Raw genomic sequence first — 55,306 nt, 5'->3', positions numbered from 1 at the left:
CGTACATCAACGTCGACCCGGGCACGATGAGCCCGTTCCAGCACGGTGAAGTGTTCGTCACCCACGACGGCGCCGAAACCGACCTGGACCTGGGCCACTACGAGCGGTTCATCCGCACGACCATGACCCAGAACAACAACTTCACCACTGGCCGTGTCTACGAGCACGTGCTGCGCAAAGAGCGCCGTGGTGACTACCTGGGTGCAACCATCCAGGTGATTCCGCACATCACCGACGAAATCAAGCGCCGCATCATCAAGGGTGCCGGTGACGCTGACGTGGCGATGGTTGAAATCGGTGGCACCGTCGGTGACATCGAGTCGCAACCGTTCCTCGAAGCCATTCGTCAACTGCGTTTCGAAGTCGGCGCCAAGCGCGCGATGCTGATGCACCTGACTCTGGTGCCGTACATCGCCACCGCTGGCGAAACCAAGACCAAACCAACCCAGCACTCGGTAAAAGAGCTGCGTTCGATCGGTCTGCAGCCAGACGTGCTGGTGTGCCGTTCCGATCACCCGATCGACATCTCGTCGCGTCGCAAGATCGCCCAGTTCACCAACGTTGAAGAGCGTGCGGTAATTGCGCTGGAAGACGCCGACACCATCTACAAGATCCCGGGCATCCTGCACTCGCAAGGTCTGGACGATTTCGTCGTTGAGCGTTTCGGTCTGCAATGCGGCAGCGCTGATCTGTCCGAGTGGGAAGCGGTGGTTGACGCCAAGCTGAACCCGGAGCACGAAGTGACCATCGCCATGGTCGGCAAGTACATGGAGCTGCTGGACGCCTACAAGTCGCTGATCGAAGCGATGAGTCACGCCGGCATCAGCAACCGCACCAAGGTCAATCTGCGTTACATCGATTCCGAAGACATCGAAAACCAGGGCACTGCGCTGCTCGAAGGTGTTGATGCGATCCTCGTGCCGGGCGGCTTCGGTCTGCGCGGAGTGGAAGGCAAGATCACTGCGGTTCAGTACGCTCGCGAACACAAGGTTCCGTACCTGGGTATCTGCCTCGGCATGCAAGTGGCGGTCATTGAGTTCGCCCGTAACGTGATGGGCTGGAAAGACGCCAACTCCACCGAGTTCGATCGCGCCAGTGGCCATCCGGTTGTCGGTCTGATCACCGAGTGGGAAGACGCGACCGGTGCCGTTGAAGTGCGTACCGAATCGTCCGACCTGGGCGGCACCATGCGTCTCGGCGCTCAGGACTGCCTGCTCGAAGCCGGCTCCAAGGTGCACGACTGCTACGGCAAGGACGTGATTGTCGAGCGTCACCGTCACCGTTACGAAGTGAACAACAACCTGCTGCCACAACTGATCGAAGCCGGCCTGAAAATCTCCGGTCGCTCCGCTGATGCTGCGCTGGTTGAAGTGGTGGAAGCGGCCGATCACCCATGGTTCGTCGCTTGCCAGTTCCACCCTGAGTTCACCTCGACACCACGCGATGGCCATCCGCTGTTCAGTGGTTTTGTCAAAGCTGCGTTGGCTCAACACCAGAAGAAGGCGTAACCCCGATGGCACAGAAGATCATCCGCGTCGGCGACATCGAGATTGCCAACGACAAACCCATGGTGCTGTTCGGCGGCATGAACGTGCTGGAAAGCCGCGACATGGCCATGCAGGTTTGCGAAGAGTACGTGAAGGTTACCGAAAAACTCGGCATCCCTTACGTGTTCAAGGCCAGCTTCGACAAGGCCAACCGTTCTTCTGTGGCCTCTTATCGTGGTCCTGGCCTGGAAGAGGGCATGCGCATCTTCCAGGACATCAAACAAGCCTTCGGCGTGCCGATCATCACCGACGTCCATGAGCCTGATCAGGCCGCGGTCGTCGCTGAGGTCTGCGACATCATTCAACTGCCGGCCTTCCTGTCGCGCCAGACCGATCTGGTCGTCGCGATGGCCAAGACCAATGCAGTGATCAACATCAAGAAAGCCCAGTTCCTCGCGCCTCAGGAAATGAAACACATCCTGAACAAGTGCGTCGAAGCGGGTAACGATCAACTGATCCTCTGCGAACGTGGTTCGAGCTTCGGCTACAACAACCTCGTGGTCGACATGCTCGGCTTCGGCATCATGAAGCAGTTCGAGTACCCGGTATTCTTCGACGTGACCCACGCGCTGCAAATGCCGGGTGGTCGTGCCGACTCCGCCGGCGGTCGCCGCGCACAGGTTCTGGATCTGGCCAAGGCGGGCATGAGCCAGTCGTTGGCAGGTCTGTTCCTCGAAGCGCACCCGGATCCGGACAACGCCAAATGCGATGGCCCTTGCGCCTTGCGTCTGGACAAACTGGAGCCATTCCTGGTCCAGCTCAAAGCGTTGGACGAACTGGTTAAGAGTTTTCCGACGGTAGAAACCGCGTAACACTCAATTCTCCGGTAAAGTACCGCACGATTTGTCGCTCATGCCCTCGGGCATGAGCGTTATCGTCTGCAAGTCTGCCCGCTGCACACCCCTTGCCGACGGTAAAAAGATTTCCTCTAGCTGCGTCGTTTTCGTCAACTTTGGAGTGTTTACAACAATGGCAAAAATCGTCGACATCAAAGGTCGTGAAGTTCTCGACTCCCGTGGCAATCCCACCGTGGAAGCGGACGTGCTTCTCGACAACGGCATCATCGGCAGCGCTTGCGCGCCGTCCGGTGCATCCACTGGCTCGCGTGAAGCGCTCGAGCTGCGTGATGGCGACAAGAGCCGTTACCTGGGCAAGGGCGTGCTCAAAGCGGTAGCCAACATCAACGGTCCGATCCGCGATCTGCTGCTGGGCACCGACCCAAGCGACCAGAAAGCCTTGGATCACGCGATGATCAAGCTCGACGGTACCGAAAACAAGGCAACTCTGGGCGCCAACGCCATCCTCGCCGTGTCCCTGGCTGCGGCCAAGGCGGCTGCGCAGGATCAGGACCTGCCGCTGTACGCACACATCGCCAACCTCAACGGCACCCCGGGTGTGTACTCGATGCCGGTGCCGATGATGAACATCATCAACGGTGGCGAGCACGCCGATAACAACGTCGACATCCAGGAATTCATGGTGCAGCCGGTTGGCGCCAAGTCGTTCTCGGAAGGTCTGCGCATGGGCACCGAGATTTTCCATCACTTGAAAGCTGTACTGAAGGCTCGTGGCCTGAGCACTGCCGTTGGCGACGAAGGCGGTTTCGCACCGAACCTGGCGTCCAACGAAGACGCGTTGAAAGTGATCTCCGAAGCCGTTGCCAACGCCGGTTACAAGCTGGGCACCGACGTGACCCTGGCGCTGGACTGCGCGGCCAGCGAATTCTACGAAGACGGCAAGTACAACCTGTCCGGCGAAGGCCAGGTGTTCACCGCTGAAGGTTTCGCTGACTACCTCAAAGGCCTGACCGAACGTTATCCGATCATCTCGATCGAAGACGGTCTGGACGAGTCCGACTGGGCTGGCTGGAAGATCCTCACCGACAAGATCGGCGAGAAGGTTCAACTGGTCGGCGACGACCTGTTCGTGACCAACACCAAGATCCTGAAAGAGGGCATCGATAAAAACATCGCCAACTCGATCCTGATCAAGTTCAACCAGATCGGCACCCTGACCGAAACCCTGGAAGCCATCCAGATGGCCAAGGCTGCCGGTTACACTGCAGTGATCTCGCACCGTTCGGGCGAAACCGAAGATTCGACCATTGCCGACCTGGCCGTTGGCACCTCGGCTGGACAGATCAAGACCGGTTCGCTGTGCCGTTCCGACCGCGTTTCCAAGTACAACCAACTGCTGCGTATCGAAGAGCAGTTGAATGGCAAGGCCAAGTACAACGGTCGCAGCGAATTCCGCGGCTAAGTACAAATCGATGGAAGGACACCGGATTGTGTCGAAAAAGTCGTGACAGCGATGGATTTGCCACTAATCTGATGCCTTAACAGCACAAGCCTGGGTCTTCCAGGCTTCGTGCTATCAGATGCTTCAAAGTTTTGGCGTGGCTGTCTTTTTTCACTGGATACCTGATATTCGATGCGCAGTCCTTACTGGTTGTTTCTCGTTTTGCTCTTGCTACTGGCCGGTCTGCAGTACCGCCTGTGGGTGGGCAATGGCAGTCTGGCGCAAGTCGCCGAGCTGAATCAGCAGATTGCTGATCAACACGCCGAGAACGAAGGTTTGCTGGAGCGCAACCGAGTGATGGACGCTGAAGTCAGCGAGTTGAAAAAGGGCATGGAGACCGTTGAAGAGCGGGCTCGTCACGAACTGGGCATGGTCAAGGACGGCGAAACCCTTTACCAGTTGGCCCAATGATCAATTCCCTGCCGGCCTTCTGGGCCGTGATTCCTGCCGCGGGCATCGGTGCCCGAATGGCCGCGGACCGTCCCAAGCAATACCTGCAACTGGGCGGGCGCACAATTCTCGAACACAGCCTCGGCTGTTTCCTCGATCACCCAAGCCTTAAAGGGCTGGTGGTCAGTCTTGCGGTTGATGATCCTTACTGGCCGAACCTGGCCTGCGTCAGCGATCCGCGAATTCAACGCGTTGAAGGCGGGGCCGAGCGCTCCGGCTCGGTACTCAATGCCTTGCTGCATTTGCATGCGCAGGGTGCCGATGATGAGGATTGGGTGCTGGTGCACGATGCGGCACGGCCGAATCTGAGTCGTGAAGATCTCGACAAGTTACTGGATGAGCTGGCGGATGATCCGGTGGGCGGTTTGCTCGCGGTGCCGGCGCGCGACACGTTGAAGCGGGTCGACAAGCACGGTCGGGTTGTTGAGACAGTGGATCGCAGCGTGATCTGGCAGGCGTATACGCCGCAGATGTTCCGCCTGGGTGCGTTGCATCGGGCGCTGGCGGACAGTCTGGTTGCTGATGCTGTGATTACCGATGAGGCTTCGGCTATGGAGTGGGCAGGTCTCAAGCCGCGTCTGATTGAAGGGCGGGCGGATAACCTCAAGGTGACCCGGCCTGAAGATCTGGAGTGGTTGCGCCAGCGTTGGGCGAATCGCCGCTGAGTGCAGTGGCGCTTTTCTGATTGCATTCGTGAGCAGGCTCGCTCCCACATTTGATTTGCGCCTGACCCCAAATTTGCATTCACCGCCGATCCCCTGTGGGAGCGAGCCTGCTCGCGAAAGCGATAGTTCAGGCAACCCATCACTCAGCTTCGATATTCGGGCCTCTCAGCCAACCCTTCCTTAAGAAAATCCACCAACTTGCGCACCTTCGGCGACAAATGCCGCTGCTGCGGGTAAAGCGCCCACACCGCCGTATTCGGCGGCTGATGCGCCTCCAGCAGCGAAATCAACGCGCCACTGTGCAAATGTTCCAGCACGTAATAGTCAGGCAACTGACATAACCCCACGCCTTGAAGCGCCGCATCCAGCACCGCTTGCCCACTGTTGCAGCGCCAGTTGCCCTGCACCCGCTGGGAAAATTCCCGCCCGTTTTGCTCAAGCTGCCAGATGTCCGAGCTGCCGATCAGGCAATTGTGCCGACTCAATTCCGACAAACTATGTGGGCGCCCATACCGCTCAACGTAGGACGGTGAAGCACAGAGAAACATGCGGCGAGGCGCCAAGCGCGTCGCGACCAAGCGCGAATCCTGAAGCCGCCCCAAGCGAATCGCCAGATCCAACCCCTCATGTACCAGATCGAGCTGGCGGTTGCTCAGTTCGATATCGATGCGCAGCTGCGGATACAGGCCCATGAATCGCGTCACCAGCGGCACGATAAAGCGTTCGCCATACGCGACGGCGCAGGTCATGCGCAGCATGCCTTTCGGTTCGCTGGTCAGATCGCCGACGGCGCGCAATGCTTCCTCGCGACCGTCCTGCAAGCGTTGGCAATGTTGCAGAAAGGTCTGCCCGGCCTCGGTCAGCGTCACCCGACGGGTACTGCGATAGAGCAGGCGCGTCTGTAAGCGTTCTTCCAGCCGTACGATTTGTCGACTGATGTGCGAGGACGAAACCCCGAGACGTTCGGCGGCGGCAGTGAACTGGCTGCATTCAGCAACGGCGACGAACTCGTCGATGCCTTCCCAGCGATTTTCGGACATCGGGATTATCCCTGTGTGGCAATAATGTTTTGCTTTTGTCCGGATTATTCATCGTAAAGCTATGTATTACACTCCTTGTCTGGTTTTTTATTCATTGGATTCACTGGAGAGTCAGCATGATCAAGTCGCGCGCCGCCGTTGCCTTCGAGGCCAAGAAGCCGCTGGAAATCGTAGAAGTCGATGTCGCCATGCCCAAGGCCGGTGAAGTTTTGCTGCGCGTAGTCGCTTCCGGTGTTTGCCACACTGACGCTTACACCCTGTCCGGTGCAGATCCGGAAGGCATCTTCCCGTCGATCCTCGGCCATGAAGGTGGCGCCATCGTTGAAGCTATCGGCGAGGGCGTGACTTCGGTTGCCGTAGGCGATCACGTTATTCCGCTGTACACCCCGGAATGCGGACAGTGCAAATTCTGCAAGTCGGGCAAGACCAACCTGTGTCAGGCGATTCGCGCGACTCAAGGCAAAGGCTTGATGCCGGACGGTACTTCGCGTTTTTCCTACAAGGGCGAAACGATTTTCCACTACATGGGCACGTCGACCTTTTCGGAGTACACCGTGTTGCCGGAAATCTCCGTGGCCAAGATTTCCAAGGATGCACCGCTGGAAAAGGTCTGCCTGCTCGGCTGCGGCGTCACCACCGGTATCGGTGCCGTGCTCAACACCGCCAAGGTCAAACCGGGTGACACCGTGGCCATCTTCGGTCTGGGCGGCATCGGTCTGTCAGCGGTGATCGGCGCTGTTAAAGCCAAGGCTGCGCGCATCATCGCCATCGACATCAACCCGGCCAAGTTCGAGATCGCCAAGCAACTCGGCGCCACCGACTGCGTGAACCCGAAGGACTTCGATCGTCCGATCCAGGAAGTGATCGTCGACATGACCGATGGCGGCGTCGACTTCTCCTTTGAGTGCATCGGCAACGTGCAACTGATGCGCGCCGCCCTTGAGTGCTGCCACAAAGGTTGGGGTGAGTCGGTCATCATCGGTGTCGCCGGTGCCGGTCAGGAAATCTCTACCCGTCCGTTCCAGTTGGTCACCGGTCGCGTCTGGCGCGGTTCGGCGTTCGGCGGCGTGCGCGGCCGTACCGAGTTGCCGAGCTACGTCGACATGGCTCAGAGCGGCGAGATTCCGCTGGATACTTTCATCACCCACACCATGGGTCTGGAAGACATCAACAAGGCCTTCGACCTGATGCACGAAGGCAAGAGCATCCGTACCGTCATTCATTTCTAAAAGCAGCCCCAAGTTACAAGCTTCAAGCTGCAAGCAAAGGCGCTTTTGCCTTTTCTTGAAGCTCGAAGCTTGCCACTTGCAGCTGGGAGAATCCCCATGAGTCTGGAAAACATCTCCTGTCAGAAAAGTTTCGGCGGTTGGCACAAGCGTTATCGCCATCGCTCCGACGTGCTCGGTTGCGACATGGTGTTCGCCGTCTACCTGCCACCGCAAGCGGAGCAGGGCAGCAAGCTGCCGGTGTTGTACTGGTTGTCGGGCCTGACCTGCACCGATGAGAACTTCATGCAGAAGGCCGGCGCGATGCGCATGGCTGCCGAACTGGGTTTGATCATCGTTGCGCCGGACACCAGTCCGCGCGGTCCTGATGTGCCGGGCGATCCGGATGGCGCGTGGGATTTCGGCCTCGGCGCCGGGTTCTATCTGAATGCCACGCAGGAACCTTGGTCGCGCCACTATCGGATGCATGACTATGTCGTGCAGGAATTGCCTTCGCTGGTTGAAGCGCATTTCCCAGCTTCTGATAAACGCAGCATCAGCGGCCACTCGATGGGCGGCCACGGAGCGTTGGTCTGCGCATTGCGAAATCCAGGGCGCTATCAATCGGTGTCGGCGTTCTCGCCGATCAACAACCCGATGGATTGCCCATGGGGTCAAAAAGCGTTCTCGCGTTACCTGGGCGAAGATCGTTCGAAGTGGAAAGAGTGGGATGCCTGTGCGCTGATCGCCGAAGTGGACGAAAAACTGCCGCTGCTGGTCGATCAAGGCGATCGCGACGACTTCCTCGCCACTCAGCTCAAACCTGAAGCCTTGCAACAAGCGGCAAAACAAGCGGGCCATCCGCTGACATTGCGCCTGCAACCGGGCTACGACCACAGCTATTTCTTCATCTCAAGCTTCATAGACGACCACTTGCAGCATCACGCACGCGCCCTGCGCGGTTAATGCAGGTAGAATCACGCCCTGACAAAAATCGGGGCGTTTTTTTTATGCGTATTGGCCACGGCTATGATGTGCACCGTTTCGCTGAAGGCGATTTCATCACTCTGGGCGGCGTGCGCATTGCACACAGCTTCGGGCTGCTCGCTCATTCCGACGGTGACGTCCTGCTGCACGCCTTGAGCGATGCCTTGCTCGGCGCTGCGGCGCTGGGTGATATCGGCAAACACTTCCCGGACACCGACCCGCAATTCAAGGGCGCCGACAGCCGTGCGCTGCTGCGGCATGTGGTCGCACTGATCCACGCCAAAGGCTGGAAAGTCGGCAACGTCGACAACACCATCGTTGCCCAGGCGCCGAAAATGGCCCCGCATATCGAATCGATGCGCGCGCTGATCGCGGCGGATCTTCAAGTTGAGTTGGATCAAGTGAACGTGAAAGCTACCACCACCGAAAAGCTTGGCTTTGTCGGTCGCGAAGAAGGCATTGCCGTGCACTCCGTTGCCTTGTTGCTGCGCGCATGAATGAACTGCAATTGCTCGGCCCACGGGCCTATGGCGAACCCCTCGGCAGTGCGGTACTGAAAGCCATCGCTGAAGATTTTCAGGTCGATGAAGTCCTCGATATCCCGTTTAGCGGCGACGGTGAACACCTGTGGATCTGGGTCGAGAAACGCGGCCTCAACACTGAAGAAGCCGCACGGCGTATCGCCAAGGCCGCCGGCGTGCCATTGCGCACCGTCAGCTATGCCGGCCTCAAGGATCGTCAGGCGCTGACCCGCCAATGGTTCAGCGTGCAATTGCCGGGCAAGGCCGATCCGGACCTGTCGGCGGCGGAAAACGACACGCTGAAAATCCTCAAGACCACTCGCCACAAGCGCAAGCTGCAACGCGGCGCGCATTCGGCCAATGGTTTCACCTTGCGCCTGACTCAGTTCACTGGCGACAGAGACGCGATTGAACAGCGTCTGCAACTGATCGCCAAGCAAGGCATCCCCAATTATTTCGGCGCCCAGCGTTTCGGCCATGACGGCGGCAACGTCGTTGATGCGCGTGCGTGGGCGGCGCGCAAAGCCTTGCCGGAGCAGCGCAATGTGCGTTCGCGCCTGCTCTCTACCGCGCGCAGCTTCCTGTTCAACAAAGTACTGGCGGCGCGTGTTGCCGATGGTACTTGGCAAAAAGCTCAGGTCGGCGATTTGCTGGCGTTCACCGACAGCCGTAGTTTTTTTCCGGCCGGTGAAGCTGAATGCAGCGACCCGCGTCTGGCGATTCTCGATCTGCACCCGACCGGTCCGCAGTGGGGCGAAGGTGACTCGCCGACCGCGGGCGTTGTCCATGATCTGGAGCAGGGGATTGCCGCCGATGAAGCAGAGCTGCGCGATTGGTTGATTAACGCCGGTATGAGTCACGAACGTCGCATCCTGCGGCTGCCCATTGGCGGGTTGACGTGGCATTATCCCCAGCCTGACATTCTGCAACTGGAATTCGTCCTCCCGGCCGGATGCTTCGCTACCGTATTGGTGCGCGAACTCGTTGATCTGGTGCCGGTGGGGCAGACGGACAGCCCATGCGTATTCTGATTTCTAACGACGATGGGGTAACCGCACCCGGTCTTGCCGCGCTTTATGCTGCGCTGGCGGATTACACCGAGTGCGTGGTTATCGCCCCGGAGCAGGACAAAAGCGGCGCCAGCAGTTCGCTGACGCTCGACCGTCCGTTGCACCCGCAATACCTGGCCAACGGCTTTATCAGCCTTAATGGCACACCGACCGACTGCGTGCACCTGGGCCTCAACGGCTTGCTGGAGCGCGAGGCGGACATGGTGGTTTCCGGGATCAACCTCGGCGCCAATCTTGGCGATGACGTGCTGTATTCCGGGACAGTGGCGGCCGCCCTTGAGGGACGTTTTCTCGAGCGTCCGTCGTTCGCGTTTTCGCTGGTCTCGCGGCAGGTGGATAATCTGCCGACGGCAGCCTACTTTGCGCGCAAACTGGTCGAGGCCCATGCCGGGCTTGATCTGCCACCGCGCACGGTGCTCAACGTGAACATTCCCAATCTGCCCATCGATCACATTCGTGGTATCCAGCTGACTCGACTCGGTCATCGCGCCCGCGCGGCGGCGCCGATGAAAGTGGTCGATCCGCGTGGCAAGGCCGGTTACTGGATTGCCGCTGCCGGCGATGCCGAAGATGGCGGTCCGGGTACGGACTTTCATGCGGTGATGCAGGGCTACGTTTCCATCACGCCGTTGCAGCTCGATCGCACCTTCAATGACGCCTTCAGAAGTCTCGACGGCTGGCTGGAGGGACTGCGCTGATGACCCGTGAACACGAAGACAGGCTGCGCAGCGGCATCGGCATGACCTCGCAGCGTACCCGTGAGCGTCTGATCCAGCGCCTGTACGAAGAAGGCGTGTCCAACGCCAAGGTACTGGAAGTGATTCGGCGTACGCCGCGTCATCTGTTCGTCGATGAAGCGCTGGCACATCGCGCTTACGAGGACACGGCGCTGCCGATCGGCAATAACCAGACCATTTCCCAGCCTTATATGGTGGCGCGCATGAGCGAGCTGCTGCTGGAGGCGGGGCCGCTGGATAAAGTGCTGGAGATCGGCACTGGTTCCGGTTACCAGACCGCCGTGTTGTCGCAACTGGTTGAGCGAGTGTTCTCGGTCGAGCGCATCAAGGTGCTGCAAGATCGTGCCAAGGAACGTTTGGTCGAACTGAACCTGCGCAACGTGGTGTTCCGTTGGGGCGATGGCTGGGAAGGCTGGCCGGCGCTGGCGCCGTATAACGGCATCATCGTCACCGCCGTGGCCACGGATGTACCGCAAGCCTTGCTCGATCAATTGGCTCCGGGCGGGCGTATGGTGATTCCGGTGGGCTCGGGAGAAGTGCAGCAATTGTTGCTGATCGTGCGTGAGGAAAACGGCTTTTCGCGGCATGTTCTGGGGGCTGTTCGTTTCGTTCCGTTGCTCAATGGGCCGCTGGCCTGAGCATTTGTTTACGCGCGCTGAATTCCTTTCGTTCGCCTGTGTCTTACTCCGGCAGCGATGGTTTAAACGCAGCAGACTGTCCACTTGCAAACGTGTGCGCGACGCGATTTCGCTTCATTAAAGGTAAAGCCGATTCGGCCCGTTATACTTGCGACACCTGATGCCGGCATCCGGCATTTCACATTTTTCAGCCACCACAAAGGGAGCGGCGGGTGAGTCTCACAGTCATTGCGCAGCGTATGGGTAACACGAGCTTTCAGCGCCTGGTGACTGGCCTTGTCTTGAGCACCTTGCTGGTCGGTTGCTCCAGCACCAAATCGAGCAATGTCCGGGTGGTCGATCGCAACAGCGCGGTGGCCCAGCGTCCTACGGTGACGACCGGGCAGTATGTAGTCCGTCCCGGAGATACGATGTTTTCGATCGCATTTCGCTACGGCTGGGACTACAAAGCCCTCGCTGCCCGGAACAATATTCCTACGCCGTATACGATCCATCCGGGTCAGACAATTCGCTTCGATGGCCGTACCGGTTCAACGCCGACGGCGGTGGTGAGCAACAGCAGTTCTTCGCCTTCTTCGTCGAGCAAAACCACGGTAATCCGGCGTCAGGCAAATGGCACGACGACCACCACAACCACGGGTTCTGCTGGCAGTTCTGCGGGCGTTGCACCGTCCGTCGCCAACAAGCAGGCACCTGCTCCACTGCCTCCTGCAGGCCCGGCCCCGACCGGCTGGGGATGGCCATCTAATGGCATTCTGATTGGAAAATTCTCTTCAAACGGTAGTTTGAATAAAGGAATTGATATCGCCGGAGATTTGGGACAGCCTGTTTTAGCTGCGTCTGATGGGACGGTGGTATACGCCGGGAGTGGCTTAAGGGGCTACGGCGAATTAGTCATCATCAAACACAGCGAAACCTACGTCAGTGCCTACGGCCATAACCGCAGGCTGTTGGTTCGGGAGGGACAGCAGGTCAAGGTCGGACAGACAATTGCCGAAATGGGGTCAACGGGTACAGACCGGGTGAAACTGCATTTTGAGATTCGCCGCCAAGGTAAACCTGTGGATCCGTTGCAGTTCCTGCCAAGACGTTGATTTGTAAGCCAGCCTGTTCCGTCGCGTAGAGGGGACAGGCTCCAGCGCTGCCAAGGATAAAGGCGTCGCTTGAGCTTGGGGTCGAACTCACCAAAGGACTATAACAATGGCTCTCAGTAAAGAAGTGCCGGAGTTTGACATCGACGATGAGGTTCTCCTTATGGAGGCCGGCATCGATTCGGAATCTTCGATGTCGAATGATGAAGGGGCTGCTCCACCTTCCGTTCGTTCCAAATCCAAACACTCCGCTTCACTTAAACAACATAAGTACATCGATTACACGCGTGCACTTGATGCCACGCAGTTGTATCTCAACGAAATCGGTTTTTCCCCATTGCTCTCCCCGGAGGAAGAAGTTCATTTTGCGCGCTTGTCGCAAAGTGGCGATCCGGCCGGGCGCAAGCGCATGATTGAAAGTAACCTGCGGCTGGTGGTAAAAATCGCCCGGCGTTACGTCAATCGGGGGCTGTCGCTGCTGGATCTGATCGAAGAGGGCAACCTCGGGCTGATCCGGGCGGTGGAAAAGTTCGATCCCGAGCGCGGCTTCCGCTTCTCGACCTACGCGACCTGGTGGATTCGTCAGACCATCGAGCGCGCGATCATGAATCAGACCCGGACCATCCGGTTGCCGATCCATGTGGTCAAGGAGCTCAACGTGTACCTGCGGGCTGCACGGGAGCTGACGCAAAAACTCGACCACGAACCTTCACCCGAAGAAATCGCCAACCTGCTGGAAAAACCGGTGGGGGAGGTCAAGCGCATGCTGGGCCTGAACGAGCGGGTTTCTTCGGTCGACGTCTCGCTGGGTCCGGATTCGGATAAAACCCTGCTGGACACCCTCACCGATGATCGCCCGACTGATCCTTGTGAACTGCTGCAGGATGACGACCTGTCGCAGAGCATCGATCAATGGCTGTCGGAGCTGACCGACAAGCAGCGCGAAGTGGTTGTACGCCGCTTCGGCCTGCGCGGTCATGAGAGCAGTACGCTGGAAGATGTAGGCCTGGAGATCGGCCTGACCCGGGAACGGGTACGGCAGATCCAGGTGGAGGGCCTCAAGCGCCTTCGTGAAATCCTCGAGAAGAATGGCCTGTCGAGCGAGTCGCTGTTTCAGTAAGCGCCTCACACGTCCGCCCGCAAAAAGCCCCGACTGGTTCGGGGCTTTTTGTTGGCCTGGATTTGTTGGCTATCTCTTGCATCCCTGTTAACTGCCGGACGTACGGTCGGCAATTCCATCGTTTGTAGTCTCGCGCTGTAAGCCTTGGCTTACTCTTTCGTAAGTGTTCACTATTTTTACAAGACGGCAGACGTCGATTAGCTTCGGTGTTCTTATTTAACTTATTGATTTATATATTTATTTTTTAATGTGAAGTGCTTATTACAGCGCTTCTGCGGTCTCCGTGCCGATTGCTCTGGCCGGGGAATTCTCTAGTATCTGGGTTGTGTCGACGGACAGACACGCCCTTCAAGGAAGAGGGGAATGGACATCGCAGGACGCGATTCATCAGGACGATGAAAAGGAATACAGGGAATAGGGAAAAAATGTGGGCGGGTCATACCGCCCCTTTTTTTTGCCCGCAGAAAAGCAAAATGCGGAAAGCAAAAAGGCCCGCAAGGGGCCTTTTCATTCGAGCGCGTGGCAGATCAGCGTTCGAGGTCTTTGATCTTGCCTTTGACGCCATCCCACTCTTCGGCATCCGGCAGCGATTCTTTCTTCTCGGTGATGTTCGGCCAGATTTCAGCCAGATCAACGTTCAGTTGAATGAACTCCTGCATCTCTTCCGGAACTTCGTCCTCGGAGAAGATAGCTACAGCCGGGCATTCCGGTTCGCACAGGGCGCAGTCGATGCACTCATCCGGGTGAATCACCAGGAAGTTCGGGCCTTCGTAAAAGCAGTCCACCGGACAGACTTCTACGCAGTCGGTGTACTTGCACTTGATGCAGTTGTCGGTGACGACGAAGGTCATTTCTAATTTTCTCCTCAGGCGGCGGCAGCGTTGCCCCTTCACGGTTGGGGTCGCCAGGTTCGGGAGCGATATCTGCTGGCCAGGCTATTAGCCAGCAGCATCCCAAACCGCGCGAGATTCTAACAGCTTGAAGCCGTTTGCGTTATATCCGCTTCTTCAGTGCTTATATCCGGTTCTTCAGTGCATAGAGCATTTCGAGCGCACGACGCGGGGTCAGGTCATCCAGATCCAGTTTAGCCAGCTCATCAAGCACGGGGTGCGGCAGGCTGGCGAACATGTCGCTTTGTTGTGGCGTCGCCGGTTTGCCCTTGGCGGCGGGTTTCGGCGCTTCATGCGGCAAAGCGGTTTCTTCCAGTCGGCTCAGGTGCTCGCGGGCACGCACGATCACTTCGCTCGGCACACCGGCCAGTTGCGCTACTGCCAGACCGTAACTCTGACTGGCAGGGCCGGGCAGCACGTGGTGCAGGAACACGATGCGTTCGTTGTGCTCGGTGGCGTTGAGGTGGACGTTGGCCACCAGTGGCTCAGCTTCCGGCAACACGGTCAGTTCGAAGTAGTGCGTAGCGAACAGCGTATAGGCGCGCAAATGAGCCAGGCGCTCGGCTGCAGCCCAGGCCAGCGACAGGCCGTCAAAAGTGCTGGTGCCGCGACCGACTTCGTCCATCAGCACCAGGCTGCGCTCGGTGGCGTTGTGCAGGATGTTGGCGGTTTCGCTCATTTCGACCATGAAGGTCGAACGGCCACCCGCGAGGTCATCGCTGGAGCCGATACGGGTGAAGATGCGGTCGACCAGCGACAGTTCGCAACTGGCTGCCGGTACGAAGCTGCCGATATGCGCCAGCAGCACGATCAGTGCGGTTTGGCGCATGTAGGTGGATTTACCGCCCATGTTCGGGCCGGTGATCACCAGCATGCGCGTGTTGTCATCGAGGCTCAGGTCGTTGGCCACGAACGGCGTGGTCAGCACTTGCTCGACCACCGGGTGACGACCCTGGGAGATGCGCATGCACGGCTCGCTGACGAAGCGCGGGCAGTTCAGGTCGAGGTTCAGCGCACGCTCGGCAAGGTTGCTCAACACGTCGAGTTCGGCCAGCGCACCGGCGGTGTCCTGCAGCGGTGGCAACTGGCTGATCAGGTCCTCCAGCAGCGCTTCGTACAGCATCTTCTCGCGGGCGAGGGCGCGGCTCTTGGCCGACAGCGCCTTGTCTTCGAATTCTTTCAGCTCAGGCGTTATGAAGCGTTCGGCACCTTTCAGCGTCTGGCGACGGATGTAATCCGCCGGGGCGGATTCGGCCTGCTTGCTCGGCAGTTCGATGAAGTAGCCGTGAATGCGGTTGTAGCCGACTTTCAGATGGCTCAGGCCGGTGCGGGCTTTCTCGCGGGCTTCGAGATCGATGAGGAACTGACCGGCGTTTTCGCTCAGCGATTGCAGTTCATCGAGTTCGCTGTCGTAACCGGTTTTCAACACGCCGCCGTCACGGATTACCGCCGGCGGGTTATCGATGATGGCTTTCTCCAGCAGCGCCGCCAGTTCCGGGTAAGTGCTGGTGGTGGTCGCCAGACCTTGCAGGTGCGGCGCTTCCAGATCGGTCATCGCCACTTGCAGTTCAGGCAGTGCGCCAAGGGCGTCGCGCAGCCGGGCAAGGTCACGAGGACGCGCGTTGCGCAGGCCGATTCGCGCGAGAATTCGCTCGATGTCGCCGATTTCCTTGAGCTGTGGTTGCAGCTTTTCGAAACGGTAGCGATCAAGCAGGCAAGTGATCGAGGTCTGGCGCGCCAGCAATACCGTCAGATCGCGCAACGGGCGATTCAACCAACGGGTCAGCAAGCGGCTGCCCATGGCGGTCTGGCAGCGATCGACCACCGATTGCAGGGTATTGTCGCGGCCACCGGCGAGGTTGGTGTCGAGTTCAAGATTGCGGCGGCTCGCACCGTCCAGCACCACGGTGTCATCCAGGCGTTCGTGGCGCAGGCTGCGCAGATGGGGCAGGGCGGTGCGCTGGGTTTCCTTGGCGTAGGCCAACAGGCAACCGGCAGCGCCGATGGCCAGGGTCAGGTTTTCGCAGCCAAAGCCCTTCAGGTCTTGGGTGGAGAACTGCTGGCAAAGGCTTTTCAGTGCTGAGTCACGCTCGAAATCCCACGGCGCACGACGACTGACGCCACGGCGTTTTTCCGCTGGCAGGTCCCTCGGCCAGTCATCCGGGATCAGCAACTCAACCGGATTGATCCGCTCCAGTTCCGCGAGCAGGTTCTCCCAGCCTTTGATTTCCGACACGCTGAAACTGCCGCTGGTGATGTCCAGCACGGCCAGACCGAACAGACGCTCGTCACCCAGCAGCGCAGCGATCAGGTTGTCGCGGCGCTCATCGAGCAGCGCCTCATCACTGACCGTCCCAGGGGTGAGGATGCGCACTACCTGACGTTCCACCGGGCCTTTGCTGGTCGCCGGGTCGCCGACCTGCTCGCAGATCACCACCGACTCGCCAAGCTTCACCAGCTTCGCCAGATAGCCTTCAGCCGCGTGGTAAGGAATGCCACACATCGGAATCGCCTGCCCCGCCGACTGCCCGCGCGCGGTCAGCGTGATGTCGAGCAACTTGGCCGCCTTCTTCGCGTCTTCGTAGAAGATCTCGTAGAAGTCGCCCATGCGGTAGAACATCAGCTGATCCGGGTGCTGATTCTTCAGGCGCCAGTACTGCTGCATCATCGGAGTGTGGGAGGACAGGTCGGAGACGGCTTTATTCATCGGATTGTCAGGCAACTCGTTAAAAGATGTAGGGCAAAAGCGGGGGCATCAGCCAGGCTTTCGCGCGATGGGCGCAAGGTTACCATGGGCGGTCTGCCGGACGCAGGCATCGCAGCCGGGTGACGGTTTTCTTCACCGAAAGGTGTATTTATGCACGATTTATGCAAATCAGCATTTGTCTTCATTAAAAACTTCAAGCACTATGCGCGTTATGCAAAAACGCAACGTAGCCTCCGTCTTAAGAGCACTGCTCGACCAGCACGGGATCTCCCCCACGGAGCTCCACCGTCGCACCGGCGTGCCTCAATCCACTCTCTCGCGGATCCTCAGCGGGAAGATCGTCGATCCCTCGGATAAACACATCTCGAAGATCGCCGAGTACTTCGCCGTGAGCACCGATCAATTGCGCGGGCGCGCAGATGTCGCGCCGTCGGCCGGAGCCGCGCGTGATGACGTACACGCGGAACTCAAGGACATAATGCTGTGGGACGACGATACGCCGGTCGATGATGACGAAGTATCGGTGCCGTTCCTTCGCGAGGTTGAATTGGCAGCAGGATCAGGAAGATTCGTCATCGAAGAGAGCGAGCGCTCTAGCCTGCGCTTCGGCAAGCGTAGCCTGCGCCATAACGGCGTGCAGTTCGATCAGGCCAAATGCGTGACAGTGCGCGGCAACAGTATGCTACCGGTGTTGCGTGATGGCGCCACCGTTGGTGTGAATGCGGGCAAGTGCGGGATCGGCGACATCATTGATGGCGACCTGTACGCGATCAATCACAACGGCCAGTTGCGCGTGAAGCAACTCTATCGCCTGCCGACCGGCATTCGTCTGCGCAGCTTCAATCGCGATGAGCATCCGGACGAAGACTACAGCTTCCAGGAAATCCAGGAAGAGCAGATCGTCATCCTCGGTCACGTCTTCTGGTGGGGCATGTACGCCCGCTAACCACACCGACTTCAGATAAGCCCGCCAATCGGCGGGTTTTTTTTCGCCTTGATGAAACCGCCAAACCCTTGAGTTGCGGGGCTTCCATGCATCTGCGCATTTCAAATGCATAAATAAATGCATTTACGCATTGACTGGATATGCATACATGCATATCCTTGCCACCAAGCCGCTCGACAAAGCGGCTGGCAAGAAAGCTCTTTAGTTCCACAAGAACAGGCAGCGATGAACCGGCCTCAACGGTTCAGAGGGTTGGCAACTGACCCGGGTGTGCAGCGTAAAGCACCAGAAGCAGTTATCCGGCGGGCAGGGACCGCGGTCGGAAAAACAATTTGAATGGACTCGTACCGCGCCAGTAGCGCCGAACAGTCAACTTCCTTCTTGGACACAGGATTTGAAGGAAGGCGAAGGAGCGCATTACTGAAAAGCCCGGTGCATCGCCGCCGGGCTTTTTGGAATGCCTACCGGAAGTTTTCACGCCACTCACCTGAAATGACCACACATTGAGGAATACCCGATGAATCTCTACGCATTGGTTGAATACAACAAAGTTGTCCAATTGAAGGAAAGCGAAGTCCGTCCTGATGCACCTGCTTCGCCAACGTCCGTATGGGTCGATGTAACCGGTAGTACAGACATGCGCGTGGGTTGGGGGGCGACGTTCAATGGCATCTGGTTATTCTCGCCGCCCACGGATGAAGACTTGCGTAACGAAGCCGAACAACAGAAATGGCAACTGCTGAATACGGGCGCCAACTGGCTGCTGCTCAACTCGCTTCAGTTCAAAGTTGATCTCGGTATCGCCACAACGCAAGACCAGGCTCGATTGCTGACTCACAAGCAGTATTGCATTGACGTCAGCGACATCGATAAGCAGCCGGGTTATCCGGCAAACATCGTCTGGCCGGTAGCGCCGTACTGACAAACACACCAAGCCATTTCGCTCAAGAATTAGCCAAAAAGGAAATTTGAATGAATCGTTATGCACTCACAATTACGGCCATGGGTTACACCGTGGTTCTACAAGTAGTGGACATTGATGGCGAGGCGCCAGCCGTACCGGTAAGTGAACCAAGTGCTTCATGGCGCGATGTCACCGGTAACGAAACCGTTCAACCGGGAATGAAACTGGTGTGGGGGCCTTCTGGAAATGAATTTGTTGAAACGACGGTTCCGGAGCAGCAGTTGTTTACGAGCGGTCGCATAGAACTCCGGTTGGACGACGCAACACGCTGGCTGAAATTCAACCCTTTGCAATACAAGTTGGACCTCGGTATCGCCACTGCGGCTGATGAGGCCACATTGGTAGCCTACAAGCAGTACTTCATCGCTGTCGGCGAAGTGAAAAACCAGAACACATTTCCAATCATCAACTGGCCGGTCGCGCCCTTCTGATCGCCATTTTCAAAACCTGTCTGCGGGAGCGCATTACTGAAAAGCCCGGGCCACAGCGCCGGGCTTTTTGGAATGCCTGCCTGAGAGAAACCGATTGAACCCAACACATACCCTTCATCCATCACACCAGGAGGCGTGACATGACAAACGAGCAACAAGCGTTGGCGGACATGCCGATCTGGCTGGTCATCCTTCTTGCCGTCGTCGGCGGGGTGTCCGGCGAAATGTGGCGCGCCGACAAGGAGGGCGCACGTGGCTGGCCGCTGCTGCGCCGTCTGGCCCTGCGCTCCGGCGCCTGCATGATCTGCGGCGTGTCGGCGATCATGTTGCTGTATGCCGCCGGCATGTCGATCTGGGCGGCTGGCGCGTTCGGTTGCCTGACAGCGATGGCTGGCGCCGACGTCGCCATCGGGTTGTACGAACGCTGGGCCGCCAAGCGCATCGGCGTCTGCGACGTCCCGCCGCGCGACCAACCTTAACCCTGACTGTTTGTCCATGCCGCCCTTTGGGCGGCAGGACTGCGCGTGGACGATCGAAAAGGAGGTCATGTATGCCCACACCGATCCAGCAGCCGTCGCAACTGTTCACAGCCATCGCGACGACGCTGCGCAACACAGCCGGACTCAACCTCAACGTCGGCAATCACGATGATTTCACTGCGCCGGGCGATCAGGCCTGGGTGTTGATCGACTTCGACCGGAATGGGACTGGAGTGCGCGCCGCTGACGGACGAATTGCGCATGCCATGACGTTGTCCCTGCAAGTCATTCCGGCCCTTTCTGCCAGCGCATTTGCAGCATGCGATCTGATCGCTGTGCTGAAAAACCTGATCACCGACAACGGCTGGAACTTGCCCGGTGATCAATGCGATCTGCCAGTGAATATCGATGGCTTGCCATCATTACTCATTCGCGCCGATCAGCAATACAAAGCCTGGACACTGACGTTCGACCAGACCCTCTACCTCGGCCCGACCTTGCTCGACGATCCGCTGGGCATCCCGAAATTCGCCCGCACCTGGGAAGTCAGCAACATCGATGACCCCGACCAATACACCACGCTGGAGGCCTGACCGATGTTCGACGCATTACTGCGTATGCAGCTGGGTCCGATCATCGAACGCCTGGCCGAAATGGAAGCGGAAATCGACGACCTGCACCGCCGTGCTGAAAGCTTCTGCCGCATCGGCATTTGCCAGAGCGTCGACGCTGCGAGCAACACCTGTCAGGTCAGTCACGGTGGTTTGCTGACGCCGGCCATCAAGTTTTTCAACCCCAGCGCCGGCGCACAAAGCGAGTCGCGGATTCCAACAGTGGGTGAACAGTGTCTGTTGTTCAACTACGGCAGCGGCGAAAGCGGCGCGCAATCTGTGGCGCTGTTCGGTCTGAACAGTGATCGTTTTCCACCCACCGCCACCGTACCGACGCTGACCCGCCGAGTGCATGTCGATGGCAGCGAAAGCGGTTACGACGACGCCTCGCACACTCTGCACTGGCAAAACGGCCCGGCAGCCTTCAGCGGTTCGCGCGAATCGCTGGAGCTGAGCATCGGCCCGGCCCGGTTAGCGATGACACCACAACTGATCACCCTGCAACTCGGTGCAGTCGGCCTGACCATTGACGCTTCGGGCGTGCACTTCAGCGGCCCATTGGTCGATCACCAGGGCCGCGTCATCAGCCCCTGATTCAAGAGCCTCCCATGATCGGAATCGATAGAGACAGCGGGGCCACGGTCGACGACTGGCTGCAGTTTGTGCAGCGCGCGACCCGGGCCCTGACTACGCCGCTGGGCACCCGGCAAAAAAGGCCCCTGTATGGCTCGTTGATCCCCACGCTGCTGGGGCAGAACCTCGGTGACGACGTTCTGCTTCTAGCCCAGAGCTACGCGGCGCAAGCCTTCTACAACAAGCAAAACGGCATTGACGATTTTCAGCCGCAAGTGATCGTCGCCAGTCGTCAGGGTGCCGGCCTGTTGTTGCGGTTCGCCGGTACCTGGAAAAACCGTCAACAAACCTTCGAGGTCGTGACATGAGCATGTTGATCCCCGGCCAGAACCAATTGGCCGAACCCGCGCTGATCACCGTTGAAGCCTTCGAAGACCTGCTCGCCGAATTCAAGGCTTTTGTCATTGAATACGTCGGCGCGCGCTCGCCGGACAGTGCCGCGAAACTCACGACCAGCCTGGACAACGAAAGCGAACTGCTGACCTTGGCGCTTGAAGCTTTCTGTGTGCGGCTGCAAACCCACGAGCGCAAATACAACGCTCGCATCAAACAGATGCTGGCGTGGTGGGCGACTGGCAGCAACCTTGATGCGCGGCTGGCGGACATGGGCCTTGAGCGGCAGTTGCTTGATCCCGGCGACCCCGCAGCATTTCCGCCGGTGCCAGCGATCTACGAAAGTGACGACGACGCCCGCCTGCGTTATTACCTGGCGCCACACGCCCCGGCGGCGGGCTCGCGGATGCAGTATCGCCGCGAAGTTTTCACCCTTGGCGAGCGTCCCACGGTGCAGGTCGAATCCACCGAGGCAGGTGTGGTGAACGTCACTTACACCTTCGACCCGGACGGTCTCGCTGCGCAGGTCAAGGATGGCAATGCTCGGCGTACCGCGCCGGGCGAGGTGCAGGTCACAGTGCTGTCCCGCGACGACGATGGCACGCCTTCCCAGGCATTGCTTGACGGCGTTCGTCAGCACTTCGCACGGCCTGATGTACGACCGGAAACCGACCTTGTCATGGTCAAGGCAGCCGATATTCAGCGCTACAAGATTCGCGTGGTCGCCAAGATCAATTCCGGCCCCGATTCGGGCCTGACCAAAGTCGCCGCGCAACAACAATTGCAGGCTTACGCTGACAGTTGCCATCGTCTCGAAGGTCGGGTTGATCCGAGCTGGATCGACTACACGCTGCACAGTGCCGGCGCCGTGCAATTGCAGATTCTCGAACCGCTGGCGCCGATCGTGACTACGGCGTTTCAAGCGCCGTATTGCACGGCGGTCGAGGTTGAGGTGCTGACGCTATGAGTGAGAAAACTCAGCGTCCGACGCTGCTGCCGGCCAACAGCTCGGCACTCGAACGAGGCCTGGATCTGGGCTTTGGCGCACTGCTTGATCGCATCGCGCCGCCGTTCCCCGAACTGATGAACCCGAGCGAAACACCGGTCGCATTCTTGCCTTATCTGGCAGCGGATCGCGGTGTCGCCGAATGGAGCACCGCCGCACCGGAAGCGGAAAAACGCCTGACCGTTGAACTGGCCTGGCCTACCGCGCGTCAGGCCGGCACTCGCAAGGCGCTGGAAAACGCCGCCAAGGGTTTGCAATTGCGCCCGGAAATCCGCGCCTGGTACGAACAGACGCCGCCCGGTGCGCCTTACAGCTTTTCCGTACGAGCCTTCAGCGACCAACCCTACAGCGAAGAAATCGACGCCCGTCTCGACCGACGTCTGGCCGATGCCAAGAGCGAACGGGATGTGCTGACGGTCTCGGTTGGCTTGAGCGCTTTCGGCAATCACGTCATCGGCGCCGCGACGTTCTGTGGCGAGCTGACCACGGTTTATCCAGTGTTCATCGAAGGGCTCGAAACCTCGGGAGAGGCGTTCATGGCTGCCGGCATGTACACCGTCGAAACATCCACAATTTATCCTCAGGGGGCCTGAATGGCTGACTATTACACCCTGCTCACCAACGCAGGGATTGCCTACGAAACGGCGTGCAAGGCTGCGGGCACGCCGATCAAGCTGACACAGATTTCCGTCGGCGACGGCGGCGGCTCGGTCTACAACCCGGCCGCGACCGCCACTGCGCTGAAACGCGAAGTCTGGCGCGGGCCGCTCAATGCGCTGTTCCAGGACGAGAAGAACCCGAGCTGGCTGCTCGCCGAAGTGACCATTCCGCCGGATGTTGGCGGCTGGTATGTGCGGGAAGCGGGGCTGTGGACTGATACCGGGATTCTCTACGCCATCGTCAAATATCCGGAGTCGTTCAAACCGGTGCTGGCGACGTCGGGTTCGGGTAAAGAGTTTTATATCCGCTCGATTTTCGAGACCAGCAATGCGTCCTTGGTGACGTTGTTGATTGATGACACCGTTGTTAAGGCCACGCGTGCCTGGGTCATGAGTTATCTCGCCGAAGAACTCGGCAAGCTGGATGGTAAGCAGTCGGTGCGTGTTGCGGCATCCACCAACATCGTGTTGAACGGTGCGCAGCAAATTGACGGCGTCGCAGTGATTGCTGGCGACCGCGTGCTTGTTGCGAACCAGACGCTGGCCAAGGACAACGGCCTGTGGATCGTCGGCAATGGCGACTGGGTGAGGGCAACGGATGCCAATAGCAGCGCCAAGGTCACACCGGGGCTGACAGTGATGGTGGAGGAGGGCACGGCGAGCGGTGATTCGCTGTGGCACCTCACCACCAATGCGCCGATTACCCTCGGCACGACTGCGCTGACGTTCAAGATGCTGGCCGGTCGCACCGGGATTGCTGCCGGGACTTACAAGAGTTTGACGGTTGATGAATATGGTCGGGCGACTGCCGGCGCCAACCCCAATACGTTGGCCGGGTTCGGGATCACTGATGCCCTTGGAATCAACGCAACGGCAGTCGCGTCTCGAAAGCTTGAAACACCTCGGAGTATTTCCGTCTCCGGCGCGGCGAGCGGTAGCGCGTCATTTGATGGATCGGCAAATGCCAACATATCCATAGCGTTTGCCGACTCAGGCGCTGCTGCCGGTACTTACACAAAGGTTACCGTTAACACTAAAGGTTTGGTGACAGGGGGATCAGCACTTTCCGCGACAGACATCCCGTTCCTTGACTGGTCGAAAATCGGCTCCGGCAAGCCGGCTACTCTCGCGGGTTACGGGATAACCGATGCCTACACCACAGCGGGTACCCAGGGCGTCGTCAATCAGGCCATTGCCGACTTCTCGACAACTAAAAACCTGGCCGCTCCGGCCTTTCTGAACGGGTTCTACGACGCGAACACTTCGCGCTATTGGACGGCTAACGGCAACTTGTATGTCTCAATCGACTTTGCCCGTGGAACCGCGATTGGTGGTCAATCAACTCTTTTGTGTGTTTTACCGCCCGGAGCGAGGCCTCGATTCAGATGTTGTGGTACCGGGGATTGGGTTACGTCGTCACCTTTGGCGTTTGGTTACCTCTCCTGGTCACTTGAAACCAACGGGAACCTCAGCATCGACCTGTCAGTGGGGGCGTCGGCTGGAGCTAGCGCCTACCAAGCTCAAATTCACCTCTGCACTCAACTAGCGTGAAGGCAAGCCATGTATTACATCTTGGATTCAAAAGGCGGATTTCTCTACTCCGACGCCAGTAATAAAAATTACTCTGACTGGACGCTCATTCCACTTCCCCAGCCTTGCTGGAACCCACGATTTACCGGAGCACGAGACAAGGAAACTGGGGAATGGACTGGCATGTGGGTGCAGGACGGAGAGCCAGTGCCGACCGCCGACGAGATTTGTTTGCGGATAGACACCTATGCTGACGAAATTCGGCGGCTCGTTGCCGGCGACCCATTGCGTGCTGTTGAGTATGAACGTGCTACTGCTGAGGCTCAGCAGTTCAAGGATGATGGCTATCCGGGTGATGCAGTGCCGCGTACGGTTGCTGCTTGGGCGATCACGGGTCGAACGCCACGTGAAGCCGCCGACAGTATGCTGGCTGAGGCCAGCCAATATGTGCAGGTGTTAAACCTTATCCGCGAGAATCGCCTGCAGGCGAAGGAGCAGATCAAACAGAAGATCGCAACGGGGTCCACTATGGAGGCTAAGCAAATTGCTGATGAAGCAATCATTGCGATTCAAGCAGCGGCGGCCGACGTTAGACCCGCAATAGGTTAACCATGAACTCCTGGTGGTCTATTCACGGGCCTCCCTAGATACCGCAGCGCTCCAATAAATGCCCTGAATCCGGGGTGTTTTTTTCCAAACCCAAACGCACTCAACACCCGCCAAGCCCCTCCCCACGAGGGGCTTTCCCGTTTATGGAGAAACGAAAAATGGCAACCCGCCAAACCTACACCGTGCTCGTCCCATTCCCCACCGGCGGTGGGCACTGGTCGAGCATCGGTCAAGACCTTGATCTGCTCGACGTCGAGGCCAGTGCCTTGCACTTCGCCGGTCGACTGGAACTGAAAACCCCAACCACCCAGGCCAAAAAGGCCGCTGCCAAGAAGGCTGACTGACTATGGCTGAGGTTCTGAACTTCGAGCACAACGGCATTACCGTCAATGCCACCGAATCCCCCGAGGCCATGGGTGGCCTGGGTGACAACGTCATCGGCCTGGTCGGCACCGCGCCGAAAGCCGATCCGCTGATTCCGCGTAACGCACCGTTCCGCATCAACAGTTTCACCACCCACGCGCTGCTCGATCCGACCGGTTCGGAAGAGGGCACCCTGTACCACGCGGTTTACCAGATCCTCAAAGTGGTCAAGGTGCCGGTTTACGTGGTCATCGTCGAGGCGGGTGCGACCCCGGCCGACACCGTCAACAACGTGATCGGCGGCGTCGATCCACTGACCGGCCGCAAGCTCGGTCTGGCCGCGCTGGGCAGTGTCCCGGAAGACCTGACCATCATCGGCGCGCCGGGCTTCACCGGCACCAAAGCTGTGGCCAGCGAGTTCGCCTCGTTCGGCAAGCGCATCAAGGCCCGTGTGGTGCTGGATGGCAAGGACGCCTCGGTTGCCGATCAAGTGTTGTACAGCCAGGAACTCGGCGGCGCCGACCTCGGTTTCGACCGTTGCCTGGTGGTGCACAACATGCCGGCCGTGTACTCGAAAGCGGCGAAGAAAAACGTCTTCCTGTCGCCTTCCAGCCTGGCGATTGCCGCACTGGCCAAGGTCAAGCAGTGGGAGAGCCCGGGCAACCAGGTGACCTACGCCGAAGACGTTTCGCGGGTCGTTGAGTACAACATTCTCGACACCTCCACCGAAGGCGATCTGCTCAACCGCTACGGCGTCAGCTACTACGCCCGCACCGTGCTCGGCGGCTTCTCGCTGCTGGGCAACCGCTCGATCACCGGCAAGTTCATCAGCTACGTCGGCCTCGAAGATGCGATCAGCCGCAAGCTGGTCAAGGCCGGCCAGAAAGCCATGGCCAAGAACCTCACCAAGTCCTTCATGGATCAAGAGGTCAAGCGCATCAACGACTGGCTGCAAACCCTGGTCGCCGACGAAACCATCCCTGGCGGCAGCGTGTATCTGCACCCGGAACTGAACAGCGTCGAGAAGTACAAGAACGGCACCTGGTATGTGGTCATCGACTACGGCCGCTACGCGCCAAACGAACACATGGTTTATCAACTCAACGCCCGCGATGAAATCATCGAGCAGTTCCTGGAGGACGTTCTCTAATGTTTACCAACCGCGTAAGACAGGCCATCGCGGCCACCCTCCAAGGCCTGCCGTTGTCGGCGACTGTTGAAGAATTCACCCCGCCGAAAATTGATTTCGACATGGAAAGCATGACGGGCGGGCGTTTCATCGTCGAGGAGATGGCCAAGAGTGCAAAGCCGCTCAATGCGCAGATCAAATTGCAAGGCACCGGTGCTGAAGTGTTGCTGGCGATGGGCGTGAAACTGGGCGACGACATCCTGCTGAACGTGCGTGAAGCCGGTCAGGATCAGGACGGCAATACCTGGTTCACCTACCACACCATCGGCGGCAAGCTCAAAACCATGGGCGAAGACGCAATCAAAATGGGCGGCAAGGCTCTGACGACGCTGGACTTCTCCTGCCGCACCTACAACCGCCTGGAAAACGGCATTCCGGTGATCGACATCGACGTGCGTACCCAGAAGTTCGTCCTCAACGGCGTCGACATCCTCGGTGATGCGCGTCGTGCGGTGCTGATGCCGTAACCCGTTACACCGCAAAACCTGTGAGAGCGAGCCTGCTCGCGAAGCCTTTGGCACATTCAACATCAATGTGACTGAACGACCGCTTTCGCGAGCAGGCTCACTCCCACAGTGGGCCAGTGTGACTGGCAGAAATTGAGTAACCCCCAAGAATCACCAAGGAATTCATACATGTCGTGGATGCCACCCCAGCATGACCTGCTGTCGCCGATCACCGGCGACGATGGTTCGCAGATCAACCAGATCCAGCTCAAGCCACTGTTCTACGCCGCACAGAAAGAAGCGCTGGAACGCGCCGGCGATGACGAAGACGATCAGTTCTTCGAGCTGGCGCTGCTCGCCACTGGCCTGTCGGTCAAAGAACTCGACCAGCTCAAGCGCCCGGACTACGTGAGCATCGCCCAGTACGTGCACGAGATGTCGACACGCCCTGCGTCGTACTTTCTCGACCAGGTCGAAGACGCGCAAAAGTCCGACGATCCCGATCAGGTGCAACTGCTGCAACCGCTCGCCGTAACCGGCCGCACCGTGACCTCGCTGAGCCTGGAAATGCCTGTGCTGCGCGCCACCAAAGTGATGAAGAAACTGAAAACGGCCAAGGAACGCGCCGAGTTCATCACCGCCCACTGCACCGGTCTGATGATCCCTGATCTGGCTCACTTGAGCGTCCCGGACTGGACGCAATTGCAGGTGCGTATCGACGATTTTTTAAACCAGCCGGCGGCCTACTTTCGGAACGCGACATCGAAGTAATCCTCGATATCGTCCCGCTCATTTACCCGGTAAGTGAAGCGGAGATTCTGGAATGGGACGCCGAAAAGGCGTTGCGCCGCTACGACATAGCGATCACTCGCCTAGGCGTGAAACAGGAGTAGAGCGGCATGGCAGAAACAAGGTATTCGCCAATGCTGGCCAGCGCGAACAGCAGCGTCGGGTTCAGCAACGCTGGCTTGGCAGGTGAGAGGTCTGCATTTGACGTTATTGCCAATCCACTGGCGGAGTTGAAGCTCGCGGTCGTGACCGCCAGTCAGGACATCCGGTTATTGATCAAGGAGCAGATCAAGCTTCGGGAAGTCATGGTCGCGCTGCAATCGCTATCGAAGGCCAGTTCGCCAACGTCGGCGCCAGTAAGTGCGCCGAAGTCGAAACTCACGGCCGAGATCGAACAGCGTCAGCCTCCCGCGTTTCTGCAGTCGGCCATGGCGCTTCAAACGGCCATGGCCAGGCTAAAACAAGTGCCGGGCATGGACGGCGATCTCAAGAGCATGGAGATCGCCAACCTGGCAATGGCCGGTGAAAAAACGGTGGCAGGCAGTGGTGCGACCGCGGTTAGCCTGGCCGAGGTCGAATATGCCGCGGGCAAATCCGGGGTAGGCGCCAATCTCACTGGCGACACAAAGGAACAGGAACTGCTGGATTTCGGCCGTGATGCCGCCACGAACGCGACAGCGTTTGGCATTGAACTGAAGGCCGCTGGAGAAATGCTGACGGTCTGGAGAACCTCGCTCAAGCTTGATCGCGCGCAGGCTCAAAGCTTGGCCGACGCCAGTATTCATCTCGGGAAGAATTCGCTGAAAGCGACCGCAGCCGACATCGGCTCGGTGGTACAGAGTTCTGGCGAAACAGGAGTCGCGGCGGGTATTGCACCTGAGCAACTGGCTGCTCTTGCGGCCGCTTTGCTCAACGCAGATGTGGACACGTCTGGCGCCGCTACATCGGTGAAAAGCATCAGCGCTGCGCTGGCCAAAGGTGCCAAAGGCTCGGTCGCCGAGCGTGCAGCCTGGGCAACACTTGGACTCCAGCCGGACAAGCTCAACGAGGATGTGCCGCAAACCGTTTTCAAGGCACTCGAGGCTCTTAAACAAAAGCCGGCGAGCCAACAATCGGCACTGATCAAGACGTTGTTCAACGGTGATGAAGGCGTCAGCAAACTGCTGGATAAACCCCAGGATGTCGACAAGACATTTGCGTTGCTGACCGCGAGAAAACCGCTCGATCCACAGACCGAGTTGCTGAAGAGGCTGTCCACCGGCAGCGACGGTTTGCATCAATTGATGGCGGAACCTGCTGAAGCGACGTTCTCGCCGGTTCCCCTTCAGGGACCGACCCAAAGTACCGAGCCGCAATACAAAGGTGCGGTGCAGAGATCCGCCGATCCGGCTGGCGGCAGTCCTCAGCAAAGCTGGAACGCTTACGACGCCAGTAGAAACCGTTTGGCGACAGCGGTCGCTCCGGATGCGCAAACGCTGGACTCCCTCACCAATACATTGAACTGGGCGGCGGAGAAGGCCGAGGCAAACCCGAAAGTCGCTACGTCTCTGACTATTGCGGCGGCGGGGCTTACGGCGTTTGTGGGGGCGTTGCTGGCAAAGGCCGCCGACAATTTCGTTGGCAAGCTTGTGAAGGGTATCGCAACGAAACTGCCGAAGGGACTTGGCAAATGGATTGCGGATATCGATGTTGCCGGCGATAGCGGTAAGCCCGTTGAAAACTCGACTTTTGATGAACCCGATCCGAAAAAGCCCACCCAGAGAAAGGGTGGAGGCCTGAAACCACGCAGGGTGAGCCTCGGTTCTTTGACCCAGCGAAAGAGCCATCAACCACTGATTGGTTCCGGCAGCTCTGCAGCTCGCAATCCTCTCATTCGTCAGCCCTCAGCGTGGCCCGCAAGCATGACGGCATTCGCCGGCTCATCGGGCGCCAGCCCAATGCACGCCGCGCCGCTGTCCGGCTCCTACGCCAAGGCCGGCGCGCTGCTGGCCAAAAAAGCGCCGCCGCTGCGCCTGCTCAGCGCGGGATATGAACTGGTCAATGGTGTGATGCACGGGGACACGCGTTCAGTGGTGTCATCCGGTGCTTCGTTGGCCGGGTCTTCAGCGGGCGCCGCTGTCGGTGCCGCGCTTGGCACGCTGATTCTGCCTGGCGTGGGTACTGCAATTGGCGGGTGGCTCGGAAGCATGGCGGGGGGAGCCATCGGTGAGTCGCTGGGCGACAAGCTGGGGACCCAAGTCGATCGTCTTGACGCGCCAGCTCAGGTCAGCAAGGACCTGATCGCGACCTCGGCGACCTCCGCGATCCCGGCCACCACAGCCGCCAGCCAGCCTGTCACGTTCAACTCAACGATTCAGATCAATGGCCAGGATCTGGCCAGCGCCCAGGCGCTCGCCAATCTGGTGGTACAAACAACCATGGGGCAGTTGGGTCAAATCATGCCAACCAATCTCCTCGCCACCCGCCGTGACGCAGCCCTGACCGATGGAGTCGCCTGATGAAACAACAAATGGCATTAGGCAGCTTCATCTTCGGCCTGTCGCGCCAATTTGCGTACCACACGTTGTTGCGCAAGTCCGATGGCGGCTGGAGCGAAATACAGATTCTCACCAGCAAACCGAAATCCAGCCAGACCGGCCAGAAGTCGGAAACCCTGACCATCACCGGCAAATCGATGTACGCCGTGGCCATGGATCGGCTCGATGAATTGCGCGCCTTGCAGGCACTGCGCATACCGCTGCCATTGATTGACGGCATCGGTCGCAACTGGGGTCTGTGGCGGATCAACAACGTTCAGGAAACCCAAAGCCAGATCATCGATGACGGTACGGCGATGGTGGTCGATTGGGTCATCGAATTGGCGGAGTTCAACAATGCGTAAGGTTCGAAGCGTGGCCGGTGATTCGGTGAATCTTCTGCTCTACCGCGAAACCGGGCGCAGCGATGATGCCGCCGAAGAAGCCCTGTGGAAACTCAACCCGACCTTGGCCGAACACGGCCCGGTTCTGCCCGCTGGCATTTGGGTCGTGCTGCCTGAACTCGACAGCAAACCCGCCGCAATCAAAGCGCTCACGGCCTGGGATTAAGGAGGTTGTATGGCATTGGGTTTTACCCCGGTCGTGCAGATTTATGGCGCAAACGCGGATCTGCTCAACCAGCGTCTGATCAGTTGGGAACACATTGATGCCGCCGGTATCGAGTCGGATCAACTGACCCTGACCATTGATCTGGAAGGCCTCGAAGGGCTGCCAAATCTGGGCGGGAAAATCGGCCTGCTGGTGGGTTACCTGGAAATGCAAGAGATGGTCGACAAGGGCCAGTTCAAAGTCACTCGCCTGACACCGACGCTGTTTCCGTTGCGCCTGACCCTGGTGGCCACTGCAGCGCCTTTCAGCAAGGATGACGAGACCGGCTTCAAGCAGCGTCGCACCGCCAGTCATGGACCGACGACGCTCGGTCAACTGTTTAGCAAACTGGTGTCGCAACACGGATTTTCATCGCGTGTCGCTGCGGACGTGTCGATGATCAAGATCGCCCACGTCGACCAGTCCAATGAAACTGACATGGGCTTTCTGACGCGGCTGGCAAAGAAGTACAACCTGGTCGCCAAACCTTATGGCGATGCGTATGTGCTGGCGCGGCCCGGGCAGATCAAATCAATCTCGGGCCAGAAACTGCAGGAAGTGACGTTGTCGGTCACCCACAACAATCGTCCCGGCGATCACGCCTTCATCAGCGCCACGCTGGAAGAGGCCGCCCGCGAACAGGCCAAGGGCTGCAAGACCTGTTTTGTCGATGCGGCGACAGGCGTGTTGCGCTGGGTCGAAACCGGGCTTGCGCCGTTCAAGACCATCCGCCAGAAGCAACCCAACGAAGCGGATGCCATCGCCGTCGGCGAGGGCGAAGTGCGCAAAATGCTCCGACAAAAGTTCAAGGTGAAGATCACCTGCCCCGGCGACCCACGGCTGGCGGCTGAAGGCCTGGTGCTGCTCGATGACACCTGGCCGGACTTCATGCGCGGGCGCTGGTCGATCGACAAGGTCACCGCCAGTGGCAATCGCGAGAACAGCTATCGCTGCCTGATCGATGCCAGCGGCCTCGATCCAAAGGCTGAATCCAAAGACTGACGACACATCTCCATGTGGGAGCGAGCCTGCTCGCGAAGAGGCCGGAACATCCAACATTGAAAGCGACTGAGACACCGCTTTCGCGAGCAGGCTCGCTCCCACATTGGGTCCTGCGCAATTCTCATCATTCTGGAACACCCCCATGAAGATCACCCCGATCCTCACGCAGTTGCGTGGGCAATGCCCTGGCCTTGCCAATCACATTTCGGTGGGTGTCGATCTGGCGTTGCTGCAAGGCAATGCCGATCTGCCGACACCCTCGGCCCATGTGCTGCCACTGGCCGACTTGGCGAGTGAAAGCACCACACAAAACCTCGCCACCCAACCGATTCGCGACCGCTTCGAAATCGTCCTCGTGCTTGACGCCACCGACGCTACAAAAGCGCTGGATCTGTTGCACGACTTGCGTGCCGAACTGTGGCGCGCGGTGGTGGGGTTCAAGCCCGACAAAGACTACAGCGCCATCGTTTACGACGGCGGCGAAATGGTCTCGATCAACAGCAGTCGCGCCTTCTACCGGCTGCGCTTTTTTGCCGAGTTCCAGCTCGGCCGCAATCTGCCGAGTCAGCCTGCGGAGAGTTGGCACGAACGCGAACTGGACGGTTTGTCGTCCTTTACCGGGGCCACCGTGCGGGTCGATGCGATCGATCCGGCCGACCCCAACCTGAAACGCCCGGGCCCTGATGGGCGCGTGGAAATGACTTTCTCTGGAGACGTAACCCCATGAGCAATCGCATCACCGTACTGCCGGCCGCTGGCCGCGTCGTACCTGACCCGGAGGCCGGCGATCTGCTGCCGCTCGAAGGCCGTGAAGTGCTGGACAGCGCCTGGTGGCGCCGACGTCTTGCCGACGGCGATATCACCCTCAAAACCGCACCAGCCAAACAAAAGGGAGTCAAATAATGGCGATCGGATTCAGCAACATCCCCGCGGACATTCGTGTACCGCTGTTCTATGCCGAAATGGACAACTCGGCCGCCAATAGCGCGAGTTCGACCCTGCGTCGTTTGATCGTCGCTCAGGTCAACGACAACATTGCCCCGACCGAAGTCGGCAAACTGGTTTTGGTCTCCAGCGTTGCGCTGGCCAAGAGCATCGGTGGTCAGGGCTCGATGCTCGCCTCGATGTACGAGACCTTTCGCAAGGCTGACCCGATCGGTGAGATCTGGTGCCTGCCGCTGCACAACGCCGAAGGCGCGATCGCCAAAGGCGTGCTGACCCTGACTGGCACCGCCACTCAGGCTGGCGTATTGAATCTGTATGTCGGCGGCGTGCGTGTGCAAGCCACTGTGGTCAACGGTGCCACCGCTGCGCAAGCGGCCACCGCCCTGGCGCAGAAAATCAACGCTACCGCCGACCTGCCGGTGAGCGCTGCGGCTGCCGAAGGTGTGGTGACCCTGAACGCCAAATGGACGGGCGACAGCGGTAACGACATCAGCCTGCAATTCAATCGTCTGGGCAAGAGCAACGGCGAAGACACCCCGGCCGGCCTGACCACTGCGATCACCGCCATGACCGGCGGCGCCGGCGTGCCGGATCAGGTGGCGGCGATTGCCGCGTTGGGTGACGAGCCGTTCGAGTTCATCGCACTGCCATGGTCCGATCTGTCGACCCTCAACACCTGGCAAGCAGTGATGGATGACAGCACCGGTCGCTGGTCCTGGGCCAAGCAACTGTTCGGTCACGTCTACAGCGCCAAACGCGGAACTGTCGGCACTCTGGTTGCTGCCGGCCAGGCACGCAACGATCAGCACATGACCATTCAGGCGCTGGAACCGGGCGTTCCGCAACCGTTCTGGGTACAGGCTGCCGCACTGGCTGCACGCACCGCGGTGTTCATCTCTGCCGACGCCAGCCGTCCGACGCAAAGCGGCAGCCTGCCGGGTGTCGATCCTGCCCCGGCGAGTGAGCGCTTCACCCTGACCGAGCGTCAGTCGCTGCTCAACTACGGCATCGCTACCGCCTACTACGAAGGCGGCTACGTGCGCATCCAGCGCTCGATTACCACTTACCAGAAAAACGCTTACGGTCAAGCCGACAACTCCTACCTGGACAGCGAAACCATGCACCAGTCGGCGTTCATCGTGCGCCGTCTGCAAAGCGTGATCACCAGCAAATACGGTCGCCACAAACTGGCCTCCGACGGCACCCGCTTCGGCGCCGGCCAACCGATCGTGACGCCGGCGACCATCCGCGGTGAGCTGATCGCGCAGTACGCCAAGCTCGAACTGGAAGGCCATGTGGAGAACGCCGAGCTGTTCGCCGAGCACCTGATCGTCGAACGCGACGTGCAGGACCCGAGCCGCGTGAACGTGCTGTTCCCGCCGGATTACATCAACGGTCTGCGCGTGTTCGCGCTGCTCAACCAATTCCGTCTGCAGTACGACGACGCGGCTTGATCCGCGCGTTTGACGGCAAGTTTTCAGCCCACCGCGCGTGGGCTTTTTTTTGCAAGGGAGTAACACCATGGGTCAACTGATTGCAGGTACCTGCTACGTCAAAGTCGACGGCGCACAACTGACCATCAATGGCGGCTGCGAAGCCCCGCTGATGGCGGTCAAACGCGAAACCGTCGTACCGGGTTTCTACAAGGAAACCGACATCGCGCCGTCGTTCAAAGTGACCGCGCTGCACACCGCCGACTTCCCGCTGAAGAAGCTGATCGAAGGCACCGACATCACTGTCACCTGCGAATTCAGCAACGGCAAAGTCTACGTGCTGGCCGGCGCGTACCTGGTCGAAGAGCCAGTCTCCAAAGGCGATGACGCCACCATCGAACTGAAATTCGAAGGCATCAAGGGGACCTGGCAATGAGCGGCGCCGTGAAGCTTCAGGTTGCGATCGAAGCTCACGGCGAGCCCCTGACCGAACTCGTCCTGCGCCGTCCGACGGTGCAGGAGGTGCGAGCGATCAAGGCGCTGCCGTACAAGATCGACAAGAGCGAAGAAGTCAGCCTCGACATGGACGTGGCGGCCAAATACATCGCCGTGTGCGCCGGCATTCCGCCGTCGTCGGTCAACCAGTTGGATCTGGCTGACCTCAACGCGTTGAGCTGGGCCGTTGCGAGTTTTTTCATGAGTGCGGCGTCGGCGCCATCACCGACCTGATTGCCGTCGCCTATGACCTGGCCTGGTTCTGGAAGGTTGACCCCGAACAGATGATGGCCAGGCCACTGGATGTGCTCCGCGAATCGCTGGAGCACGCGCAACGGATCAATGCGATGCAGCAGGTGCAGTGATGGCGAATACAAATTTGAGCCTGATTCCGCAGACCTTTCCTGTCACGGTCAACATGCTTGTGGTGCTCAAGGGCGCCGAGAAGATGGAAGCCGAAATGAAAGGGCTGCGCGGCAAGGTCGCAGCATTCAAGAAAAGCATGGAGGACAGCGGCCTCGAGCCGTTGGACGTCGCCGGGTTCATTTCCGAAGGTGGCTTGCTCAAGCCGTTTCAGGACGGCATCAAGAAAGCCATCGAGGCGCAGGATGCGCTGGCAAAAAAGGTCATGGCGAACAAGGGCCTGAAACTGCCCAAAGTGGTGCAGGGGGAAACTTCGGCCAACCTGGCAAAGTTCAACGAAGCGCTGGACAAGATCTCGCTGAATATTGGCAACGCGTTGTTGCCAGCGGTGAACGGCATCGTCACCGCAATCACCCCAGTGATTACTTCGATTGGCCAGTTTGTAGCGAACAATCCTTCTCTTGTTGAAGGGCTGGCGGCGGCGGCTGTCGCATTCACGGTGGTCACTGTGGGTGCGATGGGGCTGGTGGGTGTGTTGGGTATTCTGACCTCACCGATCGGTTTGATTGCCGCCGCGATTGCGGCGGCGGTGGCGGTCATCGTCATCGGCGCGCGCTTGATTACCAACAACTGGGGGGCGATCTCGGGCTTTTTCAGCCGGAACTGGCAATCGATCAGCGATGCGACCCGTCGCGGCATCGACGATGTAAGCAAGGGCTGGGATGAGATGGTCGCGGACGCAAGGCAACGGTTCGACTCGATGAGTGCCACGGCTTCGCTGAAGTGGCAGGAAATGCGCGCTGATGCCATTACCGGTGCCAGCCGTCTTGCGGCGGGTGCGTCCGAAGGTCTGCATGCATTCGGCGCTTTCATCGAACAAACCTGGGATTCGGCTCGCACCTCCGTCGGCGCTTACTGGGACAGTGCAGCTGCCAGCACTGCGGCTGGATTGCAAAGCCTCAAGGCCCGGTTGTACACCTCGCCACTGGAAAAAATGACGGCGTTGTGGAACTCCGCCGATGAAGTCGTCAGCGGGTACTGGAATCGTACCTATGCGGCGACACAGGCCGGATGGGAGTCGGTCAAGTCAACGTTCGACGGCACACTGACAGCCAGAATGTCAGACGTATGGGATTCCGCACAAAGCGCGGTCTTCACGGCCATCGACGATATGGGCAACAGAGTTGCAACCGGTTGGTCGAGCATCACATCGCTGTTCGACGGCACGCTGGCAACCAACATGTCGACGGTCTGGGGTTCTGCGCAAAATACGGTTTTCGATGCGGTTGGCAGCATGCACAGCATTGCGGCGAGCGGTTGGGAGCAACTCAAATCGACGTTCTCCTGGTCTCCGACCGCTATGGTCGAAAGCGCCTGGCAACCCTTGGCACCGGTTTTTTCAGCGCTGTGGGACGTTCTCCGGGCGGGTGCCCAGCCATTGAAAAGCGAGTTTCAGAACTTGTTTGGCAACGCTCCCGTGGAAGCGGTCATGGCGAAGTGGAATGGCGTTACTGAATATTTCTCCGGTTTGTGGGCAACGCTGAACACAGACGCGCAATCGGTGAAAGCAACCTTGGGTGATCTGTTCAGTCAGTCGCCGTTGGAATCTATCCAGCAGAAGTGGCAGCCCGTTCTCGACTGGTTCAGTGATATGTGGACAAAACTCCAAGGTATTTTCGGACAAGTCAAAGAACTGCTCGGTGGCAATTTCTCCGGGTTCTTCGCCACGATCACCGGCACCAGCGCTGCGGCGCCTGCCGGGGCGCAAGGAATGAGCAGCACGCTGCCACAAACTTCCGGCGCACTGATCCAGCAAAGCGCGGCCAACAACCGCACGCAACTCGAAGGTGGCCTGACGGTGAGCTTCGTCAATGCACCGCCGGGGATGCGCACCGATCAACCGCAAAGCAATCAACCGGGCCTGGCGCTGTCTTCGCGCATTGGCTACCGCTCGTTGTCGGCAGGAGGTTCCAATGAACTGGCGTGACCGTTTGTTGCCGGCATCCTTTCGTGGTGTCGGCTTCTGGATCGACCAGGCGAAAACCCCGGTCGGTCGCAAAGGCCAGTTGCACGAGTATCCGCAACGTGACCTGCCGTATTTTGAAGATCTCGGCCAGCAGGCCAGGATTCACGACGTCACCGCATTCATCATCGGCGCCGATTGCCTGGAGCAGCGCGACAAGCTGCTCAAGGCATTGGAGGCGGGCAGTGGTGAACTGGTGCATCCGTGGCTCGGGCGCCTGCAAGTCAAGGTCGGTGAATGCGACATGACCCACACCCGCCAGGACGGCGGGTTGGTGACCTTTACCCTGAAGTTCTATCCCGATCAGCCGTTGCCGTTTCCGACTGCCAGCGTCAGCACGCAGAAAGTGCTGCTGGCCAAAGCCGACACACTGCTGGGTTCGGCGGTGGCGCGCTTCGAGCAGGCTATGACGCTGATCAAGGCTGCGCGGATCGGCATCGCCAATCTGCGCAACAGCCTGACCGGGGTTTATGAGGTGATCAAGGAGCAGCTCAAACCGCTGATCGAGCAGTACAAACAGATCACTGAACTGGTTAAAGCCGTGAAGGAGCTGCCCAAGGAAGTGGCAGCGGAATTCAAGGGTTTGCTCGGCGATATCAAGGAGCTCAAGGAGTTTGCGAAGGAGGGCTACCGTGGCGTGATTGCTGACGTCTCCCAGCAACTCGAAGCCATCCGCAAGGCTGATGCGCCGAAGATCACCACCGGCAAGGACACCAACGCCGCAGCGCAAGCCATGGCCGATCTGGTGCAGGACACGATGCTGGTCAAAGTGGCGCAGTGGGTGGCGTCGATGCCAGTGGCGACCCCCGCAGTGAAACTCTCGTCGACACCTTCGGTGGCGCATCAGGCGGATCAACCGGTGACCCGTCCGGAAGTACCGGTGACCGATGAAATGAAAGCGCTGCAGAAGGCTGTCGGGGTGGCCATTGATCCGATGCTGGACAAGGCCGATCCCAAGCACCACCAGGCAATCAACGATGTCAAGGAAGCGCTGCTGGCGCATCTCAAGGCAGTTGCGTCATCCGGTGTGCGACAGGTCACCAAATCGTTCCAGGAAAGCTTGCCGGCGCTGGTTGTGGCCTACAAGCAATTTGCCGATGCCACACGGGTGACCCAAGTGACTCAGAGCAACGCGATGAACCATCCGGGCTTTTCCCCCAACGACGTGAAAGTGTCCAGGGAGTGAGCCATGAGCGAGATGGATAACCGCGTCACATTGACCGTCAACAACATGGAATACGGCGGATGGAAAAGCGTGGAAATCACGGCCGATCTGGAGCGCCAGTTCCGCACTTTCAAACTTGACATCACCTGGCAGTGGCCGGGGCAGACGGTGGACCAGCGGATCAAGCCGGGTGACCCCTGCGAAGTGAAAATCGGCCAGGACCTGGTGCTCACCGGCTATGTGTTCAAGGCGCCGATCAGCTATGACGGGCGCCAGATCAGCCTGAGCATCGAGGGCAGTTCCAAGACCCAGGACCTGGTCGATTGCGCCGCCAGAAACCAGCCGAACCAGTGGCAGGAGCAACCGCTGTTGAACATCGTTCAGGCGCTGGCGATGGAGTACGGGCTGATGGTGGTCAATGAAATTCCCGAGACCGCGCGGCTCGCCAAACACACTATCGTGCCGGGCGAAACAGTGTTCCAGTCGATCGACCGGTTACTCTCGCTGTTCCGGGTGTTTTCCACCGATGACGCGCAGGGCCGGCTGGTGCTGGCCAAGCCTGGCAGTGGTGGGCGGGCCAGTGATGCGCTGGAGCTGGGCAAGAATATCCTGTCGGCCAACGCCCCCATGGATCAGAGCCAGGTGTTCTCCGAATACCGGGTGATCGGCCAGCAGAAAGGTTCGGACAAGAAGAGCGGGGCGGCAGTCAGCGAGGTTGAATCCAGCGCGACCGATCTGAGCTTCAAACGTCGACGCACCACCATCATCAACGAAGGCACCGCGCTGACGTTCGAACTGGCCCAGCAACGCGCCCAGTGGGAGTGCGCCACCCGTATGGGGCGGGCGCAGACCACCACGTATCAGGTGCAGGGCTGGCGCCAGGCTAACGGTGATCTTTGGCGGCACAACACGCTGGTCAAAGTCACGGATCCGGTGCTTGGGTTCGATGGCGACATGCTGATCTCCAAGGTCACGTATTCGCTGTCGGCGCAAGGCTCGGTGACCACGCTGCAAGTGGCGCCGCCGCATACCTTCGATCCTGATCCAACGCCCCCGAAAAAAACCTGAGCCTGACTCCGAACCCTGTGGGAGCGAGCCTGCTCGCGAAAGCGCTGGCAGCTTCAACATCACACTGCCTGACCCAGCGCATTCGCGAGCAGGCTCGCTCCCACAGTGGATCGCGTGATGCCTACCTTTGAGGACAATTCATGAGCCTACTGACACGCCTGCTGGCGCGCGGCACTGTCGTGCTCGCCAACTCGGCATCCAAGCTGCAATCGCTGCAAATGCGCCTCACCGCCGGCGAAGTGAACGACGATATGGAGCACTTCGAACCTTACGGTTTCACCAGCCATCCGCTGGCCGGTGCCGAAGGTGTCGTCACGTTCATCGGCGGCGACCGTTCCCACGCCATCGCTCTGGTCATCGCTGACCGCCGCTATCGCCTGCAAGCGTTGGCCGCTGGTGAAGTGGCGATCTACACCGACGAGGGCGACAAGATTCACTTCAAGCGTGGGCGGATCATCGACATCGAAACCGCCACGCTGAACATCCGCGCCAGCAGCGCGGTGAACTTCGATACGCCGGTGATCAATCAGACCGGCAAGATCGTGTCCACCGGCGATCAACTCGCCGGTGGCATCAGCCAGATCAAACACGTGCACGTCGGCGTACAGGCCGGCAGCGGCCAGACCGGCGCGCCGGCAGGAGGCAAATGATGCTGATCAGCCAAAATCTCCACGCCGCGCTGACCCGCGCCGTGCTCATCAGCCTGTTCACCTGGCGTCGCGCCGCCGATGACGACGCCCTCGACGACGAAGAGCGTTTCGGCTGGTGGGGCGACAGCTTTCCTACCGTCGCCGATGACCGTATCGGCTCGCGGCTGTGGCTGTTGCGCCGGGTCAAGCTGACCCGACAAACGCAGATGGACGCCGAGTTCTATGCCCGCGAAGCCTTGCAATGGCTGATCGACGACGGCCACTGCAGCGCCATCGACATCATCAGCGAACGCCTCGACGCCCAGCGCCTGAACCTGCGCACGGTCCTGACCCTGGCCGACGGCGAACGTCTGGACATCAACCCCGATAACAGTTGGCAGGTGATCTATGCCGTTTGAAACCCCTTCGCTGCCGGTGCTGATCAAGCGCACCCAAAGCGACCTGGCCGGCGATTCGCTGCGCCAGTCCGATGCGCAAGTGCTGGCCCGTACCCTCGGTGGCGCCGCTTTTGGCCTGTACGGTTATCTCGACTGGATTGCCGAGCAGATTCTGCCGGACAAGGCCGATGAATCCACCCTGGAGCGGATTGCCGCACTGCGCCTGAACCAGCCACGTAAACCCGCGCAAGTCGCCACCGGCAGCGTCAGTTTTACCGCGACTGCCGGCGCGGTGCTCGACGCCGATACGCTGCTGCAAACCAATGACGGCCGCACCTACAAAGTCACCGCCGCGCGCACCACGGTCAATGGCAGCAACACCACCACCATCGCCGCACTCGATGCCGGCAGCCTCGGCAATGCCGACGCCGGGCTGGCGCTGACGCCGGTGCAGCCGATTGCCGGTGTGGTCGGCAACAGTTTTGTCGTGCTGGCGCCGGGACTCAGCGGCGGTGTGGCGCGGGAAAGCCTGGAGTCGTTGCGCTCGCGGGTGATCCGTTCCTACCGCGTGATTCCCCATGGCGGTTCGGCCAGCGACTACGAGACCTGGGCACTGGAAGTGCCGGGCGTGACCCGCGCCTGGTGTCGTGGCGGCTTGCTCGGGCCGGGCACGGTGACGGTATTCATCATGCGTGACGAAGACCCGCAACCGGTGCCGAACGATGAGCAATTGGCGGAAGTTCAGGACTACATCGAACCGCTGCGTCCAGTGACGGCGGAAGTGCACGTGCAGCGGCCGATTCAAGTGCCGGTGGTGTATCGCTTCAAGAGCGTTAATCCGGACACCACCGCTGTGCGCGCCGCCGTTGAGGCGCAGTTGCGCGACCTGCACAACCGCGAAGCCGATCTGGGTGTGCCGTTGCTGATCAGCCATATCCGCGAAGCCATCAGCAGCGCCGGCGGTGAGTACGATCACACGCTGACCGCGCCGGCTGCTGACGTGCCTGCCGGGCAAAGCGAACTGCTGACCTTCGGAGGTTGCGTATGGGGGGCATAAGAACCGCCGCGCAATATCAGGCGCAACTGCGAGCCTTGCTGCCCACTGGCCCGGCGTGGGATCCGGAACGGGTGCCGGAACTGGAGGAAGTGCTGCAAGGCGTCGCCGTCGAACTGGCGCGCCTCGATGCGCGCGCCGCCGACCTGCTCAACGAAATGGACCCGGCCGGCGTCAGCGAACTGGTGCCGGACTGGGAACAGGTGATGAACCTGCCCGACCCGTGCCTGGGCGCCACACCGCTGTTCGACGACCGCCGCCTCGCCGTACGCCGGCGCTTGCTCGCGGTGGGGAGCCAGGCTGTCGGTTACTACATCGACATCGCCAAAAGCCAGGGTTACCCCAACGCGACCATCACCGAACTCGAAGCCCCTCGCATGGGCCGTTCGCGTTTCGGCTCGGCGCACTGGGGCACGTGGGAAGCGCAGTTCATGTGGACCCTCAACACCGGCGGGCGCTTGCTGCTCGGTCGGCGTTTCGGCGCGAGCTACTGGGGCGAGCGCTTCGGCGTCAATCCGGGGTCGGCGCTGGAATGCCTGATTCACCGCAGTGCACCGGCGCATACCAAGGTGCACATCAATTATGACTAGGGAGGAATAAGCCATGGATTATCCGAACAGTGTGCCCAGCGCCGGCTTGGTGAATGGGAAGTTTGTCGATGAGAACCCAATGACCGGAACCCCGGGATCGCTGATCCCGGCGGATTGGGGTAACGGAGTTACCCAGGAAATTCTCAGTGTGATCAATGCGGCGGGTCTGACGCCGGACGAGAAAAAATACGATCAGTTGCTGCAAGCGATTCAGTCGGTGACGGCCAAGGGCTGGAATCAGGATCTGGCGTTGCCGCTGGTGGCATTGCCGCTGCCGACGGTAGCCACCGCCGATGGTCGGTTGACGGTCAGCCCGGCTGCGGCATCCACCAGTGGTGGCAGGGTTTCCATTGCGGCAGGCACCTATATCAGCCTCGGTCAGGAAGTCGTGAATGGCCAGTTGGGTCGTTCGCGCACGTTTGTGACGTCGGCCTGGAGCAGTGCGGATCTGTTGCCCAGCAGCCATTACTTTTTACGCGCTCAGGTCTCTGGCGGTGCGCTGACGTTCTACGTGCAGCGTGGCAACATCCATGACGTGACGCCCGAGTCGTTGAAAGGAACGGTCAACGGTGCCGCCGGTGGCGGCTTCCAGTCGACGGCACTGGACATGTGCCTGGCCTGGATCGTGACCGGCGCACCGGGCTCGGTGCCCACGGTTCGAACCATCTACAACCGTGCGCGCTTGACCTGGACTCAGACGGTCAACGGCACGGGCGCAATTTTCCTGCCACTGGATCCGCACGCACGTTCTGCCCGATTGGTTGCCGGCAATCCAACGCCGTCCTCAACCGCAGTGACGGCTGTTGGTTTTCCATCAACCGGCTGGGCGGGGGGCAATTATTGTTTCCTGTCGCCCATGATTGCTGGCAGCTCCAATAACGCAGGTGGCTGGAACCCCGCAACGGTTACTCCTTGTGTGTTGTTCACTAACAACATCGTCAACGACGTGACGGTTTCAACGCTGGCCGCCAGTTTCGATCATGCCAATTTGCGCTCGCTGTGGCAGTGCTATCAGGCAGAGCACAACCTTGGCCAGTCGAACGCGGAGAGTGATGAACTGCTACTGAGCATGGGCATCAAGAGCCATCCCGTCACTGATTACAGCGTCGGTATCGCGGTCAATTTTTCCGATGCCGTTAACGTCCAGTTTTCCTGGGAGCTTATTCGATGATCGTTATTCAGGAGCTTCATCAGTTCGACGGCGAAATGCGCCTTCCTCAACCTTCTGCCGCCCATGACTGGGACGGTGTGGCATGGGTTCTGAACGCAGACAAACAGACTGAATTGAATGCGCAGGAAGTTGAACAGATTTGCGTCAAAGTTGACGCCGCTGCCGACAGCACTCGCATCGCATTGGCCGGCGACCCGCTCAAGGCCATGGAATACGCCCAGGCCGCCGCCGATGCTCAGGCCTATCAGGACGCCGGTTACCCGAAAAAGGAAGTGCCGCTGTCGGTCGCTGCGTGGGTGGTCAAAGGACGCACTGCCAAACAAGCCGCCGAGCAGATTCTGAGCAAGGCCGATCAACTGACCGACCATCTGCTGGCGCTGCGTACGCTGCGCCTGAAGGCCAAAGCGCAAATTCGCACGCAGGCTGCCAAAGGCAACATGGATCTGGCGCGCAGCGCTGGTGACGAAGCTTTGGTCGCCATTCGCGAATTGGCCAGCGGCCTTTCCAGCTAAACCGAAAATTCTGCGTACTGCGTCAGCCAAGCCCACTTCGTTGTGGGCTTTTTATTTTCAGAAAACGGACCGTGGACAGGCACGCAGAAGACGCTGTGCCGACGCCGGTCATTTGTCATTTCAAAGGAACGAACAACCTATGGATTATCCAAAAAGCGTCCCAAGCGTCGGCCTGGTCGATGGTCGCTTCGTCGATGAAAACCCGGTGGCGGGTACGCCGGGCTCTTTGATTCCGGCGGTGTGGGGCAACAGTGTGACTCAGGAAATTCTGAGTGTGATCAGCGGTGGCGGGCTGGTGGCTTCCGAGGCGGATACCAGCCAACTATTCAAGGCGATTCAATCGATTGTTGGCAGCGCTAGTCCGGTGCGTTCGGTGATTACCCGGCTTGCAGCTTCCAAGTCACTGGCTGAGCAGGAACTCGGTCTCGTTTTGATCGATGGCAGTCCCGCTCCCGTGACCCTGACTTTACCTCCGGCGGATGTTTCTCTGGGTGTACGCGATGTGATTCTTCGTCGTGTCGACAACAGCGGCAATCGCCTCGTTGTTCAAGCATCCGGCACCGACAGGATTCGCTTTCACACCAACTTGTCGGCCAGCGGCTATCCGTTTCTGGTGCTGATGGGGGGAGGTGACTGGTGGCATCTGCGCAGTGACGGAACGGGGAGCTGGTGGCCGATAGGACGCTTCGACAATACCGCCTTGGGACGCCCGTTTTTCGAGACCACCACAACGCTTAACCCAGGAGGTTATGGCGTTCCCAACGGTGATCTGTTCAAGCGCGCCGAATGGCCGTGGCTGTGGGATTTCGCCCAGCTATCCGGAGCGCTGACCACAGAAGCTGCGCGAACTGGCAGAGAAGGCGGCTGGACCAGTGGCGATGGCGCTTCGAACTTTCGAATTCCCGAGATTCGGGGCGAGTTTTTGCGGGTTTTGAGTGAGAACAGAAGCGTTGATGCTGGACGTGTAATAGGCAGCCTGCAAATGCACGCCTTGCAAAGCCACAACCATTATCTGCCGACTGGAACCGGGGCGACATTCAAGCCTGCTCCAGCGATTCCGGATATCGCCTGGGACGTTACCACCAACGTCAATTTTTTACCGACTTCAGCAACGGTGGCAACGACCTATCCCAACCCTGCATTCGACAATGATGCCTACATCGGCAGTATCGGCAATTTCGCCGCTGAAACCCGACCGCGAAACATCGCCTATCCCGCGCGAATCAAACTGATCTGAGGTGCCCATGTTCAATTATCTGATAGATGACAGCGGTGCCTTGGTTGGCCCTGTCGAGTTCCCGCTCGTGCCGGGAATCGGTCTGCAACTGCCAAGCAATGCGGTGACGCTAAGCATCGAACTCTCCCCTGCGCCTGAGGGTTTTGCCTGGGCCTATGACAAGGGTTCTTTGCAACAGCAGATCGATTGTCGTGGCGATGTCTACCGCACTGACACAGGCATTCGGGAAACCTGGAACGCGCTTGGCGAATTGCCGGAGGGCTTCACCCGGTTGCCTTTTCCGGGTGGCTTTCACGTCTGGGTGGGCAACGCCTGGCAGGTTGATGAGGTTGCGCAGCTGGCGGATCGCAAACGCGTCGTCCTCGCTAAGCGCGACGCACTGCTACGCGATGCCGTGCTGCGCATCGCCCCCCTGCAGTACGCCGAAGATATCGGCGATGCCAACCATGACGAACAACTACTGCTGATCGAATGGAAGCTCTACAGCGTGGAGCTGAACCGTATTGAAAAGCAGAGCGGTTTTCCCGATGCCGTCGCCTGGCCGGCAGTTCCCGGCGTTGTCGTGAACGACTGATACCTGCACAAGGAAACGTTTGTTCCTTTGACCGTCTCCCGGTCTTCGGCCTCGGTGTGGTTAGCCGCTTCAAGCGGCTGAGGCCTGCGCCCAATGTATTTTCAGATTAAGGAGATAAACCTTGGACTACCCCAAGAGTGTGCCCAGTGTCGGCCTGGTCAATGGCCAGTTTGTCGACGAAGACCCGATCGCCGGTAAACCCGGCTCGCTGATCCCGGCGACGTGGGGCAACAGCGTCACGCAAGAGATTCTTAACGTTGTTCAGGCGGCTGGTCTGACGCCGAACGAGTCGTCGAACAATCAGTTGTTGGCGGCATTGCGCAGTCCGGCATTGTTCATGACGGCGCCGCAGTTTGATGGTGGACGCTCGGCAGCAACATCCGAGTTTGTGCAGCGGGCGCTAGGCAGTTATGCCAGTGCTCGCGGTATATATGCGGCCACGCAACTGACCCCGGTCGATGTCGGCTGTTCTATCGGCCTGGGCGGCAACGCGACGTATACCGTGACGCTTCCGGATGCTGCTGCGGTGCCGAGCGGCGCGACGATCAGCCTGCATTGCCGTAACAGTGCGCCCGTCACGGTGACCAGTAAAACCGGTGCGCAGATCAGTCCTCAAGGGGCTTATCTGGCGTCGATCGTGATGAACAATGGTGAGAGTGCGAATTTCGTCAGGGAGTCTGGAGTGTGGGTGGTCTATGGCACCGCTGCGCTGAAGTACTCAACCAATTACGCCGCACAGTTCGCCACATCGGGATATCAAAAGTTTCCCAGCGGTTTGATCGTGCAGTGGGTAACGGGGGGCTCCGATGCGAATGGCAACATGACGGTGTCGCTGCCAATCAGGTTTCCCAATGCTGTCCTCGGAGGTATTGCCAATGAAGGTAACCCGGCAGGATGGAGTGCCTCCAACGTTACCGTTTGGGCATTTGACGGCGGGAGCTCCACGACAACGACGGTGGTCGCTCGGGTCCGAAGCGTCCTGGCTTCAAGTGTAAAGGCTGATCCGGGCATTTCGGGCCGCATTCTGGTTTGGGGGTACTGACCATGACGATTTTCTTTTATGCACAAAGCTTGGGCTTTGATCGGGTCGACAGCGCACTTCCCGAACTGCCTGCAGGGGCGGTGGAAATCACCCAGGCGCAATACACCGAACTGTTTGCCGGGCAGGCGAGCGGCAAAGTCATCAGCGCCAGCGCCAGTGGTCAGCCCGTTTTGACCGACCCCGTCGTTTCTCCTGCAACGCTTGCCAGCCACGAGCGCGCATGGCGCAACCACGTTCTGCAAAACACCCAGTGGCTGGTGTTTCGTGATGCCGAAGAACTGGAAGTGGGCGAGGGCACGACGTTGCGCTCCGAGGAATTCAAACAACTATTGGTGTATCGGCAGGCACTGCGCGATTGGCCGAATGATCCGGACTTTCCCAATGTGCTTTCCCGACCAGTTGAGCCTGACTGGCTGGAAGGCCTGCTTCAGACAGACAGTTGAGGAACTAACGTGGACTATCCAAAAAGTGTTCCCAGCGTCGGGCTGGTGAATGGCAAATTCGTCAATGAAGACGTCGTCGCGGGATTGCCCGGATCGTTGATCCCGGCGACCTGGGGCAACAGCGTCACCGATGAGTTGTTGAACGTCGTCAAATCCGCCGGCCTTGAGCCGAGCGAAGCCGATGCAACCCAGTTGTTGCAAGCGGTGAAAAAACTCAGTCAGGCAGGTGAAGACAAACATGCCACTGACATCGGCGCGGCCAATCTCTATATGGCCAATTATGTGCCTGCCGTCACTGTATTGAAGGACGGCTTGGCGCTGCGCTTTACTGCCGGTAATGCCAATACCGGGGCGAGTACGTTTGCACCGAACGGGCTGATGCCCAAGCCGCTGGTCAGTCTCGCAGCGAGTGCATTGCGCCCTGCCGAGATTGTCGGCGGTAGTGTGTGTTCGGTGGTGTACAGCGCAGCACTGGATAGTTGGGTGCTGGTGTATGCGAGTGGTGGCAATGCTGCAAGTGGCCGGCTCTTGGGGATCAGGACATTTACTGCGTCCGGCATCTATGTGCCAGCAGTGGGAATGAAGAACGTATGGGTCACCATCGTCGGCGGAGGTGGTGGCAGCTCGGGAATCGGTGCGACGAACTCTACCCAGGTTTCCCTTACAGGCGGTGGCGCTTCCGGTAGCTACGCACAAGCCTGGTTATCCTCTGCCGCGATCGGGCAGAGCCAAATCATTACCGTGGGGGCTGGGGGCGCGGCGGGGGTTGTCGGCACAGGCGGAGGAAGTGGCGGTACAAGTTCGCTGGGTTCATTGGTTACGGCCACCGGTGGCGGCGGGTCTCCCTCGAATTCTCCGCTTACGCTTCCTGGATTCGGCTTGTATGTGGGTGGTTTTCCCAGCCAAACCTCAAGTGGCGGCAACATTGTCAATTCGGCAGGTGCGGCCGGCAACCCAGGGATGTGCCTCACCGGATCAACACTTGCAGGGCACGGCGCAAACTCACCGCTCGGCAGTGGTGGGTATGCGAGTAGCGTCGCATTGAGTGTGGCTGCCCCCGGTTCCGGTTATGGTTCAGGCGCGGGCGGGATCGCTAACACAACCAATCAGCCGGGTAGACCGGGCGCAGCAGGCGCTCCCGGTGCCGTGATCATCTACGAGTACGCCTGATGAAAACCTACGCACGCATCACCCAGAACACCGTGGTCGAACTCTTCTCCACCGACGGAAATATGGCCGAGATGTTTCATCCGGATCTGCTCTGGATCGACATCACTGAAATCGCTCCGGCACCGCAAATCGACTGGACCGCCAACTTCGGCACCCTCGGTTGGGTGTTCGCATCCCCCGAAGAACTGACGCCGGACAGCCCCCTGAAAACTCTGGCAAAAAAATGGCTGAGCGGCATTGGCCTTCAACCGTGATTCAATCGGGGCAATATCCAGGGAGGATCAAGCATTATGCAATTAACTGAAAACAACCTTATCGACATCATGCCCAACGCCCGCTCCCAAGCGGGCGTTTTTGTTTCTGCACTCAACACTGCCATGACTCGGCGGCGCATCGACACGCCTAAACGTATTGCTGCGTTTCTTGCGCAGGTCGGCCATGAGTCGGGGCAATTGCGTTATGTGCGCGAGCTGGGCAACAACCAATACCTGAGCAAGTACGACACGGGTACGTTGGCCTTGCGTCTGGGCAACACACCTGAAGCCGACGGCGACGGGCAAAAATACCGAGGGCGCGGGTTGATCCAGATTACCGGCCGTTCGAATTACCGCCAGTGCAGCCTTGGCCTGTTCGGCGATGAGCGCCTGCTGTCTCTGCCCGAATTGCTCGAACAGCCGCAATGGGCGGCCGAATCCGCGGCATGGTTCTGGGAGCAGAAAGGTTTGAACGCACTGGCCGACCGCGACGAGTTCAACACCATTACCCGTCGCATCAACGGCGGGTTGAACGGCTTGCAGGATCGTCTGGAAATCTGGGCGCGGGCGAGGGCGGTGCTATGCCAATCCCCTGGCGAATGATCGGCGTCCTGTTGCTGGCTGCGGGTGGATTTGCAGCGGCCTGGCAGTTGCAGGAGTGGCGTTACGGGCGGCAACTGGCCGAGCAGGCGCGGTTAAACGGCGAAACCCTCAATCAACTGACCCAGACCGCCGCCACCGTGCAACAGGCTGAGCAGGATAAACGTCTGGCGCTGGAGCAACGGCTCGCGGCCAGTGAAAAAACCCACTACCGAGCGCTGAGCGATGCCCAACGTGATCAGGATCGCCTGCGCGATCGCCTTGCCACTGCTGATGTGCGCCTGTCAGTCCTTCTCGACGCCAGCGACGTTGCCCCAGGCTGCAACGTGCCAGCCACCGCCGGCGCCGGCAGCGTGGATCATGCAACCGTACGCGCCCGACTTGACCCGGCGCATGCTCAACGAATTATCGCCATCACCGACACCGGCGACCGTGGAATGATTGCCTTGCAGGCCTGTCAGGCCTATGTCAGAGCGCTGGCGCCCGAACATTTTGAATGAGTCTGTGTATTGAAAGCGCAACCGGCTCGTGTACGGTGGAGGCATTCCACACGATCCGGAGCACGCCGTGAAAGAGATCACTCAACTGGCCGCCGACCTTGGCCGACGTCTGCAACTGCTCAATGCCCACGTCACCACCGCCGAGTCCTGTACCGGTGGCGGGATTGCCGAAGCCATCACACGGATTCCCGGCAGTTCGGCGTGGTTCGAGGCGGGTTATGTGACGTACTCCAACCGGCAGAAAACCCAGCAACTGAATGTGCCGGGTGAATTGTTCGAGTCGGTGGGTGCAGTCAGTCGCGAGGTCGTTGAGGCGATGGTGCGTGGTGCCCAGGACAAAAGCCTGGCGCGATTTGCCGTAGCAGTCAGTGGTGTGGCCGGGCCGGACGGCGGCTCGCCGAACAAACCGGTCGGCACGGTGTGGCTGGCGTGGGGCGTTGGCGAAACGGTCACCAGTGAGGTTCAGCACTTCCCCGGCAACCGCGATGATGTCCGCCGACAAACGGTGAAGGCCGCGCTAGAGGGGCTCCTGCGACTAGCGGCACGAGAAATCGAAAATCAGGGGTAGGCGATCCGCGAACGCTGTGGAATAATACTGGCTACTTATACAGGTGTTGGCCGTCAGGCCTTATTGATTACGTGAGGACTTTAATGGACGACAACAAGAAGAAAGCCTTGGCTGCGGCCCTGGGTCAGATCGAACGTCAATTCGGCAAGGGTGCCGTGATGCGTATGGGCGATCAGGACCGTCAGGCGATCCCGGCTATCTCCACTGGCTCTCTGGGTCTGGACATCGCGCTCGGCATTGGCGGACTGCCAAAAGGCCGTATCGTTGAAATCTACGGTCCTGAATCCTCCGGTAAAACCACACTGACACTGTCGGTGATCGCCCAGGCGCAAAAAGCCGGCGCGACCTGCGCATTCGTCGACGCCGAACACGCCCTCGATCCTGAGTACGCCGGCAAGTTGGGCGTTAACGTCGACGACCTGCTGGTGTCCCAGCCGGACACCGGTGAACAGGCGCTGGAAATCACCGACATGCTGGTGCGTTCCAACGCCGTTGACGTGATCATCGTCGACTCCGTAGCTGCACTGGTGCCGAAGGCTGAAATCGAAGGCGAAATGGGTGATATGCACGTGGGCCTGCAAGCCCGTCTGATGTCCCAAGCGCTGCGTAAAATCACCGGTAACATCAAGAACGCCAACTGCCTGGTGATCTTCATCAACCAGATCCGTATGAAGATCGGTGTGATGTTCGGTAGCCCGGAAACCACCACCGGTGGTAACGCGCTGAAGTTCTACGCCTCGGTTCGTCTCGACATCCGCCGTACCGGCGCGGTGAAAGAAGGCGACGAAGTGGTCGGCAGCGAAACCCGCGTCAAGGTTGTGAAGAACAAGGTCGCTTCGCCGTTCCGTCAGGCTGAGTTCCAGATTCTTTACGGCAAAGGCATCTACCTCAATGGCGAGATGATCGACCTGGGTGTGCTGCACGGTTTCGTCGAGAAGTCCGGCGCATGGTATGCCTACGAAGGCACCAAGATCGGTCAGGGCAAGGCTAACTCGGCCAAGTTCCTGGCAGACAATCCGGAAATCGCCGCGAAGCTTGAGAAGCAACTTCGTGACAAGCTGCTTACTCCAGCAGTGATCGACTCCAAGGCCTCTGCAGTCAAAGAGACTGAAGACGACCTGGCCGACGCTGACATCTGATTGCAGCGATGACCACCGCCGTACTCGATACCCTCGTCGCGGTGCGACGCACCGCCATGGACCTGCTTGCACGCCGCGAGCATGGTCGAGTCGAGTTGACGCGCAAATTGCGTCAGCGCGGCGCCGAGGCGGAGATGATCGAAACAGCCCTCGACCGTTTGACGGAAGAGGGACTGCTTTCCGAAGCCCGTTACCTTGAAAGCTTTGTTTCCTATCGTGCCCGTTCCGGCTACGGCCCTCTGCGAATTCGCGAAGAGCTGGGCCAGCGCGGTTTACAGCGCGCCGATATCGAACTCGCCCTGCGCGAAAGCGGTATCAGTTGGCAGGAACAACTTCAGGACACCTGGCGCCGGAAGTTCTCCGGGCATTTACCGATTGATGCGAAGGAATGGGCCAAGCAAGGTCGGTTCCTGGCCTATCGGGGGTTTTCGATGGAGATGATCAACCGCTTGTTCAGCGGTCGAGGGATGGACGATTAAACTGCTTCAATAAAAACGGCCCGCTATGAAAATAGCGGGCCTTTTTTTTGCCCTCAAATTACCTTGGAGGGTTCGCGCGAACGTTGTGCTGTTTGCGGTTTTGACTGAGCCCAGTTTTCCGGCAGGTTGATGTAGTCGATCAACTCCCTCAGGCGCCCGTGAGTGCGGGCATTGAAGGCGAAGGCCAGCCGCGCCAGATGGCTGAACTGCGCTTCATCGTGTTCCTCACCGCTGTAGTCGTGTTGATGAAACTGGTCACTCAGGCACAGATCGGCGAACGCTTCCTGCATGTGCGCCAGCGCCTGATCGCTGAGCTTGTGATGCATACGAATCACGAACTGACGCTTGAGCCAACGGCTGGAGTGGAAGTTGCTGTAGAACTGGTTGATCTGTTCCACCGCTTCCTCAACGGTGTAAACCAGCCGCATCAGTTTCATGTCGGTAGGCAGGATGTAGCGGTTGGCCTCCAGTTGCTGGCGAATGAAGTCCATCGCGCCTTGCCAGAATGTGCCGCCCGGCGCATCCAGCAGCACTACCGGCACCAACGGACTTTTACCGGTCTGGATCAACGTCAGTACTTCCAGTGCTTCATCCAGCGTGCCGAAACCGCCCGGGCATAAAACCAGCGCGTCGGCTTCTTTGACGAAAAACAGTTTTCGCGTGAAGAAGAAGTGGAACGGCAGCAGATTACCGGTGCCATCGACAGTGGGGTTGGCATGTTGTTCGAAGGGCAGGGTGATGTTGAAACCGAGACTGTGATCACGGCCGGCACCTTCATGGGCTGCGGCCATGATGCCGCCGCCCGCACCGGTAATGACCATCATCCCCGAGCGGGTCAACGCCGCGCCGAGTTCTCGGGCCATGGCATATAGAGGATGTTCGACTGGTGTACGCGCCGAGCCGAACACCGTGACTTTGCGTCGGCCCTTGAATTGCTCCAGCACCCGGAACGCCTGCTCCAGTTCGCGCAGAGCCTGCAGGGTGATCTTGGCGTTCCAGCGGTTGTGGTCTTCCTGGGCCATGCGCAGCACGGTCAGGATCATGTCGCGGTAGATGGGAATGTTCGGGCTGTTGGGGGAAACACGGCTGAGTTGTTCTTCGACCTTACAGATGAGGTCGGGGCCGCTTTCCTGAAAATGACGGCTCAAGAGGTCATTCGGTTGGTAAGGCATTCAACGTCTCCTTCTGCACAGAGCGGATGGCCCTGACGAGCGGCGTCAGTGCCGCGCTGCAAAAAACACACGATCAGCAGTTCCTTTCCTGCCGTTGAAAAATGATCGGGAATACTCTGAATCTAGACCCTTGCGCGCATTTGCGCTGACTTGATCATTGCGCCGCAACGTTTTGCCTGGCAACTGTTTATTGATTGTTCGCCGGTTCCTTCACCGCTCGTCCGAACCTGCGCCGAGCGGCAATCCCTCTGATTAACTAACTTACAGGCGTCGTACGACAGCTTTGCGTCACGGTGCACGCGATTCAAGGATTTGCGGGTGGCAAGGAGGCGGGACACATGGCCAGAGTGATTCTGGAGATCGATACGCAGTTGTATCGAATGTTGAAGGCATCAGCCGAGACCAATCATCTCAGTCTCGAAGAAGAGTGCTGCCGGCGCTTGGCCGGCGGCGAGCGCCGCTCACACTATTTACAGGCCTTGCTGGCCGAACTGCGCGCCGAGGATGAACAGCGGCGCGCCAATTCGCGATGATTACTTCTTTTTCGCCGGACCGGCTTTCGGGCAATCCGATTCCTGGTAGCTGGCGGAGCCGATCGCTTTGTTGGTTTTCACTTCGGTGAAGTCGTAACGCATGATCGCGCCCTTGGCCATCAGCTTGCGGAACGACGGGTTGTTGCACACCGAAGCGCCCAACTGGAAATACACGACTTTAGGGTCAGCGCGCATCTTGTCGGCGTGGCTTTTCTGCACGCTCAGGTGGTTGATCAACTGCGTGCCTTCAACGGTGAAGCCCTGATCAAGAATGTCTTCACTGATGGCGCGTGGCGTGCCGACGCTGCTTTGGGCGGCGACGTTGCGCAGCTCGCGGTTCAGATTCTGCTCACTCAGGGAGGCAGCCTGAGCGGTGAAGGACGACGCCAGCAGAATGGCAGCGGTGGGAACGATAAGGCGCAGCATGAAACTCTCCTGGTTCAGTGACTGGTGGTTCGACCAGCCACGTGACTGTGCGTTCAGTGGCGGCGAATTATAGGGGAGCCGGTCGGGAGGGTACAGGCTTGCGCCCGTCGCTCTGGTAAACTGCCGGCCTTTATTGCCCTGACGAGTGTTGTTCGTGTCGAGTTTCCCTGTCTGCCGGCGCTGCCTGCGATGAACCATGCCCCCAACGCCGTCGCCCGTTTGCGCGATCAGCGCGAAGATGAAGGCATCAAGCCGATTCAGGCCCGTGGCTTTCGCTCCGAGCGTTGCCGCGACTGCCGGGTGATCATCAGCCATTGCCTGTGCGCCTGGCGACCTAGTGTCGAGACGCGGTCGGGCGTGTGCCTGATCATGACCGGCAAGGAAGTGTTCAAACCGAGCAACACCGGTTGGCTGATTGCTGACGTGGTGCGCGATAACCATGCGTTTATCTGGTCGCGTACCGAGCCCGATCCGCAGATGCTGGCGCTGCTCAATGACCCGCAATGGCAACCGTATCTGGTGTTTCCCGGCGAATACGTGGAGCCCTCGCGAGTAACCAACACCGTCGCCATCGATAGCAGCAAGCGCCCATTGTTCATTCTGCTCGACGCCACCTGGACCGAAGCGCGGAAGATTTTCCGCAAGAGTCCGTATTTCGACCGTTTGCCAATCCTCAGCCTGCTGCCCGACAAACTCTCACGCTACCGCTTGCGCCGTTCGACCCGCAGCGAGCACCTGTGCACTGCCGAAGTCGCGGCGCTGTGCCTGGAACTGGCCGGTGACAGCGACGCGGCTTCTGCGCTGGACGCCTATTTCGACGTGTTCAGCCAGCATTACCTTGGCGCTAAACAGCAGTTGGACATGAATGAGTCGACGCCAGCCCACGCTGAGTTGCTGCCCTATATACGAAAGCCGCAGCCGGAGTTGGCCCAATAGTGGCCCATACTGTACAAGCCAGCGGCCGTGCTGCTTGACCACCCCGTCTTCGCTGGGCATGCTTGGCGCCGATTAGGGTGCGGCCAAGGTTTGAAACGCCGTGTTTGCTGTTGATTGGCGTTGAACGTGCCCCTGTGGATATCGCTCGAAAGCGGCATCTTGAGTTGCTTTGGCCAGACCGGAATGCACCGGGTCTGCCATCAAAAACAGGATCATTTGAAAAATGGCCACATACGACATCCTGATTGCCGATGATCACCCTCTGTTTCGTAGCGCCCTGCATCAAGCGGTGACGCTGGGCCTCGG

The 55,306-nt window shown here is 59.3% G+C and carries 66 protein-coding genes (2 of these 66 running past the window's edge); 60 read left to right on the top strand and 6 right to left on the bottom strand.

Features of this window, described 5'->3' with window-relative positions:
• The 5 genes from ACOYXE_RS16805 to ispD form a co-directional block, all read left to right on the top strand.
• Window positions 1-1,508 carry the 3' portion of a CTP synthase gene (locus tag ACOYXE_RS16805; protein ID WP_160056229.1) on the top strand. Its footprint begins 124 nt before the window's first position, so only the last 1,508 of its 1,632 coding nucleotides appear in the window; its start codon lies beyond the left edge, outside the window; it ends in the stop codon at window positions 1,506-1,508.
• Window positions 1,509-1,513: 5 nt separating this feature from the next.
• The gene (gene kdsA / locus ACOYXE_RS16800; RefSeq protein WP_160056231.1) at window positions 1,514-2,359 is read left to right on the top strand and encodes a 3-deoxy-8-phosphooctulonate synthase; all 846 of its coding nucleotides are present in this window, start codon (window positions 1,514-1,516) and stop codon (window positions 2,357-2,359) included.
• A 157-nt stretch (window positions 2,360-2,516) separates the two neighbouring features.
• Entirely contained in the window at window positions 2,517-3,806 is a 1,290-nt protein-coding gene (eno, locus tag ACOYXE_RS16795) for a phosphopyruvate hydratase (protein WP_007908839.1), read from the top strand.
• A gap of 171 nt (window positions 3,807-3,977) precedes the next feature.
• Window positions 3,978-4,256: a cell division protein FtsB gene (ftsB, locus tag ACOYXE_RS16790; RefSeq protein ID WP_007908838.1), complete on the top strand. Its 279-nt coding sequence runs from the start codon at window positions 3,978-3,980 to the stop codon at window positions 4,254-4,256.
• Complete coding sequence (ispD, locus tag ACOYXE_RS16785) at window positions 4,253-4,960, top strand: 2-C-methyl-D-erythritol 4-phosphate cytidylyltransferase (RefSeq protein ID WP_160056233.1); 708 nt, start codon at window positions 4,253-4,255, stop codon at window positions 4,958-4,960. The genes ftsB and ispD overlap by 4 nt, the downstream gene beginning before the upstream one ends.
• 143 nt (window positions 4,961-5,103) lie before the next feature.
• Here ispD and ACOYXE_RS16780 read toward each other — a convergent pair whose 3' ends face one another.
• The gene (locus ACOYXE_RS16780; RefSeq protein WP_034156318.1) at window positions 5,104-6,000 is read right to left on the bottom strand and encodes a LysR family transcriptional regulator; all 897 of its coding nucleotides are present in this window, start codon (window positions 5,998-6,000) and stop codon (window positions 5,104-5,106) included.
• A 116-nt stretch (window positions 6,001-6,116) separates the two neighbouring features.
• Between ACOYXE_RS16780 and ACOYXE_RS16775 the strand changes: the two genes are divergently transcribed.
• From ACOYXE_RS16775 to rpoS, 8 genes are all read left to right on the top strand, one after another.
• Window positions 6,117-7,229, top strand: a complete 1,113-nt coding sequence (locus ACOYXE_RS16775) for an S-(hydroxymethyl)glutathione dehydrogenase/class III alcohol dehydrogenase (RefSeq protein WP_008081726.1) — start codon at window positions 6,117-6,119, stop codon at window positions 7,227-7,229.
• Between the two features lie 90 nt (window positions 7,230-7,319).
• Complete coding sequence (fghA, locus tag ACOYXE_RS16770; RefSeq protein WP_174244494.1) at window positions 7,320-8,171, top strand: S-formylglutathione hydrolase; 852 nt, start codon at window positions 7,320-7,322, stop codon at window positions 8,169-8,171.
• 44 nt (window positions 8,172-8,215) lie between these two features.
• Entirely contained in the window at window positions 8,216-8,689 is a 474-nt protein-coding gene (gene ispF, locus ACOYXE_RS16765; protein ID WP_034149878.1) for a 2-C-methyl-D-erythritol 2,4-cyclodiphosphate synthase, read from the top strand.
• Window positions 8,686-9,744: a tRNA pseudouridine(13) synthase TruD gene (gene truD / locus ACOYXE_RS16760; protein WP_460926315.1), complete on the top strand. Its 1,059-nt coding sequence runs from the start codon at window positions 8,686-8,688 to the stop codon at window positions 9,742-9,744. The genes ispF and truD overlap by 4 nt, the downstream gene beginning before the upstream one ends.
• Window positions 9,732-10,481, top strand: coding sequence for a 5'/3'-nucleotidase SurE (gene surE / locus ACOYXE_RS16755; RefSeq protein WP_007908831.1), 750 nt, complete (start codon window positions 9,732-9,734; stop codon window positions 10,479-10,481). The genes truD and surE overlap by 13 nt, the downstream gene beginning before the upstream one ends.
• A 41-nt stretch (window positions 10,482-10,522) precedes the next feature.
• Window positions 10,523-11,158, top strand: a complete 636-nt coding sequence (locus tag ACOYXE_RS16750) for a protein-L-isoaspartate(D-aspartate) O-methyltransferase (protein WP_171057346.1) — start codon at window positions 10,523-10,525, stop codon at window positions 11,156-11,158.
• A 212-nt stretch (window positions 11,159-11,370) separates the two neighbouring features.
• Window positions 11,371-12,252, top strand: coding sequence for a peptidoglycan DD-metalloendopeptidase family protein (locus ACOYXE_RS16745; RefSeq protein WP_160056239.1), 882 nt, complete (start codon window positions 11,371-11,373; stop codon window positions 12,250-12,252).
• Window positions 12,253-12,358: 106 nt separating this feature from the next.
• Complete coding sequence (gene rpoS / locus ACOYXE_RS16740; RefSeq protein WP_016985073.1) at window positions 12,359-13,369, top strand: RNA polymerase sigma factor RpoS; 1,011 nt, start codon at window positions 12,359-12,361, stop codon at window positions 13,367-13,369.
• Between the two features lie 527 nt (window positions 13,370-13,896).
• On the opposite strand, the gene fdxA is transcribed toward rpoS, so the two are convergent.
• Together fdxA and mutS are read right to left on the bottom strand one after the other, a co-directional pair.
• The gene (gene fdxA / locus ACOYXE_RS16735; protein WP_008077096.1) at window positions 13,897-14,220 is read right to left on the bottom strand and encodes a ferredoxin FdxA; all 324 of its coding nucleotides are present in this window, start codon (window positions 14,218-14,220) and stop codon (window positions 13,897-13,899) included.
• A 163-nt stretch (window positions 14,221-14,383) separates the two neighbouring features.
• Complete coding sequence (gene mutS / locus ACOYXE_RS16730; RefSeq protein ID WP_405122229.1) at window positions 14,384-16,966, bottom strand: DNA mismatch repair protein MutS; 2,583 nt, start codon at window positions 16,964-16,966, stop codon at window positions 14,384-14,386.
• Window positions 16,967-17,177: 211 nt separating this feature from the next.
• Between mutS and ACOYXE_RS16725 the strand changes: the two genes are divergently transcribed.
• The 44 genes from ACOYXE_RS16725 (at window position 17,178) to recX (ending at window position 51,933) form a co-directional block, all read left to right on the top strand.
• Window positions 17,178-17,912 (top strand): XRE family transcriptional regulator, encoded by a 735-nt coding sequence (locus ACOYXE_RS16725; protein WP_007908821.1) that lies wholly within the window; start codon window positions 17,178-17,180, stop codon window positions 17,910-17,912.
• Window positions 17,913-18,429: 517 nt separating this feature from the next.
• Window positions 18,430-18,834, top strand: coding sequence for a tail fiber assembly protein (locus ACOYXE_RS16720; protein ID WP_160056243.1), 405 nt, complete (start codon window positions 18,430-18,432; stop codon window positions 18,832-18,834).
• A 50-nt stretch (window positions 18,835-18,884) separates the two neighbouring features.
• Complete coding sequence (locus ACOYXE_RS16715) at window positions 18,885-19,307, top strand: tail fiber assembly protein (protein WP_460926314.1); 423 nt, start codon at window positions 18,885-18,887, stop codon at window positions 19,305-19,307.
• A gap of 140 nt (window positions 19,308-19,447) precedes the next feature.
• The gene (locus ACOYXE_RS16710) at window positions 19,448-19,786 is read left to right on the top strand and encodes a phage holin family protein (RefSeq protein WP_160056247.1); all 339 of its coding nucleotides are present in this window, start codon (window positions 19,448-19,450) and stop codon (window positions 19,784-19,786) included.
• Window positions 19,787-19,857: 71 nt separating this feature from the next.
• Entirely contained in the window at window positions 19,858-20,379 is a 522-nt protein-coding gene (locus tag ACOYXE_RS16705) for a hypothetical protein (protein ID WP_460926313.1), read from the top strand.
• Window positions 20,380-20,382: 3 nt separating this feature from the next.
• Complete coding sequence (locus tag ACOYXE_RS16700) at window positions 20,383-20,991, top strand: phage baseplate assembly protein V (RefSeq protein WP_160056251.1); 609 nt, start codon at window positions 20,383-20,385, stop codon at window positions 20,989-20,991.
• A gap of 14 nt (window positions 20,992-21,005) precedes the next feature.
• The gene (locus tag ACOYXE_RS16695) at window positions 21,006-21,338 is read left to right on the top strand and encodes a phage baseplate protein (RefSeq protein ID WP_160056253.1); all 333 of its coding nucleotides are present in this window, start codon (window positions 21,006-21,008) and stop codon (window positions 21,336-21,338) included.
• A complete protein-coding gene (locus ACOYXE_RS16690; protein ID WP_160056255.1) occupies window positions 21,335-22,330 on the top strand; it encodes a baseplate J/gp47 family protein in 996 nt (331 codons plus the stop codon). Before ACOYXE_RS16695 ends, ACOYXE_RS16690 begins: the two co-directional genes overlap by 4 nt.
• Entirely contained in the window at window positions 22,327-22,962 is a 636-nt protein-coding gene (locus tag ACOYXE_RS16685) for a phage tail protein I (protein ID WP_160056257.1), read from the top strand. Before ACOYXE_RS16690 ends, ACOYXE_RS16685 begins: the two co-directional genes overlap by 4 nt.
• Window positions 22,963-24,579, top strand: coding sequence for a phage tail protein (locus ACOYXE_RS16680; RefSeq protein WP_405122227.1), 1,617 nt, complete (start codon window positions 22,963-22,965; stop codon window positions 24,577-24,579).
• 9 nt (window positions 24,580-24,588) lie between these two features.
• Window positions 24,589-25,167, top strand: coding sequence for a hypothetical protein (locus ACOYXE_RS16675; protein WP_405122226.1), 579 nt, complete (start codon window positions 24,589-24,591; stop codon window positions 25,165-25,167).
• A 158-nt stretch (window positions 25,168-25,325) separates the two neighbouring features.
• A complete protein-coding gene (locus ACOYXE_RS16670; protein ID WP_007908808.1) occupies window positions 25,326-25,511 on the top strand; it encodes a hypothetical protein in 186 nt (61 codons plus the stop codon).
• A gap of 2 nt (window positions 25,512-25,513) precedes the next feature.
• Complete coding sequence (locus tag ACOYXE_RS16665) at window positions 25,514-26,680, top strand: phage tail sheath protein (protein ID WP_034154903.1); 1,167 nt, start codon at window positions 25,514-25,516, stop codon at window positions 26,678-26,680.
• Complete coding sequence (locus ACOYXE_RS16660) at window positions 26,680-27,186, top strand: phage major tail tube protein (protein WP_160056265.1); 507 nt, start codon at window positions 26,680-26,682, stop codon at window positions 27,184-27,186. Before ACOYXE_RS16665 ends, ACOYXE_RS16660 begins: the two co-directional genes overlap by 1 nt.
• Window positions 27,187-27,354: 168 nt before the next feature.
• Entirely contained in the window at window positions 27,355-27,936 is a 582-nt protein-coding gene (locus ACOYXE_RS16655; protein ID WP_160056267.1) for a phage tail assembly protein, read from the top strand.
• A gap of 152 nt (window positions 27,937-28,088) precedes the next feature.
• Window positions 28,089-30,452 carry a phage tail tape measure protein gene (locus ACOYXE_RS16650; RefSeq protein WP_460926312.1) on the top strand — a complete coding sequence of 788 codons (2,364 nt, stop codon included), beginning with the start codon at window positions 28,089-28,091 and terminating at the stop codon, window positions 30,450-30,452.
• A complete protein-coding gene (locus ACOYXE_RS16645; protein WP_160056271.1) occupies window positions 30,452-30,835 on the top strand; it encodes a phage tail protein in 384 nt (127 codons plus the stop codon). The genes ACOYXE_RS16650 and ACOYXE_RS16645 overlap by 1 nt, the downstream gene beginning before the upstream one ends.
• Window positions 30,828-31,040: a tail protein X gene (locus ACOYXE_RS16640; protein WP_064393145.1), complete on the top strand. Its 213-nt coding sequence runs from the start codon at window positions 30,828-30,830 to the stop codon at window positions 31,038-31,040. Before ACOYXE_RS16645 ends, ACOYXE_RS16640 begins: the two co-directional genes overlap by 8 nt.
• Before the next feature lie 9 nt (window positions 31,041-31,049).
• A complete protein-coding gene (locus ACOYXE_RS16635) occupies window positions 31,050-32,081 on the top strand; it encodes a phage late control D family protein (protein WP_460926311.1) in 1,032 nt (343 codons plus the stop codon).
• A 142-nt stretch (window positions 32,082-32,223) separates the two neighbouring features.
• A complete protein-coding gene (locus ACOYXE_RS16630) occupies window positions 32,224-32,808 on the top strand; it encodes a phage tail terminator protein (RefSeq protein ID WP_460926310.1) in 585 nt (194 codons plus the stop codon).
• On the top strand, window positions 32,805-32,984 hold the full coding sequence (locus ACOYXE_RS16625; protein WP_460926308.1) for a DUF2635 domain-containing protein: 180 nt from the start codon (window positions 32,805-32,807) through the stop codon (window positions 32,982-32,984). Before ACOYXE_RS16630 ends, ACOYXE_RS16625 begins: the two co-directional genes overlap by 4 nt.
• The gene (locus ACOYXE_RS16620; RefSeq protein WP_160056277.1) at window positions 32,984-34,480 is read left to right on the top strand and encodes a phage tail sheath subtilisin-like domain-containing protein; all 1,497 of its coding nucleotides are present in this window, start codon (window positions 32,984-32,986) and stop codon (window positions 34,478-34,480) included. The genes ACOYXE_RS16625 and ACOYXE_RS16620 overlap by 1 nt, the downstream gene beginning before the upstream one ends.
• Window positions 34,481-34,547: 67 nt before the next feature.
• Entirely contained in the window at window positions 34,548-34,895 is a 348-nt protein-coding gene (locus ACOYXE_RS16615) for a phage tail tube protein (protein WP_007908779.1), read from the top strand.
• Window positions 34,892-35,188, top strand: coding sequence for a phage tail assembly protein (locus ACOYXE_RS16610; RefSeq protein WP_007908778.1), 297 nt, complete (start codon window positions 34,892-34,894; stop codon window positions 35,186-35,188). Before ACOYXE_RS16615 ends, ACOYXE_RS16610 begins: the two co-directional genes overlap by 4 nt.
• Before the next feature lie 130 nt (window positions 35,189-35,318).
• A complete protein-coding gene (locus ACOYXE_RS16605; protein WP_460926307.1) occupies window positions 35,319-37,304 on the top strand; it encodes a hypothetical protein in 1,986 nt (661 codons plus the stop codon).
• Window positions 37,291-38,526 (top strand): DNA circularization protein, encoded by a 1,236-nt coding sequence (locus ACOYXE_RS16600; RefSeq protein WP_160056281.1) that lies wholly within the window; start codon window positions 37,291-37,293, stop codon window positions 38,524-38,526. Before ACOYXE_RS16605 ends, ACOYXE_RS16600 begins: the two co-directional genes overlap by 14 nt.
• 3 nt (window positions 38,527-38,529) lie before the next feature.
• Complete coding sequence (locus ACOYXE_RS16595) at window positions 38,530-39,573, top strand: phage baseplate assembly protein (protein WP_405122221.1); 1,044 nt, start codon at window positions 38,530-38,532, stop codon at window positions 39,571-39,573.
• 140 nt (window positions 39,574-39,713) lie between these two features.
• On the top strand, window positions 39,714-40,223 hold the full coding sequence (locus ACOYXE_RS16590) for a phage baseplate assembly protein V (protein WP_110720163.1): 510 nt from the start codon (window positions 39,714-39,716) through the stop codon (window positions 40,221-40,223).
• Window positions 40,223-40,621 carry a phage GP46 family protein gene (locus tag ACOYXE_RS16585; protein ID WP_003222234.1) on the top strand — a complete coding sequence of 133 codons (399 nt, stop codon included), beginning with the start codon at window positions 40,223-40,225 and terminating at the stop codon, window positions 40,619-40,621. Before ACOYXE_RS16590 ends, ACOYXE_RS16585 begins: the two co-directional genes overlap by 1 nt.
• Complete coding sequence (locus ACOYXE_RS16580; protein WP_160056285.1) at window positions 40,611-41,657, top strand: baseplate J/gp47 family protein; 1,047 nt, start codon at window positions 40,611-40,613, stop codon at window positions 41,655-41,657. The genes ACOYXE_RS16585 and ACOYXE_RS16580 overlap by 11 nt, the downstream gene beginning before the upstream one ends.
• Entirely contained in the window at window positions 41,645-42,244 is a 600-nt protein-coding gene (locus ACOYXE_RS16575; RefSeq protein ID WP_034154917.1) for a YmfQ family protein, read from the top strand. The genes ACOYXE_RS16580 and ACOYXE_RS16575 overlap by 13 nt, the downstream gene beginning before the upstream one ends.
• 13 nt (window positions 42,245-42,257) lie before the next feature.
• Entirely contained in the window at window positions 42,258-43,415 is a 1,158-nt protein-coding gene (locus ACOYXE_RS16570) for a phage tail protein (RefSeq protein ID WP_160056287.1), read from the top strand.
• Window positions 43,412-43,927, top strand: coding sequence for a phage tail protein (locus ACOYXE_RS16565; protein WP_160056289.1), 516 nt, complete (start codon window positions 43,412-43,414; stop codon window positions 43,925-43,927). Before ACOYXE_RS16570 ends, ACOYXE_RS16565 begins: the two co-directional genes overlap by 4 nt.
• A 139-nt stretch (window positions 43,928-44,066) precedes the next feature.
• Window positions 44,067-45,164, top strand: a complete 1,098-nt coding sequence (locus tag ACOYXE_RS16560) for a phage tail protein (RefSeq protein WP_160056291.1) — start codon at window positions 44,067-44,069, stop codon at window positions 45,162-45,164.
• A 7-nt stretch (window positions 45,165-45,171) separates the two neighbouring features.
• Entirely contained in the window at window positions 45,172-45,738 is a 567-nt protein-coding gene (locus ACOYXE_RS16555) for a tail fiber assembly protein (RefSeq protein ID WP_160056293.1), read from the top strand.
• A gap of 121 nt (window positions 45,739-45,859) precedes the next feature.
• Window positions 45,860-46,780, top strand: a complete 921-nt coding sequence (locus ACOYXE_RS16550; RefSeq protein WP_160056295.1) for a gp53-like domain-containing protein — start codon at window positions 45,860-45,862, stop codon at window positions 46,778-46,780.
• 2 nt (window positions 46,781-46,782) lie between these two features.
• Window positions 46,783-47,223, top strand: coding sequence for a phage tail assembly chaperone (locus ACOYXE_RS16545; protein WP_160056297.1), 441 nt, complete (start codon window positions 46,783-46,785; stop codon window positions 47,221-47,223).
• A gap of 9 nt (window positions 47,224-47,232) precedes the next feature.
• Entirely contained in the window at window positions 47,233-48,393 is a 1,161-nt protein-coding gene (locus ACOYXE_RS16540; protein WP_460926306.1) for a glycine-rich domain-containing protein, read from the top strand.
• A complete protein-coding gene (locus tag ACOYXE_RS16535; protein WP_460926305.1) occupies window positions 48,393-48,647 on the top strand; it encodes a hypothetical protein in 255 nt (84 codons plus the stop codon). Before ACOYXE_RS16540 ends, ACOYXE_RS16535 begins: the two co-directional genes overlap by 1 nt.
• Before the next feature lie 36 nt (window positions 48,648-48,683).
• The gene (locus tag ACOYXE_RS16530) at window positions 48,684-49,250 is read left to right on the top strand and encodes a glycoside hydrolase family 19 protein (protein ID WP_160056303.1); all 567 of its coding nucleotides are present in this window, start codon (window positions 48,684-48,686) and stop codon (window positions 49,248-49,250) included.
• The gene (locus ACOYXE_RS16525; protein WP_160056305.1) at window positions 49,229-49,747 is read left to right on the top strand and encodes a lysis system i-spanin subunit Rz; all 519 of its coding nucleotides are present in this window, start codon (window positions 49,229-49,231) and stop codon (window positions 49,745-49,747) included. Before ACOYXE_RS16530 ends, ACOYXE_RS16525 begins: the two co-directional genes overlap by 22 nt.
• Before the next feature lie 67 nt (window positions 49,748-49,814).
• Entirely contained in the window at window positions 49,815-50,315 is a 501-nt protein-coding gene (locus ACOYXE_RS16520; protein WP_160056307.1) for a CinA family protein, read from the top strand.
• 83 nt (window positions 50,316-50,398) lie between these two features.
• On the top strand, window positions 50,399-51,454 hold the full coding sequence (gene recA / locus ACOYXE_RS16515; protein WP_007908746.1) for a recombinase RecA: 1,056 nt from the start codon (window positions 50,399-50,401) through the stop codon (window positions 51,452-51,454).
• A gap of 8 nt (window positions 51,455-51,462) precedes the next feature.
• Complete coding sequence (recX, locus tag ACOYXE_RS16510; protein WP_460926304.1) at window positions 51,463-51,933, top strand: recombination regulator RecX; 471 nt, start codon at window positions 51,463-51,465, stop codon at window positions 51,931-51,933.
• A gap of 53 nt (window positions 51,934-51,986) precedes the next feature.
• Here recX and ACOYXE_RS16505 read toward each other — a convergent pair whose 3' ends face one another.
• Window positions 51,987-53,105, bottom strand: a complete 1,119-nt coding sequence (locus ACOYXE_RS16505) for an LOG family protein (RefSeq protein ID WP_460926303.1) — start codon at window positions 53,103-53,105, stop codon at window positions 51,987-51,989.
• Window positions 53,106-53,443: 338 nt separating this feature from the next.
• Between ACOYXE_RS16505 and ACOYXE_RS16500 the strand changes: the two genes are divergently transcribed.
• A complete protein-coding gene (locus tag ACOYXE_RS16500) occupies window positions 53,444-53,638 on the top strand; it encodes a hypothetical protein (RefSeq protein ID WP_034154934.1) in 195 nt (64 codons plus the stop codon).
• On the opposite strand, the gene ACOYXE_RS16495 is transcribed toward ACOYXE_RS16500, so the two are convergent.
• Complete coding sequence (locus tag ACOYXE_RS16495; protein ID WP_460926302.1) at window positions 53,639-54,064, bottom strand: PA3611 family quorum-sensing-regulated virulence factor; 426 nt, start codon at window positions 54,062-54,064, stop codon at window positions 53,639-53,641. It abuts the gene before it with no gap.
• 189 nt (window positions 54,065-54,253) lie between these two features.
• Here ACOYXE_RS16495 and ACOYXE_RS16490 point away from each other — a divergent pair, with 189 nt between their 5' ends.
• The gene (locus tag ACOYXE_RS16490; RefSeq protein WP_034154936.1) at window positions 54,254-55,000 is read left to right on the top strand and encodes a tRNA-uridine aminocarboxypropyltransferase; all 747 of its coding nucleotides are present in this window, start codon (window positions 54,254-54,256) and stop codon (window positions 54,998-55,000) included.
• 72 nt (window positions 55,001-55,072) lie between these two features.
• On the opposite strand, the gene ACOYXE_RS16485 is transcribed toward ACOYXE_RS16490, so the two are convergent.
• Window positions 55,073-55,231 carry a hypothetical protein gene (locus ACOYXE_RS16485; RefSeq protein ID WP_160056313.1) on the bottom strand — a complete coding sequence of 53 codons (159 nt, stop codon included), beginning with the start codon at window positions 55,229-55,231 and terminating at the stop codon, window positions 55,073-55,075.
• Here ACOYXE_RS16485 and erdR point away from each other — a divergent pair.
• Window positions 55,224-55,306, top strand: partial view of a response regulator transcription factor ErdR gene (gene erdR / locus ACOYXE_RS16480; protein ID WP_077571373.1) — the 5' portion only. 568 nt of this gene lie beyond the right edge of the window; only the first 83 of its 651 coding nucleotides appear in the window; its start codon is at window positions 55,224-55,226; the stop codon falls past the right edge of the window. The two genes, ACOYXE_RS16485 and erdR, sit on opposite strands and share 8 nt — an antisense overlap.

The sequence above is a fragment of the Pseudomonas sp. MC6 genome, from assembly GCF_054790575.1.
Note: the sequence above shows the minus strand (reverse complement) of the source record. Positions and strands in the feature narration are given on the sequence as shown.

Coding starts and splice junctions, on each gene's coding strand:
- kdsA (WP_160056231.1), top strand. CDS start 1,514: ATGGCACAGAAGATCATCCGCGTCGGCGACATCGAGATTGCCAACGAC.
- eno (WP_007908839.1), top strand. CDS start 2,517: ATGGCAAAAATCGTCGACATCAAAGGTCGTGAAGTTCTCGACTCCCGT.
- ftsB (WP_007908838.1), top strand. CDS start 3,978: ATGCGCAGTCCTTACTGGTTGTTTCTCGTTTTGCTCTTGCTACTGGCC.
- ispD (WP_160056233.1), top strand. CDS start 4,253: ATGATCAATTCCCTGCCGGCCTTCTGGGCCGTGATTCCTGCCGCGGGC.
- ACOYXE_RS16780 (WP_034156318.1), bottom strand. CDS start 6,000: ATGTCCGAAAATCGCTGGGAAGGCATCGACGAGTTCGTCGCCGTTGCT.
- ACOYXE_RS16775 (WP_008081726.1), top strand. CDS start 6,117: ATGATCAAGTCGCGCGCCGCCGTTGCCTTCGAGGCCAAGAAGCCGCTG.
- ispF (WP_034149878.1), top strand. CDS start 8,216: ATGCGTATTGGCCACGGCTATGATGTGCACCGTTTCGCTGAAGGCGAT.
- truD (WP_460926315.1), top strand. CDS start 8,686: ATGAATGAACTGCAATTGCTCGGCCCACGGGCCTATGGCGAACCCCTC.
- surE (WP_007908831.1), top strand. CDS start 9,732: ATGCGTATTCTGATTTCTAACGACGATGGGGTAACCGCACCCGGTCTT.
- ACOYXE_RS16750 (WP_171057346.1), top strand. CDS start 10,523: ATGACCTCGCAGCGTACCCGTGAGCGTCTGATCCAGCGCCTGTACGAA.
- rpoS (WP_016985073.1), top strand. CDS start 12,359: ATGGCTCTCAGTAAAGAAGTGCCGGAGTTTGACATCGACGATGAGGTT.
- fdxA (WP_008077096.1), bottom strand. CDS start 14,220: ATGACCTTCGTCGTCACCGACAACTGCATCAAGTGCAAGTACACCGAC.
- mutS (WP_405122229.1), bottom strand. CDS start 16,966: ATGAATAAAGCCGTCTCCGACCTGTCCTCCCACACTCCGATGATGCAG.
- ACOYXE_RS16725 (WP_007908821.1), top strand. CDS start 17,178: ATGCAAAAACGCAACGTAGCCTCCGTCTTAAGAGCACTGCTCGACCAG.
- ACOYXE_RS16720 (WP_160056243.1), top strand. CDS start 18,430: ATGAATCTCTACGCATTGGTTGAATACAACAAAGTTGTCCAATTGAAG.
- ACOYXE_RS16715 (WP_460926314.1), top strand. CDS start 18,885: ATGAATCGTTATGCACTCACAATTACGGCCATGGGTTACACCGTGGTT.
- ACOYXE_RS16710 (WP_160056247.1), top strand. CDS start 19,448: ATGACAAACGAGCAACAAGCGTTGGCGGACATGCCGATCTGGCTGGTC.
- ACOYXE_RS16705 (WP_460926313.1), top strand. CDS start 19,858: ATGCCCACACCGATCCAGCAGCCGTCGCAACTGTTCACAGCCATCGCG.
- ACOYXE_RS16700 (WP_160056251.1), top strand. CDS start 20,383: ATGTTCGACGCATTACTGCGTATGCAGCTGGGTCCGATCATCGAACGC.
- ACOYXE_RS16695 (WP_160056253.1), top strand. CDS start 21,006: ATGATCGGAATCGATAGAGACAGCGGGGCCACGGTCGACGACTGGCTG.
- ACOYXE_RS16690 (WP_160056255.1), top strand. CDS start 21,335: ATGAGCATGTTGATCCCCGGCCAGAACCAATTGGCCGAACCCGCGCTG.
- ACOYXE_RS16685 (WP_160056257.1), top strand. CDS start 22,327: ATGAGTGAGAAAACTCAGCGTCCGACGCTGCTGCCGGCCAACAGCTCG.
- ACOYXE_RS16680 (WP_405122227.1), top strand. CDS start 22,963: ATGGCTGACTATTACACCCTGCTCACCAACGCAGGGATTGCCTACGAA.
- ACOYXE_RS16675 (WP_405122226.1), top strand. CDS start 24,589: ATGTATTACATCTTGGATTCAAAAGGCGGATTTCTCTACTCCGACGCC.
- ACOYXE_RS16670 (WP_007908808.1), top strand. CDS start 25,326: ATGGCAACCCGCCAAACCTACACCGTGCTCGTCCCATTCCCCACCGGC.
- ACOYXE_RS16665 (WP_034154903.1), top strand. CDS start 25,514: ATGGCTGAGGTTCTGAACTTCGAGCACAACGGCATTACCGTCAATGCC.
- ACOYXE_RS16660 (WP_160056265.1), top strand. CDS start 26,680: ATGTTTACCAACCGCGTAAGACAGGCCATCGCGGCCACCCTCCAAGGC.
- ACOYXE_RS16655 (WP_160056267.1), top strand. CDS start 27,355: ATGTCGTGGATGCCACCCCAGCATGACCTGCTGTCGCCGATCACCGGC.
- ACOYXE_RS16650 (WP_460926312.1), top strand. CDS start 28,089: ATGCTGGCCAGCGCGAACAGCAGCGTCGGGTTCAGCAACGCTGGCTTG.
- ACOYXE_RS16645 (WP_160056271.1), top strand. CDS start 30,452: ATGAAACAACAAATGGCATTAGGCAGCTTCATCTTCGGCCTGTCGCGC.
- ACOYXE_RS16640 (WP_064393145.1), top strand. CDS start 30,828: ATGCGTAAGGTTCGAAGCGTGGCCGGTGATTCGGTGAATCTTCTGCTC.
- ACOYXE_RS16635 (WP_460926311.1), top strand. CDS start 31,050: ATGGCATTGGGTTTTACCCCGGTCGTGCAGATTTATGGCGCAAACGCG.
- ACOYXE_RS16630 (WP_460926310.1), top strand. CDS start 32,224: ATGAAGATCACCCCGATCCTCACGCAGTTGCGTGGGCAATGCCCTGGC.
- ACOYXE_RS16625 (WP_460926308.1), top strand. CDS start 32,805: ATGAGCAATCGCATCACCGTACTGCCGGCCGCTGGCCGCGTCGTACCT.
- ACOYXE_RS16620 (WP_160056277.1), top strand. CDS start 32,984: ATGGCGATCGGATTCAGCAACATCCCCGCGGACATTCGTGTACCGCTG.
- ACOYXE_RS16615 (WP_007908779.1), top strand. CDS start 34,548: ATGGGTCAACTGATTGCAGGTACCTGCTACGTCAAAGTCGACGGCGCA.
- ACOYXE_RS16610 (WP_007908778.1), top strand. CDS start 34,892: ATGAGCGGCGCCGTGAAGCTTCAGGTTGCGATCGAAGCTCACGGCGAG.
- ACOYXE_RS16605 (WP_460926307.1), top strand. CDS start 35,319: ATGGCGAATACAAATTTGAGCCTGATTCCGCAGACCTTTCCTGTCACG.
- ACOYXE_RS16600 (WP_160056281.1), top strand. CDS start 37,291: ATGAACTGGCGTGACCGTTTGTTGCCGGCATCCTTTCGTGGTGTCGGC.
- ACOYXE_RS16595 (WP_405122221.1), top strand. CDS start 38,530: ATGAGCGAGATGGATAACCGCGTCACATTGACCGTCAACAACATGGAA.
- ACOYXE_RS16590 (WP_110720163.1), top strand. CDS start 39,714: ATGAGCCTACTGACACGCCTGCTGGCGCGCGGCACTGTCGTGCTCGCC.
- ACOYXE_RS16585 (WP_003222234.1), top strand. CDS start 40,223: ATGCTGATCAGCCAAAATCTCCACGCCGCGCTGACCCGCGCCGTGCTC.
- ACOYXE_RS16580 (WP_160056285.1), top strand. CDS start 40,611: ATGCCGTTTGAAACCCCTTCGCTGCCGGTGCTGATCAAGCGCACCCAA.
- ACOYXE_RS16575 (WP_034154917.1), top strand. CDS start 41,645: ATGGGGGGCATAAGAACCGCCGCGCAATATCAGGCGCAACTGCGAGCC.
- ACOYXE_RS16570 (WP_160056287.1), top strand. CDS start 42,258: ATGGATTATCCGAACAGTGTGCCCAGCGCCGGCTTGGTGAATGGGAAG.
- ACOYXE_RS16565 (WP_160056289.1), top strand. CDS start 43,412: ATGATCGTTATTCAGGAGCTTCATCAGTTCGACGGCGAAATGCGCCTT.
- ACOYXE_RS16560 (WP_160056291.1), top strand. CDS start 44,067: ATGGATTATCCAAAAAGCGTCCCAAGCGTCGGCCTGGTCGATGGTCGC.
- ACOYXE_RS16555 (WP_160056293.1), top strand. CDS start 45,172: ATGTTCAATTATCTGATAGATGACAGCGGTGCCTTGGTTGGCCCTGTC.
- ACOYXE_RS16545 (WP_160056297.1), top strand. CDS start 46,783: ATGACGATTTTCTTTTATGCACAAAGCTTGGGCTTTGATCGGGTCGAC.
- ACOYXE_RS16535 (WP_460926305.1), top strand. CDS start 48,393: ATGAAAACCTACGCACGCATCACCCAGAACACCGTGGTCGAACTCTTC.
- ACOYXE_RS16530 (WP_160056303.1), top strand. CDS start 48,684: ATGCAATTAACTGAAAACAACCTTATCGACATCATGCCCAACGCCCGC.
- ACOYXE_RS16525 (WP_160056305.1), top strand. CDS start 49,229: ATGCCAATCCCCTGGCGAATGATCGGCGTCCTGTTGCTGGCTGCGGGT.
- recA (WP_007908746.1), top strand. CDS start 50,399: ATGGACGACAACAAGAAGAAAGCCTTGGCTGCGGCCCTGGGTCAGATC.
- recX (WP_460926304.1), top strand. CDS start 51,463: ATGACCACCGCCGTACTCGATACCCTCGTCGCGGTGCGACGCACCGCC.
- ACOYXE_RS16505 (WP_460926303.1), bottom strand. CDS start 53,105: ATGCCTTACCAACCGAATGACCTCTTGAGCCGTCATTTTCAGGAAAGC.
- ACOYXE_RS16500 (WP_034154934.1), top strand. CDS start 53,444: ATGGCCAGAGTGATTCTGGAGATCGATACGCAGTTGTATCGAATGTTG.
- ACOYXE_RS16495 (WP_460926302.1), bottom strand. CDS start 54,064: ATGCTGCGCCTTATCGTTCCCACCGCTGCCATTCTGCTGGCGTCGTCC.
- ACOYXE_RS16490 (WP_034154936.1), top strand. CDS start 54,254: ATGAACCATGCCCCCAACGCCGTCGCCCGTTTGCGCGATCAGCGCGAA.